Genomic DNA, 52,201 nt, shown 5'->3' on the forward strand with positions numbered 1-52,201 from the left:
TCGAACAGCTCGCGTGCGCTCGCCGCAGCGCCGCCGCCGCCACCCCCGCCGCCCGGCGACGGTCCCGGCTCGCCGCCGCTGTATTCGCCCGCGCAGGCAGAAAGCAGCAGCGCCGACAGCAGGCCGCCGAGGCGGGCGTCCCTTGCATTCGCATGGCCTGCATTCATCGGCTGTCTCCTCGCGGCACGCGACCGCAGCACGCCTGTATATGACTTATGTCAATATACTCTTATCGTGACATTTGTCAAATTGTTTGACTGGCGCTATCCTCCCCGTCATGGACGACGCCCTGGACCCCCTCGCGATCGCGAAGCAACCCACGCAGCAGCGCGCGAAAGACCGCTTCGAACGCATTCTTCAGGAGGCCGAAAAACTGCTGATCGAAGCCGGCTTGTCCGGCTTCTCGATCCCGGCGATAGCCGAGCGGCTCGGCTACACCCGCGGCAGTGTCTACGCGTACTTCCCGACGCCGTATGCGATTCTCAACGAGTTGGTCAAACGCTATCTCGTCGAGCTCGAGACGGTGTTCTATTCGCGCGCCGAGGAGCTGCGCGCGCTCGGCTGGCGCGAGGGCATCGCCCGGGTCGTCGAGCATGCGGTCAAGTTCCACAACGCCAATCCGGCAGCGCGCTTGCTGATTCTCGGCGGCGCGGTGACCGACGACAGCTATCGTGCGCAGGAGCGCACCAACAAGCATCTGGGCGATCTAGGTCGCAGGGTATGGTCCTCCGGGCGTGCGCTGCCGAAAGGGCCACCGGACGTGACCACGCTGTGCGCCGATATCGGCACCGCGGTGTTCCGGCGATCGTTCTTCGAGCACGGTGAGATCACGCCCGCATACCGCGACGCGGCGATCACCGCGATGATCGGCTTTCTGGCGCCGTACCTCGACACGCAGGCCAGGAAGACCGCCGCACCGACGAAGAAGACCCCCAAGAAATCCAAGTGAGGAGAGCTTCGAGATGACGGCGCCAAGCGAGCGCACGCCGCTGGCGTGCATTTATGACTGGGAACGACGGTGTCCGGACACCGTGCACTTCACCCAGCCGGTCGGTGGCGGCAAGGTCGTCGAGTACACCTGGAAGCAGGCGGTGGACCAGGCGCGGCGCATCGCTGCGTATTTGCAGTCGCTGAACTTCCCGCCCAAGAGCCAGATCGCGATCCTCGGCAAGAACAGCGCGCACTGGATCATCGCCGACTGGGCGATCTGGATGGCCGGTCACGTCACCGTGCCGCTGTACCCGACGCTTGCCGCGGAGACCGTGCGCTACATCCTCGAACACAGCGAATCCAAGCTGCTGTTCGTCGGCAAGCTGGACGGCTGGGCGGCGATGAAGCCGGGCGTGCCCAAGCACCTGCCGGTGGTGACGCTGCCGCTGGCGCCGCCGACCGAAGGCGAGAAGTGGGACGACATCCTCGCACGCACGGCGCCGCTGCAAGGCAACCCCGATCGCGATCTCGACGAGATGGCGACCATCGTCTACACCTCGGGCAGCACCGGCCAGCCCAAGGGCGTGATGCAGAGCTTCCGCTCGTTCTACGTCTGCGGCACCAAGATGGTCGACATCATGCCGTCGTGCCCCGATGACCGCATGATTTCCTATCTGCCGCTCGCGCACGTCGCCGAGCGCATCGTCGTCGAGACGCAGTCGACCTACCACGGCTTCCACGTGTTCTTCGCCGAGTCGCTGGAGACCTTCCTCGATGACCTCAAGCGTGCGCGGCCGACGATCTTCTTCTCGGTGCCGCGGCTGTGGACCAAGTTTCAGCTCGGCGTAGAAGCCAAGCTGCCGAAGAAGAAACAAGAGATCCTGTTCCGCATCCCCATCCTCGGGCGCAGGGTCAAGCGCAAGATTCTCGAAGGCCTGGGCCTGGATCACGTGCGCATTGGTCTCACCGGCGCGGCGCCGCTGCCGCCGCCAACCATCGCCTGGTACCGCAGCCTCGGCCTCGAATTGCTCGAAGCCTACGGCATGACCGAGAACATGGCCTATTCGCACTTCTCCCGGCCCAACGCGGCGCGCATCGGTTACGTCGGCCAGGCCAATGTCGGCGTCGAATGCCGCATCGACCCGGAAACGCGCGAGGTGCTGGTCAAGAGTCCTGGACAAATGATGGGCTACTTCAAGGAACCGCAGAAGACCGCCGAGTGCTACACCGCAGACGGCTTCTTTAAGACCGGCGACATGGGCGAGATCGACAACGAAGGCCGCCTGCGCATCACCGGCCGCGTCAAGGAGCTGTTCAAGACCTCCAAGGGGAAGTACGTCGCGCCAGTGCCGATCGAGAACAAGCTCGGTGCGCATCCCAAGATCGAGGCGGTCTGCGTCGGCGGCGCCAATCAGCCGGCGACTTTCGCGCTGATGCTGCTCGCCGAGGATGCGCGCAAGGCCGCCGCCAATGACGCCGATTACCGCGCGTCACTCGAGGGCGAGCTCAAGGCCCTGATCGACGAGGTGAACGCCGGCCTCGACCCGCACGAGCAGCTCGCCTTCGCCGTGGTCGTGAAGGAGCCGTGGACCATCGACAACGGCGCGCTGACGCCGACGATGAAGATCCGCCGCAACGTCATCGAGGAACGCACCGCGCCCAAGATCGACGGCTGGTTCGCCGCGCGCAAGGCGGTGATCTGGGAGTGAGCGCGGATGCTGGGCGAGTGCCGGGGTGATCTGCTGCGCCTCGCCGTGACCGAGCGCACCGGCAGGATCAGCTCGACGAGTCCAGCGGCAGCACCGTCGACACCGGAAACCTCATCGAAAAGCGCGGCACCGCGACCGACAGCGGCGAGGTCACGCCCGACAGATCGGGAAACAGGGCCGGATTCGAGCGCGCTTGAATCAGCCGCGCGGGCTTGATCCAGCCGGTCGCCGATGGCGTGTAGATGAACGCGCGGCCGTCGCGGTGCTGGCCGAGCGTGCGCCAGGCGCGCGGCACCAGCGCCGTCGCGAACGGCAGCGGCAGCGGCCAACTGCGGTAGCGCAACTCGGCGATCAGCGCGCCGTTCTGGCGCACCGTCACGTGGTCCACACCGCCGTTGCCATAGCGCACGTCGAACTGCGCGAGGTCTTTGGGGATGCCCCAGTTGCGCTGACCGTTGACGACGCTGTCCATCGACGAGACGAAGATGCGGCTGATCGACAGGTGGCGCTGGCCGTCTTCGAACGGGAAGCTGCCCGGAATGAACAGCAGCTCGTGATACGGCCCCACGTCCGAGTCGGCGTAGTCGACGAACATCATCCACGCCGTGCGCGAGCGCGAGCGCTTGCCGGCGAGGCTCGGCGGCACGAAGGCATCCTGTGCCGTGCTGCCTTCGGCAAAGCGCAGCAGACTGATGTAGCCGCGTCCGTGCAGGCGCCACGGTGCGGGGGCGTCGGTGTACGCGCTCATGCGACCTTCTCCGCAGGGAGCCGCCGCGCGACCCCGCGATAGTGTTCGAGCACCGGCTGCTTGAGGCGTCGCGAGAACTCCATCATCGATCCGACCCAGTTGTTGGTGTTGCGACCATCCGCGGTCTTGTACCAGCTCTGACAATTGCCACTGTAGGTGGTGCCGGCGCTGCGTCGCTGCATCTCGGCGGCGTAGGCGGCCTGCGCCTCGGCGCGCAGGTCCAGATAGTCCCAGCCGTGCGCCTCGCGCGCCTCGATCAGGCGCGCGATGTAGCGCTGCTGGCGTTCGAGCATGTAGATGATCGAGCCCGAGCCGACATTGGTGTTCGGGCCGTAGAGCATGTAGAAGTTCGGAAAACCCGAGACCGCCATGCCGTAGTAGGCCTCGGCGCCCTTGGCCCAGGTCTGGTGCAGATCCTTGCCGCCGAGCCCGCGCACGCGCATCGGCGTCAGGAACTGCGTGGCCTTGAAGCCGGTGCCGTAGATGATGGCATCGACCTCGCGCAGCCGGCCATCGGCCGTGCGCACACCGGTTTCAACGATCTCGACGATCGCATCGTCGACGACCTCGACGTTGGGTCGCGTCAGCGCCGGCAACCAGGCATTGGAGAGCAGGATGCGCTTGCAACCGATCGGAAAATCCGGCCGCAGTTTCTTGCGCAGCACCGGATCGCGCACCTGCCACCAGGCCTGCAGCTTGGAGATCGAGGTCACCAGGTAGGCGAGCAGCCTGTTGCCGTTGTAGGCCGCGGCGAGCAGCTCGCAGATGATGAAGATGCGCAAGCGATCGAGATCGTGGATCAGCGGGAAGGTGTCGAGCAGCCAGCGCTCGAAGCGCGAGAACTGCTTTTCGACCTTGGGGAAGGTCCAGCCGGGCGAGCGCTGGAACAGGTGCAGCCTGCCGACCTTGGGCGCGATCTCCGGCACGAACTGCACCGCGCTCGCGCCAGTGCCGATCACGGCCACGCGCTTGCCGTTCAGATCGAAGTCGTGATCCCATGCCGACGAGTGGAAACTCTTGCCGGCGAAACGCTCGCGACCGGCAATGTTCGGGTACGCCGGCTGATGGAGCTGGCCGACGGCGCTGACCACAGTCTGGGCCTGCACCGTCTCGCCATTGGCGAAGCGCAGCGTCCACAGCGCGCGCGCCTCATCGAAGGCCATCTCGATGGCCTGCATGCCGTAGCGGATGTGGCGTTCTAGGTCGTACTTCTTCGCGACGTGGTGCTGATAGGCGTGGATCTCGCTCTGCTTGGCGTAGCGCCAGGCCCAGGGATAGTGGGGCTCGAAGGAGAACGAGTAGAAATGCGAGGGCACGTCGCAGCCGCAACCCGGATAGGTGTTCTCGCGCCAGGTGCCGCCGAGATCGCGCGCTTTTTCGAAGATCGCGAAGTGCTCGATGCCGGACTGCTTGAGCGAATACGCCATGCCCAGGCCGCCGAAGCCGCTGCCGATGATCGCGACCTTCAGGGGTGTGCCGTTGCCGCCGTCGGCCATGGTTTCTCCTCCATCTGCGCGGGACGTTTGCCGATGCAGCATCTTGTCAGTTCGATCGTCCCGACGGGATGACGGCGCTGGCCAATCGATTGATAATTTCGGCCATGGCCAGCACCGCCGTCCGCCGCACCGTGGTCAGCGCGCAGTTGCTGGTGCAGCTCGCGTCCGAACATGGCCTTGCGCCCGCGGATGCGCTGCGCGGCACCGGCATCACCGCGACCATGCTGACCGATCCTGCCGCCGAGATCGGCGCGGCGCAGGAACTGCAGCTCGTGCGCAACCTGGTCGCGCGGCTCGGCCAGGTGTCGGGCCTGGGCCTTACCGCCGGCCTGCGCTATCACCTGTCGGCCTATGGCATCTGGGGCTTCGCGCTGCTGAGCAGCCCGAACTTCCGCGCGGTGGCCGATGTGGTGTCGCGCTTTCTCGACCTGTCCTATGCCTTCGTGCGCTTTCGCCGGGGCGAAGAGAATGGCGCGTTCTGGGTGCACATGGACGACGATGAGATTCCGGACGACGTGCGCCAATTCCTGCTGGAACGCGACTTTGCGGCCTGCTGCAACGTGCTGCGCGAGCTGCGCCCCGCGGGACTGCCGATCCGCGAGCTGCGCTTTCGGCATCCGGCGCCGGCCCATGCGTCGCGCTACGCCCAGATCGCCGGCGTCGATCCCATCTTCGATGCCGACCGCAACGCCGCGCGCTTCGATCTCGCCGATGTCGATGCGCCGCTGCCGCAGGCCAATCCGCTGCTGGCGCGCATGTGCCTGGAGCAATGCCGGCAATTGCTCGCACGCCGCCAGGCGCGCGCCGGTCTCGCCGGCCAGGTGCGCGAGCGCCTGCTGCAGATGCCGGGCGCGCTGCCGGACGCCGCCGCCGTCGCCCGCGATCTGCGCATCTCCGAGCGCAGCCTGCGGCGCCACCTGCGCGCCGAGGGCACGAGTCTGCGCGCGCTCACCGACGAGGTACGGCAGACGCTGGCCGAGGAGCTACTCACCACCGCGAAACTCAAGCTCGATGAAGTCGCCGAACGCCTCGGCTACGCCGAACCGGCGAGCCTGATCCACGCCTTCAAGCGCTGGAAAGGCGTGACCCCCAGCGCGTACCGGGCGCAGCGACGCGCATCGATGTAGCCGCCTGTTGCGGACTACAGCGTCTTCAGATATTCCAGGATCGCGCGGCGCTCGGCGTCGGTGAGCACCGCGGTGAAGGCGTGACCCTGGTTGCCCTGGCTGTGCTCGTTGGTGTTGTAGATCTTGCGCGCCTCGATCTGCGCATTGCTCATGCCGAGCATGTCCACGCGCGGCAGGTTCCAGGCCAGCGCGATTTCGGTATACAGCGCGGTCAGCAGCCGCTCGGGCAGCGGCGGCGCGTCGCCATCGAGTGGGTCGCAGTCGATGAACGGCAGCGTGCCGATCTGGCCGCACTGCAGTTCCTCGTAGTGCCAGCCGAGCCGCTCGAAATCGTAGGCGCGCGCCAGATCGGTGTCGTAGCCCATCACCACCTGGCCGTCCTGATCGGGCCGCGCGGGCGCCGACACACGACGCCAGATCCGCGGCCGGTCGACCGCGGGATCGAGCACTCCCATCAGCTTGGGCACCGAGCCGTTGTGGAAGTACGGCGCGGCGGCCCAGACCCCCCACAGCGGCGGGGCGAGCAGGATCGGCGTGGTGTCGCCCTCGGTACCGGCGAGGCCGAGGCCGCAGTAGACGAAGGCGTTGCGCTCGATGGCGTCTTGTTGAGCTGCTGCGGATCGCCGTTGCTGAACAGGATGAAGCCGAGCTGGAAGAAGTCGATCGCGCCGGTGCCGCGGTTGGTGGCGACGGTCAGTCCGGCCACCGGTCCGAAGTCGGTCAGCGCCGCGCTGTTGCGCGGATCGAGCAGCGCGGTCTTGGCGAAGTCGTAGAAGGCGACGGTGAAATCACCGATCGCGCCGGCGCCGCCAGGCTGAGGCCCCAATCCCGGGCCATCGGCAGGAGTACCGAGCTGACCGCTGTGGCATAGCACGCAGACCTTGATGCCGATCTTCGCACTCCAGCGACCGTCGGCACCGCGCACCTGGGTGAAGGCCATGGGCAGCTGGCCGGAGCCGCCGTCGGTCTCGTTCGGGTCCTCGCCGGGCAGCGGATACGGGTTGCGGCCGAGACTCCGAGCAGAGCCGTAACGTTCGGCCACGAGCTCATCGAAGTTGTCCGGGCGCGCCGACAGTCCCCAGACGCGCCAGAGCTGGTTATAGCTCTGCGCGGGCAGCAGCATACCGGGGTTCTCGGCGCCGCCGGCGAAGGCGGTGGTGCTGCCGACCTCGCCATTGCCCAGACCCACCAGCGCACCGAGTGCAGCCTGAGCGCGCAGTTCGCCGCAGGTGCGCGGCTTGGGCACACCGTTGTCGCAGTCACGCCAGTAGGCGTTGAAGGCCACGGCCTTGCCTCGATTGACGCCGGGCACGACCAGGGTGCGCGGATCGCGTGGCAGCGGCGTATCGTCGGCGCGCCCGGCGCAGAAATTCGACCAGACGCTGCCACCGCGCGGCCCACCCAGCAGCGGCATATCCGCCGGCTGCGGGCTGGGCGGCGGCGCGCCGCCGGCGTGTTCGGTGACTTCGCCGGCGCAAGCCGCGACGAGCGCGAGCATGGCCGCACCCCCCCATGATGCGCATCATCGGCGTCATCCTCCAATCGACGGCGGGTTGCCGCATAATCCGAATCCAGACTCGGAAATACTCGGAATGCGACTGCACGCCGATGCCCGTTGCCAGCGATCGCCAAACGCCTGAGCTGCTGCCCAAAAAACAACCCCGCCAGGCCCGCGCGCAAGCCACCTTCGACGCCATCGTCGAAGCCGCGGCTCGGCTTCTCGCCGCCGAAGGCTACGCGGCCGTGTCGACCAATCGGGTCGCCGAAGTCGCCGGCGTCAGCATCGGCTCGCTGTACGAGTACTTTCCGAACAAGCAGTCGATCGTCGCCACCGCGCTGGCACGGGCCATGAGCGAGATCACCGCCGAGGTCTCGGGCAGCATGCGCACGGCGCTCACGCTGCCCGACCAGCCGCGCGGCGGTATCGACTACTGGATGCGGGCGATGACCGAGGCGCTGGAACAACGTGGGCCGCTGCTGCGCGTGGCGCTGCGCGAGGTGCCGTTCCTGTGGGAGATCCCGCAGGTGCGCGACCTCTCCGATACGCTGCATCAGATCGCGCGCGAGGGCGGCCACAAGAGCCAGCGCGTGATCCATTTCGACGACCGCGAAGCCAGCACCTACCTGCTCATGACCATGGTCTGGTCGGCGATCCTGCAGAGCGTGCTGTATCGCCCCTCGCACCTGTCGCGCGAGCGGCTCACCCAGACCCTGGTCGAGATGGTGCTCAAGCTGCTGTGAGGCGTCGGCCCGAGCCGCTGCGTTGGCAGACGGCCGTCTCACTCCTCGTCGGACTCAAATGAGAACTGGACGCATTCGTTTTCTGTGAGCTATATTTCGCGCGCCGCCCAGCCCACGCCAGGCCGATCCTTATCTTTACAAGGAGCGTTCCATGCGTTGCGGGCTCGTGCTGGCCGGCGTGCTGTATCTGGGGATGACACCGGCGCTGCGCGCGGACGAGGCGCCTGTGGAACCAGACGATCTTCCGACCATCGCACTGCCCGCGCCGCCGGCCGAGGCGGCGGACGCGCCAGCGCCGGCAGCGCCCGATCCGTCGGTTGTCGAGCTGCCGCCGCAGGTCGTCGTCGGCACCCGCGATCCGCGCGAGATCGACGAGTTGACCTCCTCGGTCTCGGTAATCGGCGCGCGTCAGATCGAGTACAGCGGGGCATCCAGCGTCGGCGAGCTACTGGCCGAGCTGCCCGGCGTCGCGGTCGAAGGCGGACCGCGGCCCGAGGGCGCCTTCGTCAACGTGCGCGGGCTGTCGGGCCCGCGCGTGCTGCTGGTCGTCGACGGTGCGCGCCAGAACTTCCTCGGCGGTCATCGTTCCAGCCTGCTGGTCGATCCCGAGATGCTCAAACAGGTCGAGATGCTGCGTGGCCCGGCCTCGGCGTTGTGGGGCTCGGATGCGCTCGGCGGCGTCGTCGTGTTCACCACCAAGGACGCGCGCGACTTCCTCGCGCAGGACGAGCGCGCCGGCGGTCGCGTACGTGCCGGCTTCGGCAGCGTCAGCGACGAGCGCATGGGCAGCGGCGTCGGCGCGCTGCGCCTCGGCGAGCTCGATTTCGTCGCCAGTGCGGTACGCCGCGAATCGAGCGACTACGAGCGCGGCGACGGCGAGGTGGAACCACACACCGGGCTGGCGGTGGACAGCCACCTCGCCAAACTGTCATGGCTGCCGCCGACCCGCCCGCATCGGCTGAGCATCGTCCATCAGGGCTATGCCCAGTCCGGGCGCTCGCCGAGCAATCCGGCGACCCGCATCAGCGACACCAACCCGCTGGTCGACCGCCGCAACGACGTCGGCTATACCGTGGCCCGCTACGGCTTCGGTGAGGGCACCGGCTGGCTGCGTCATGCGCAACTCGACGTGTACCGCGACGCGCTGGACATCCGCGAAGACCGCGTCGATGAACCGCGCGCCGACCGCAGCGAGTTCCGCACCGACGGCGCCAACGGCCACGTCACCGTAGTGCTCGAGGGTGACCGCCTCGCCGACTTGCTGCTGAGCTTGGGCGTCGATGGTTTCCGTGATCGCTCGCGCGCAACGCGCGATGGCGCGCCGCGACCGCAGTTTCCCGATGCGCAGCGCCGGCTCGCCGGCACATTCGCGCAAGCCGAGCTCCGGTTCGAGGCGTTCTCGCTGGTATCCGGCATCCGCTACGACCGCTATCGCTCGACGACCAACCAGACCGACGATGCCGCGGTCGTGGAATCCGCGGTGTCCCCCAAATTCGGGCTGGTCTGGCGGCTGACCGACGGTCTACACCTGCGCGCCGCCTACAACGGCGCGTTCCGCGCCCCTGGCCTGATCGAGATCTTCGCGTCCGGGCAGCACTTCCTCGGCAACGACTTCGTGCCCAATCCCGAGCTGCGGCCGGAGAAGGCCCGCAACGTCGAGCTCGGCTGGAGCCTCGACCTGCCGGGTTTCGCCGCCGGTCAGCAGGCTCTGCTCAGCGGCTCGCTGTACCGCAACCGCATCCGCGACTTCATCGAGCTGGCCGTCACCGTCGAATCCGAATTCCCGGCGGCGCGCTGCATCAGCCCGATGCCACCGGTCGGCTGCGTCAATCGCGGCGACGACGGCCGGATCGATCCGCTGCTGCCCCCGGTCTTCGTCGGCGGCAGTACGACGAGCAAGAACCTGGACGCAGCGACGATCTACGGCGGCGAACTCGAAACCGCCTACCGCGTCGGACCGCTGCAGCTCGGCGCCAGCTACAGCCATACGCGCGGCCGCGACGAGGGCAGCGGCCAGCCGCTGTCGAACATCCCCGCCGATCGCCTGCGCGTGAACCTGGACTGGCGTACCGATCTGGCCGGGAGCCTGCGCACCACACTCGCCTTCACACGGCACTTCGGCCAGCAACGCGTGCCGGTCGTCGCGGACGAGAACGGCGAGCCGCAGGCGCTCGTTCCGGCCACACCGGCCTATGGCGTCTGGGATCTCGGCTGGTCCTGGGAACCCTTCGGCAGCGGCCGGCGCTTTGGCCTGGTCGCGCCGCGGCTGGTGCTCGGCATCGATAACCTCACCGACACGAGCTATCGCGACCATCTCAACGTCCTGCCAAGCCCTGGGCGCAACCTGCGCGCCAGCCTGTCCTTCGGCTTTTGACACCGATCCACCCGCGAGCCCGTCATGCGCAGAACGTTCGCCACGAAAGCCCTCATCGACTCCGTGTTGCTGTTGTCCGCCGGCCTGATCGCCGGCTGCACCCATCTGGGCTCCGCCGGCGCCGAAGCCGGCGGCCCGGCGGCAGCGACGTCCGGCACGCGCGCCGCGGTGAGGCCGATCGACGATCCGCACCGCACACGCGCGATCGCCGCCGAGCCGACGCCCTTGGCGCGCGACCGCGCCGCGATCCTGGCCATGCAGGGCGAATACCAGGTGAGCTACACCTTCAAGGAGACGGCGGCGCTGAAAAGCGGCTACACGCCTCGCCGGCAAAAAACCGACGGCGCCTGGGAGGTCGTCATCCTCGTCGAAGACTCGCCGCGGCACATCGTGCTGCAGCATTTGTTGGTCAGCAGCGACGGCACGCAGGTGATCAAGCACTGGCGGCAAGACTGGCACTACGAGGCGACGTCGCGCTGGGAGTTCACCGAGGACCAGACTTGGCGCCTGCACCCGTTACCGGAGGAACGCATCGCGGGCCACTGGACGCAGTGCGTCTATGAGGTTTCGGACGCACCGCGCTACTGCGGGACCGGACGCTGGAACCATCGATACGGCGTTTCCACCTGGACCTCGGACCGTAGCTGGCGGCCGCTGCCGCGCCGCGAGTACACACAGCGCTCCGACTACAACGCACTGAACGCCGAAAACCGGCACACGATCACGCCGAGCGGCTGGACCCACGAACAGGACAACACCAAGACGGTGCGCGACGGCAGCCGCACCCGGGAAACGCTAGTGCGTGAGTTCGGCTTCAACGATTACCGGCTGATCGAAGGCTTCGACTTCTCGCCGGCTTACGACTACTGGGCACGCACCAAGGCGTACTGGGCCAACGTGCGCGCCGAATGGACACGGCGCCTCGCCGCGGACGGCGGCATCCGCCTGCGGACCGCGGTCGACGGCATGCCGATCATCACGGCGTTCTTCGAGCAGGCCGAGCGCGTGCGCGCCGGCGGCACCGTGGCCGATGCGCAGATCCGCGCGGTCTTCGAGCGCTGGACCGCGGCGCCGGGCACTGCACTGGCCGCCAGCGCGCCTGCGCACGCGCGCGGCGAGTGAAGCCGCGCAAACGCCGCGGCGGCGCACGTTTGGCTTCGGCGCGGCCGCACCAGCGTTCAGCGCTTGATCTTGTAGCCGCTGCGGAACATCCAAACGATGGTGGAAAGGCACAGCACGAGGAACACGCCGATCATGGCAAGGCTCGTGCCGACGCCGACGTCCGCTGCGCCGAAGAAGCTCCAGCGGAAGCCGCTGATCAGATAGACGACCGGATTGAACAGCGCGATCTCGCGCCAGATGCCCGGCAGCATCTCGATCGAGTAGAAGCTGCCGCCGAGAAAGGCCAGCGGCGTGACGATCATCAGCGGCACGATCTGCAGCTTCTCCCAGCTCTCGGCCCAGATGCCGATGATGAAACCGAACAGGCTGAAGCTGACCGCGGTCAGCACGAGGAAGGCCAGCATCCACAGCGGGTGCTCGATGCCATAGGGCACGAACACGCGCGCGGTCGCCAGAATCAGAAAGCCGAGCAGCACCGACTTGGTCGCCGCCGCGCCGACGTAGCCGATGACGATCTCGGCGGTCGACACCGGCGCCGACAACACCTCGTAGATCGTGCCGGACCACTTGGGCATGAAGATGCCGAAGGCGGCGTTGGAAATGCTCTCGGTCAAGAGCGTGAGCATCACCAGCCCCGGAATGATGAAGGCGCCATAGGGCACGCCGCCGATCTCGCCCATGCGCGCGCCGATCGCCGCGCCGAAGACGATGAAGTACAGCGAGGTCGAGATCACCGGCGAGGCGATGCTCGACAGCAGCGTGCGGAACCAGCGCGCCATCTCGAAGCGGTAGATCGCACGGACGCCGTGGATGTTGAAGTGCATGGCAGACGCGGTCATCAGCAACGGCTCCTGACCAGGTTGACGAAAATCTCCTCCAGCGAGGATTCGCTCGAGCGCAGGCTCTTGAAGTCGATCCCCAGCTCGTTGAGCCGGCGCAGCAGCGCGCCGATGCCGGTCTGCTCGGTGGCCGTATCGAAGGTGTAGACCAGCGCGTGGCCGTTATCGGCCAGCTCCAGCGTGTAGCCTTCCAGCCCCGGCGGCAGCTCGTTCAGCGGCTGCTGCAGGTGCAGGGTGAGCTGCTTCTTGCCGAGCTTGGCCATCAGCGCCGCCTTGTCCTCGACCAGAATCAGCTCGCCCTTGTGGATGACGCCGATGCGATCGGCCATCTCCTCGGCTTCCGCGATGTAGTGCGTCGTCAGGATGATGGTCACGCCGTCGTCGCGCAGACGGCGCACCAAAGCCCACATGTCGCGCCGCAACTCGACATCGACGCCGGCGGTCGGCTCGTCGAGGAATAGGATCTTGGGCTCGTGCGACAGCGCCTTGGCGATCATCACGCGCCGCTTCATGCCGCCGGAAAGCGCCAGGATCTTCTCGTGCCGCTTGTCCCACAGCGAAAGCTCGCGCAGCACCTTTTCGATGTAGGCATCGTCGCGCGGCTTGCCGAACAGCCCTCGCGAGAAGCTCACGGTGGCCCAGACGCTCTCGAAGGCATCGGTGAGCAGCTCCTGCGGCACCAGGCCGATTCGCTCGCGCGCGGCACGGAACTCGCGGACGATGTCGTGCCCGTCGGCGAGCACGCACCCGCTGCTGGCCTTGACGATGCCGCAGACGATGCTGATCAAGGTCGTCTTGCCGGCACCGTTGGGACCGAGCAGCGCGAAGATCTCGCCGCGGCGGATGTCGAGATTGACGTTCTTGAGCGCCTCGAAGCCGGACGCATAGGTCTTGCCGAGGTTCTGGATCGAAAGGATGTTCGACACGCAAGCTCCGGTGTGGGCCGGTCGATCGAAGAAGAGGCCGGGCCGTTTCGACGGAACGCAGCGGCGGCGATTGTACGCAGGGCGCGCCGCTGAAGGTCATGGTCGCACTCGGAGGGCGTGGTCAGACGGATGAGGCGGCACCCGTTCGGCGCGGGCTGGACGGCGGCCGCCGTCCGACCTGCGGCGAGCAGGGCGGTGCCGGCCGATGACCGTATGCCACGGCCGGAAAAACGGACGACACGGCAGCCCGGTCCCCGGGCATGGTGGATGGACCGGTTTCAGTGTGACCGAGACATCGACCAAAATGATTGCTGAACTTCTCGCCGGAGCCCGCCCGGGCGTGGTGTTGCTGCTCGGCACGGGCGGACTCGTTGCCCTGGGCATCGGCCTGATCGCGCTCGCGGCGCAGCGCTCGCGGCTTCGCGTACGCCGCGAAGCGCGCCAGCGGCAGCGGGCGCTCGAAGAACGCGCACGCATGCTCGCGCTTTATGACGGGCCTACGATGATGCGCAACCGCGCGTCGTTCCAGCAGGAGATCGTCGGCCTGATCCAGCGCTGCGAGCGCAGCGGCCAGCAGTTCGACCTGTTCTACGGCAACCTGCGTTTCCCCGGCCTGCACGACGAGGCGGCACTGCACGAAGCGATGCGCCTTCTCGCTCAGCGGCTGCAGCCGCTGACGCGCTCGGCCGATCTGCTCGCGCGCTACGGCAAGACCGAGTTCGCGCTGCTACGCCCGCGCCTGCACCAGGCCGATGTACCGCGCGCGCTGCGCGAGCAATTGCTCGCCGCGTGTACGCTGCCGCTGCAGGTCGGCGACGAGGTGGTGCATGCGCAGGCGCACGTGGGCACGGCGAGTTTCCCTCGCGACGGCCGCCACTCGCGGCTGTTGCTGCAGGCCGCCGCGCGCAGCGACTCCACCGCCGCGCCGCTTATCGCTGAGGAGGGTATGGCCGACGAGCAGGCGGCCTGAGCGCTTCGGAACGGCTACAGGCTTTCAGGGTGCCGACTGCACGCTGCCGCGCACGCGCATCTGTGCGTCGACCACAAGGTGCGGCAGACCCAGCGCGGCCAGCCACGCCGGTCCTTGTTCGTCGCCGAGCAGCATCGCGCAGGTCGCCGCGGTGCCGGCGATCAGGCACTGATCGGCGAGCACGCTGACCGCCGCCAGTCCCTGCACCGGCCAGCCGCTGCGCGGATCGAGGATGTGGCTGTAGCGGCGGCCGTCGTGGACGAAACCACGCTCGTAGTCGCCGCTCGATGCGATGGCCCCGTGGCGCAGCGGCACGGTGGCGATCGCACCGGCTGCGCGTGGATGCCGCACGCCGACCTGCCAGGCGCTGCCGTCTTGGTGCGGCCCCAGCACGCAGATGTCGCCGGCCAGATCGACCAGTCCGTGGCGCACGCCGGCGGCGCGCAGCAACGCGGCGATGCGATCCGCCGCGTACTCTTTGCCGAAGCCGCCGAAGTCGATCTGCATGCCGGCGCGCGGCAGGCGGATGTGCGGGCGCTGCCACTCGACCTGGTCCCAGCCGATCAACGGCAGCAGCGCGTCGATCTCGGCCTGGGTCGGCACGCGCTCTGTCTTGAAATTCCAGACCCGGCGCAGCACGCCGGAGGTGATGTCGAACAGTCCGCCGCTCTGCGCGTGGGCGGTCGCTGCGTAGTCGAGCAGCGCCGCCGTCTCCTCGTCGACTTCGACCGCCGCCATGCCGGCCGCGGCGTTGATGCGCGAGACGATACTGTCGTCGCGGTAGCGCGAATACTTGGCCTCGATGCGTCGTGCCTCGGCCTCGCCGGCGCGCAGCGCGGCGTCGTCGCCAGCGTAGGCGTAGAGCGTGCAGGGACCGCCCAACGCCTTGAAGCGGTGTACGCGCAGCACCGCCACGGGCGAGTCAGAACCGCGTGCCGAGCCTGAAGTTGAAGATCAGGTACTCGACCAGACCCGGGCTTTCGACCGCGACCGAGGATACGGCGTAGTCGGCGCTGGCTTCGTACCACTCGCCGCCGATGCCGATCTCCCAGTCGCCCGGCAGTGCCCGGCGCAGATCCAGGCGCGCGGTGAGCGCGCCGTAGGGCGAGAGGCGGTAGTCGCTGGAGGCGAGCCCGTCGCTGCGCGGCGTCTGAAAGTATGGGGCGTAGAACTCGGCCTGGGACTGGCTGTACCAGCGCAGGCCGGGCACCACGCGCCAGTGCTCGCCGAGCGCCTGATGCCAGGAAAGTTCGACCGTGTGCGCCTCGATCTGCCAGTCATCGCGGTAGTAGCGGTAGTCTGCGTGCAACGCGGCACCGACCCCGGCCAGGTAGCGGCGCAGGCGCGCGCTGGCGGTGAACTGTTGGCGCTCCTCGGGCCGGCTGTCGGCGATCAGCGTCGGCCCTTGAACGACGTAGACGCGCTTGTAGGGATCGCTCAGGAAACCGTCGTGCAGGCCGTAGCTGACGGCGGTCTGCAACACGGTGCGTGCATCGAGCACCCAGGAGACGCCGAGAAAGGCGTTGAGGCTGTCCTTGTCGGCCGCCTCTATGACGTCGAGGCTACGCGCGCCGCGGACGGGGTCGATCTTGTCGTAGGAATAACCGACACCGCCACTGAGGCTGTGCGCACTGCCCAGCGGGCGGTACTCGAACTCGATGCCGCCGCTGGTGGCGCGGTAGTCGTCCTCGGTCGAATAGCCGAGCGACACGCCCCAGTCGATGCCACCCAAGGGCAGCGCCCAGGTCAACTGCACATCGGCGCGGTTCTCGCGGATGCTCGCACCGCTCATGACCTGCACCGGTGTGTCGTCGACGCCGGCCTGGCGCGGCTCTACATACCAGGGCGAGGCGCCGCTCAAGGTTTCATAGGTGAGGTTGGCCACCACCGCCTGATCGCCGAGCGGCGCCGCCAACCGGAACAGATAGGTGTCGATCTCGTAGCGCGGGTGGTCCACGCCGTCGCTGCTGCGCTCGCCGGGAAGGTCTGCCTCCTGATAGCGCGAATACAGTAGATCGGTCTCGACCTGCGCCGGCGCCAACCCCGGCAGCGCCAGCGCCGCGGCGGTGAGCGCCGACAGAGAAGGTTTCGCCGGCGCAGTCGGCTTCTTGGCCCCATCGTTATTCATGCCTCTCCCCATTGAGTGGACCCCTCGCGACGCCAGGATCCCCCCGTCGTGCTCGATGTCTTCAGTTACACCCGCAGCCGCCGCCGCTGAGCGTCGCGCCGCCGCTGGCGGCCTCTTTGCTGAACTCGACGTGGCGGCGATAGGACGCGAGCAGCGGATCCGGCTCGAAGGCCATCTCGTTGCGGGCGAGGTCGCCGCGCTGCCACGGCTGTACCGTGGCGCAGGCGCTAAGGAGCAGCGCCGCCAGTGGCAGCGCGAGGTGCCATCGTCTTTGCATCACCGTCATCCCCCAGTAGCGTGAGCACCGCCGCCTCGATCTGCGGCAGATCCTTGGCCATGTAGCCGGCCTTGACGAAGCGCACCACACCGGCGCGGTCGAGCAAGTACCCGCTCGGCATCGCGCTCAGGCCGAAGGCCTCGGGCCAGCGCCCCTGCGGATCGAGCACGATGGCAAAGCCGACGCCGACGCGCTCGAGCATGCGCAGCGCCGCCTTGCGCTCGGTATCCACATTGACGCCGATCACGGCGAAGCCGCGCGCGCCGTAGCGGCGCTGCAGCGCGTCGAGTGCAGGCATGGCCTGCAGACAGGGCGCGCACCACGACGCCCAGAAATCGACGTAGACCACCTGCCCGCGCAAGGACGCGAGCGCCAGCGCCCGACCATCGGGCTGCATCGCCACCAGCGCCGGCGCCGCCTCGCCGATCTCGAGGGCCTGCACCGGCGGCAGCACCCCGCACAGCGCCAGCGTCGCGATGCGCAGCAGCCGTTTCAGGTTTCGTCGGATCATGGTCGCGCAAGCTTAACCTCTGGCGGGCACTCGGCGTACTCGGTTTTGCCGGTCGCGGCGGCAGCCGTGTGTCACGAAAGTTTCCGCGTACGTTCACACTGCCGGCATCCGTCGTTCATAACGTGCCGGCCCATGAATCGGCGAACACGGATCCAGGAGCGTTTGCGATGCGCATCGCCTACGGCGTGATGGGCTACGGCCGCGGACATGCGATGCGCACGATGTCGGTGCTGCCCTCGCTGATGGCCGAGCACGAGGTCACGGTGTTCGCCGGCGCGGATGCCTTCGATGTGCTCGCGCCGCGCTTTCCGACGGTGCGCATTCCCTCGATCGGCTACCAGTACGACGACAGCGGCCGCCACTCGCTGCGGCGCACGCTGACGCGCAATTTCGCGCCGATGTGCGACCTGTTGTTCGGCGGCGCGGGCTCGGCGCTGATCGAACGCGAGTTCCGCGAACGCGGCATCCAGCTCGTGATCTCGGATTCCGAGGCGTGGACGCACCGGGTCGCGCAAAAGCTCGGCATCCCGCGCATCAGCTTCGATCACGTCGGCATCATCGCCTACTGCAAGCCACACTTCCCGCCGGAGCTGTGGGCGCTGGGCATGCGCGACGCCTTCGCCTACCGCGCGCTCATGGGTGTGCCCGAACGCATCCTGATCTCCAGCTTCTATCCGGCGCAAGCCGCGTATCCGCAGGTGCGCATCGTCGGCCCGATGCTGCGCGACGAGGTGCTGCGCACCAAGGCCGCGAACGGCGACTACCTGCTGGCTTACTTCAACAAGGGCGAGCACCAGTACCTGCCGCACGTCGACCGCGCGCTGCGCCTCGTCGACTGCAAGGTCGTGGTCTACGGCACCAGGCTGCGCGGCGTCGATGACAACCTCGACTTTCGCGCGCCCAGCGTCGACGGCTTCGTGCGCGATCTCGCCGGCTGCCGCGCGGTGCTGTCGACCGCCGGCAACCAGCTCATCGGCGAGGCCATCCACTTCGGCAAGCCGCTGCTGGCGCTGCCCGAGGATGCCTTCGAGCAGCGCCTCAACGCACACATGATCGAGCGCATGGGCGTGGGCATGCAGGCCGATCTCAAGCGCCTGACGCCCAGCGACATCGACCGCTTCCTCGGCAACCACGACTGGTACACGTCTAACATGCGCGAACACGCGGGCAACGGCCGCGCCGAGGCCACCGAGATCCTGCACCGCTACATCGGCGAGTTCGTGCACACGCGCACGCAGCGCGCGCAGCGGCGCGTCAGCGTCCGTCGAGCCAGCGCTCCCGCTCATAGTCGCGGCTGACGCGGTCGTAGTCGGCGAGCCGGCGGAAGCGCTCGATCTCGACCGGCTGCATCGGCACATCGTAAGGGCCCGGCGCAGTGTCGAGGACCGAAGCCGACGGCTCCTGCCACGGCGCAACGAACAGGCCGACGGCGGTGTCGCGCTCGCCGACGATGGTCGTGCCGCCCGGATCGCTCGCAACCGCCGGCAACACGTCCTCCTGCGCCAGCGCGGCCAGCCCAGCGAGCACGGCGCCCGCCAGCAACAGGGTCTGCAATGATCTGACGAACGGGTTCATCGGCGCTCCTGCGGCGGATCGTAGATGCGCGCGAGGGCAAAGCGCGCGTCGGCCAAGTGCGCGTCGGTGCTCCGGCGACTGCGCAGCAGCACCGCGATCGCGGCGTCACGCACGCGCGCGCCTGCCTCGGCCAACGGCGTGGCGCCGCGCTCGAGCAGATCGTCGAGGCGTACCTGCAGCGCGCGCACGTGCGCATCGTCTTGCGGCAGTGTCGCCAGCGTCTGCGCGTGGCGCTGGAGCAGCCGCTGCTGGAACACCAGCGGCCGCCGCGCTTCGACGGCGTCGACGAAATCGGCGTCCTGCGTGAGCAGGCGCATGTAGCCCTCGCGCGCATCGGTATCGAAGTCGGCGAGCCAGCGGCGCCAACCGTGATCGACCTCGGCGTCGAGCAGCGCCAAGAAGCGGCCGTCCTCCAGTTCCGGCAGCAGCTCGTCGAGGCGGCGGCGCACCTGTTCGAGCCGCTCGATCGCGCGCAGGTACTGCTGCCTAGCCTGCTCCTCGTAGCCAAGCCGTTGCAGCGCATAGGCGAGGACGAGCATGCCCTCCTGCACCACCGGATCGAAGGGGTTGCGCAGCGCCAGCTCGTTCCACGGCACCAGCGCCGAGCGCAGTCTGCGCTCGCTGATCTGCACGCCCTGCGTCCAGCCGTACTGCAGCGGCATGCGCCGGCGCAGCGCCTCGGCCTGCTCGTCGGACAGCGCCGCCGGCTTGCCCGCCTTGCGCGTGCTGCGCGTGGCGGCGCCCGTTGGCAACAGCGCCGCCCAGCCCAGGCCGAGCAGCGCCGGATTGGCATAGGGCCCGGGGCTGCGCACGCGGCCGAGCGCGAGACTGGCGGCGGCGCCGTCGCCCTCGCGCAGCATCTGATAGCCGAGCGTCAGGTTGGCGAGGTCGCGCACCATCTGCTCGTCGGCGGTCTGGTCCTCGCCAGTGCCGATACGGGTCAAAAGCTCGATCGCCTGCGCGCGGCGATCGCTGCGGAACAGCGCCAGCGCGGCATTGAACAGACCGACGTTCTGGCTCGGCGGCGCCGGCTCGGGGATCGCCGACACCGGAGGCCCTTCGGCCGCGGCGACCCAGTTCAGGCGTGCGTCCTCGGCAAAGCGCGCCACGCGCTGGCGCAGCGCATCGCTGCGCCCGTCGCTGCGCAGCACACGCAGTGATGCGCCGCCGCGGCCGTCCGATTGCACGGCGAGTTCGAGCGACAGCGGCGCGTGATGCTTGGTGAACGTCTCGTCGAGGGTGATGACCAAGCGCGGTGAATCCGGTCGTGCACCGACGCGGCGCACGAAGAAGCGTGCGCGCAGCCGGTGCGCGCCGGGCTCGACATCGTCGATGAAGATGCGATGCAGGCCGCCGCGCCGCAGCGCCTCGGGTTCGAAGCCGCCGTACTCGTACTGCCGTGGCGGGCCTTCGTCGATGCGCACCTCGGCACGGCGCAGGATCAGGTCATCGACGGCGGCGCCGACGTAGACGATCAAGGCCGACTGGCGCTGGCGCTGCAGCGCCTCGACCTGGTGATGGATCAGCAGGGCCTCGGAGAACAGGTCGTGCTGTGCGCACACAACCGGTGGCAGCAGCAAGGCGGCGAACAGCAGCAGGATGCGCAGCGGCCTGAGGGTCACGCCAAGATCCGAACGAACGGGAACGCTCGCGCGAGCCTAGCGGCAGCGCCGCGCAGGTTCCAGTACGCGGACTCAGCGGCTGCGGTACAGGCGCTCGCGGCGGTAGTCGCGGATCGCCTCGTCGTAGTCCGCCTGCAGTTCGAAACGCCGCGGGTCGAGCGCCTGAAGCGGCACATCGTGCAGGCCGGGCGGGCGGTCAAGGTCGAACGCCGCCTCGTCCTGCCACGGTGCGAGATGCAGGCCGACCGCCGCCTCGCGCTCGCCGACGATGGTCGTGCCCGCCGGCTCGGCGGTATCGGGCGCCGCCGCCGCCCATGCCGGCAACAGCACCAGTCCGAAGGCGACGCACCACCTCACGGCGCCGCTCCGCTGTGCGCGGTGCGCGTGCCGTGGCGCGCTTCGAGTTCGCGAATCCAGGCCTCGACGATCAGGTCTGCGCCGCCGGCGTCGCGGTAGCCGCGATACGCGAGCACCGCGTCGTGCGGACGCTGCAGATAGACGTCGTAGAGGATGCCGAGATTGAGCTGCGCCGACGCGTACTGCGGCTGCGCCGCTAGCGCGCGCCGGTAGGCCTGCTCGGCGCGCAGGTAGTCGCCGCTTTCGCGATATAGCACACCGAGCCAGTTGAGCGCGACGGCGTTGTCCGGATTGGCGTCGACCGCGCGCGAGAAGCTGTGCAGCGCGGCGTCGCGATCGCGTGCTTGCGCGCGCAGGATGCAGAGATTGGTCAGCGCGCCGGACAGCGACGGATGGGCCTCGGCGAGCGCGCGGAACGCCGCTTCGGCCTCGTCGAAGCGCTGCGTTTTCATCAGTTCGAGCGCGGCCTTGAAGGCTGCGGCCGCGTCCTCCGCAGACGGCATGCTGGGTGCCGGCGCGGTCATGCTGGGTAGAATCGGTCCACTGCGCAGCGGCTGCGTGCTGCAGCCGGCGAGCACGCTGCCCAGCGCGATCAGCAGAACCAGCTCAGCCCGGTGAGGCATAGCGCAAGTCCCGACGTTCGTGTTTGCCATAGCGCGCCGGCACCATCTCGGTCAGCGCGGCGGCGCTGCGCTGCACCGATTCGTTCCAGATGCCTTGGTCGAGGCGCGCGAGATTCGCCTCGAAGGCCTTGATCGCGCTTTCCTCGAACGGAAACGCCTGCTCTTCGAGCAGCAGCGCGTACTGCTCCTGTTCCAGCGCGTCGAGTCCACGCGGACGCGGCGCGCGCAGCAGTGCGCCGCCCAGTTCGCGGTACATCACGGCGATCTCGTAGGTTGCCGCGGTGGTGATCTCGGCAAAGCCGTAGTCCGCCGCCGCGGTCAGTGCATCCAGCGCCGCGCGCGTGGCCTCGACGCGGCGCGGCAGGCTGCGCTCGATCGGCAGGCTCAGGGCAATGCGCGTCGCCTCGCGCGCGGCCATGCGTCCGAGCCGCAAAAAAAACGCCCACAGACTGGCTCTTTGGCCAATGTGTGGACGTCGACATCCCATGAGTCGGGCATCTTTACCCGACCGTTTGTGTCCCGAGGCACGCTTGACCCCGAGTCGTGATCTAGAAGCAGCAAGCGCCGTGCCAGTTGTTCCCGGGTCGGGTGATCGCCGCGTGCTGCTCCCTATATATCGGGCGACGACCGGCTCCCGCCTGCCGCCGTGCCGGTGCCGCCGTCCCGATCCAAGCTGGCGCAGCGAGTCCAGGCTGGTGCATGCCGGTCTGCACCGAGGCGGCGCACGACGACGCGCGATCAGACACCTTCGGCGTTCACCGTGAGCAGGGCGCGGGCGACGTCGGCGAGCCTGAGCTTGCGGTTCATCGCCATGCGGCGCAGGCGCTCGTAGGCCTGGTCCTCGCTCAGGTGCGCACGGCGCATCAGCACCGCCTTGGCGCGATCGATGTCGTCGCGGTCGTTGAGTCGCGCGCGCGCCTCGTCGACCTCGCGGCGCAACTGCTGGTGCGCCTCGAACTGCGCGATCGCGACTTCGATCAGCGACTTGAGGCGCGATTCGACCAGACCGTCGACGACGTAGGCCGAAACGCCGGCGCGGATCGCGCGACGGATGGTGTCGGTGTCGCCATCGTCGCAGAACAGCACGATCGGCCGCGGCTGTTCGCGGCTGACGCGGCTCAGCGATTCGAGCGTGTCGCGGCTCGGCGCTTCGGTGTCGATCAGCACGACATCGACCGCGTGAAGCACGATCGCCAGCAACAGGTCTTCGCGAGCGCCCACGCAGGCCACGACCTCGTGGCCTGCGTCGGCCAATGCCTGCTGCACACGCACGAGCCGCCCGCGGTCGTCGTCGACCAGCATCACGCGGGTGCGCGGCTTGGCGGGTTTGCGCGGTTTCACCGGCTCGGGTGTCATGGGCATATCGTAGCGCGTGGCGGATACCGCGACGCCTACAGCCGATAGTCGAGCTGCAGCCACAGCTTGTCGGTATCGGCGCCGAAGTCGTCGGCGCTGTAGCGCGCGAACTTGGCCGTGGCCGAAAGCCCCCCGTACGGACCCGCGTACAACGGCAGCGTCGCCGACAGGTCGATCTCGTTGCCGTAGTCGGCGCCGCCCTGATCCGCCAGCAGCTCGTGATAGCGCAGGCTCAGCTTGAACTGGCGCAGGCTGCCGTCGACACCCAGCCAGGTGTCGCGCACACCGGTGGCCGGCGTCTGCAGGAACACGTCGGCCCAGCCCTGGAAGGCGTGGCGCGTGCCCAGCGGCGTCTGCAGCGCGAACGCGCCGTCGTCGCTGCCCAGACGCTCGTGCGCGAGGGTGACGGCGAAGGCGCCGAACACGGCGCCCAGTTCGGCCAGCGCGTAGTCGGTGTCGAAGTCCGCCGCCGTGGTTTCGGCCTGCTGCTGCGCGTACTCCGCGGCGTAGCGCAGGCTGACGCGGGCATGTACCGGCAGCTTGCCGCTCAGGCGCAGGCCGTGGGTGTCGAGGTCCGGCGTCGCGGCGTCGTCGTAGTCGAGCAGATAGGCGTAGGCGCTCGCACACAGCGCGGTCGACGGCGACCACGCCAGATTGAGCAGCGGTGCGTCCAGTTCCTGGTTGGTGCCGACGATGGTGTTGACGCGCGTGATCCACGCGAGCTGCGCGCGCAGGTTCTTGATCGAGGTGAGGTCTAGGAACACGCCGTCGAAGGTCTGTTCGTTCTGGCGCCAGCCGACATTGCCGACCCAGCGCGCGTTGTCGAGCACCAGGCGGCTGCGTCCGACCGTCGCGGTCACGCCGGGCACGCCCGCATAGCGCAGTGCCGCCTGGTTGAGCTCGCTGCCGGCCGGATCGGCGACGACAGGATAGCCGGCGCGCTCCGGCGCATAGTCGTCGACCCAGTCGGCGATGTGCTCGAAGTCGGCGAATGCCGACAGGCCGTTCCAGCTCGCGCTCGCATAGCCCAGTCGCGTGCGCAGCGTCAGCGCAGTGGCGTCGCGCGACGCACTGTCCTGTTGCACTTCTTCATAACGCAGCCGCAGATCGAGGACCGGCGTTGCCGATACGACCGGCGTCGATGCCGCAGCCGGCACCGCGACGCACGCGCCCATCATCGCCATCCCGACGACGCCCCGCTTGCACATGCCCCGCTTGTCATTCCTGTTCATCAGACACGCTCTCCAATGTTGCGATTGCAATTCGGTGCGTCATCGGCACCGCCTTCGCACACGGAAAGCGCGCGCGGCACATTTTTCGTGCACGCACGAAAACGCGTCGCCGACCGTGTTGCGATCGAGCGGACGCCGTTGTCCGGGTTTTTGTCCGGGACCGTGAGGGCCCTGTCATGACCGGCTTGGCTGCGCTCCGGCAGCGGAGCTGCGCGCCTGCGCGCGCGCCTGTGCAGCCTGCCGACAGGGGGGGAATGCAACGGCTGTGCCATCGCCGCCCGCATTCTTGCGCGTGGGCATGCATTTTGCTCTGCACATGGTGGACCTCTTCCCCACCACGCGTTGACGCCTATGCGAGTCATGCTCGTCGACGACGACCACCACCGGGTGGTGCGCCTGCGACAGGCCCTGATCGATGCCGGCAACGTGGTCGTCGCACAGTTAATGACCTCGGACGATCTCTTGACCGCAGTGGCAGATCACCAGCCGGACGTCGTCCTGATCGACGTCGATGCTCCCAGCCGCGACACGCTCGAGTCACTCGGTCAGATCGCGCGCGACCGCCCGCGACCGATCGTGCTGTTCGCCAAGCACGGCGACGCCGAGACGGCGCGCCGCGCGGTGCGCGCCGGCGTGTCCGCCTACGTCGTCGACGGCATGCCGGAATCGCGCATCAAGTCGGTGATCGAGGTCGCGATCGCGCGTTTTGACGAGCACCAGGCGCTGCGCCGCGAGCTCGAGGAAACCAAGACCCGCCTGGCCGACCGACGCGACGTCGATCGCGCCAAGGGCATGCTGATGCAGCGACGCAAGATCACCGAAGCACAAGCCTACGAGCAGTTGCGCAAGATGGCGATGGACCGGAATCTGAGAATCGGCGATGCGGCGCGCTCGCTGCTGGCCGCAACCGAGCTTCTATAAAGAAAGGCACGACAATCATGCGCGGGAACAATCTGGAGAAGGACGAGCTCAAGCTCGGCGTGATTCCGCTGGTCGACGCGGCGCCGCTGATCGTCGCACGCGACAAGGGCTTCTTTGCCAAGCAGGGGCTAGAAGTGCAGGTCAGCGTCGAAGCCTCGTGGGCGAACATCCGCGACAAGGTCGCGACCGGTCTGCTCGACGGCGCGCAGATGCTCGCACCGATGCCGCTTGCCGCGACGCTGGGCATCGACGGCATCGGCGTGCCGATGGTCACTGGCTTGACGCTCAATCTCAACGGCAATTCGATTGCCGTGTCGGAGACGATCTACCGCGAGCTGATGCTGCGCGAGCGCGAGCCGGTCGGCGCCGGCCGCGCACTCAAGGGCTTGCTGCTGCGCGACCGCATCATCGGTCGCCGCCAGCGTGCGTTCGCCCACGTGTTTCCGTTCTCCACGCACCACTACGTGCTGCGCTACTGGCTCTCGGCTAGCGGCATCGATCCCGACCGCGACGTACGCCTGGAGGTGATCCCGCCGCCGCTGATGGTGCAGCACCTGAGCGACGGCCGCATCGACGGCTGCTGCGTCGGCGCGCCGTGGGGGGCCGCCGCAGAGGCCGCGGGCGTCGGCTACCGCGTGGTTAACACGTTCCAGATCTGGAACAACGCGCCGGAGAAGGTGCTCGGGGTGACCCGCGCCTGGGCCGATACGTACCCGCGCACGCACCGCGCGCTGATTGCGGCGCTGATCGATGCCTGCCGCTGGCTCGACGTGCCGGGCAACCGGCCCGAAGGCGCGCAGATCCTGATCGACAGCGGTGCAGTCGATGCACCGCCGGCGACCATTCGCAACGCGCTCGAAGTGCCGTCGGCCGGCGACAGCTTCTTCGGCACCGGCCTGGTATTCCACCGTCACGCCGCGAACCTGCCGTGGCTCTCGCACGCGATGTGGTTCGTCGAGCAGATGCGCCGCTGGGGCCAGATCGGCAGCGAGGTCGATGCCGCCGAGATCGCCGCTCAGGTCTATCGGCCGCAGATCTGCCGCGAGGCGGCGGCGATGGTCGGCGTGAGCTGTCCGCAGACCGATTACAAGTCGGAGGGCGAGCACGCCGGCATCTGGGCGCTGCGCGTGCCGGATGGCCTTCTGACGATGGGACCGGATGCGTTCTTCGACGGCGCCGTCTACGGCACTGACGGCGTGCCGGTGGAAGCGATCTGAGCGAGCCTGCCGGTTGGCACACGACATGCTTCATGCCCCATAGCTAAGACGTGCGCCGGCCAAAGCTGGTCTGGCGTACCGGGATAACGAAGCCCATCTCCCCGAACCAGGGAGTTTGTCTTTTTCTTTTGGTGCGCCGCCCGTGCGGCGCATGGGGGTCGGGCATGAATGCCGAGCAGATCGCGCTGGTGCGCAGTACCTGGAAGGCCATCCTGCCGATGCGTACGGCGGTCGCCGAGCTGTTCTACAACAAGTTGTTCGAGCTCGAACCGCGGCTGCAGCCGCTGTTCAAGACCGATCTCGAACGTCAGGGCGAAAAACTCATTGCGATGCTCGATGCCGCCGTGCGCGGACTCGACCATCCGCAGGTGCTCGGCCCGGCGCTGCGCGATCTGGGCCAGCGCCACATTCGCTACGGCGCGTCGGAGAACGACTACAGCACCGTCGCCGTGAGTCTGCTGTGGACGCTGGAGCAGGGACTCGGCGAGGCGTTCACCGCGGACGCGCGCCGCGCGTGGACCGAGGCCTACGCCATCATCGTCTCGCTGATGCACGCGCGCTGAGACGTGCACCCGCGGTGTGCGCGTGCGCCGCGACAGTGCGCGCCACGCGCCAGTTCGCGGTGCGCGCCGCGCCGCAGGCCGCGCCGATGCGGCGGCAAGGTGCATGGCACGGTGCTTGCCTTTGATGTGTCCAACACTGCGGATGCTCGGGACAGCGTTGTTCCGGCGCAGGTGCGACATCACCTTCGGCATCCGGCAGCCGGGAAGGACAACGGCGTCCATGACGCGATCGATCGATCGCAGCATGGGCGCATTTTTTTGCCTGCGGGAAACGACGAGGACGCGATGAACGTCAACGAGCGATTCGGGAGCACGGGGTCATGGCCGCGGCTGCTGTCGCCGCTGTTGCTGGCGGGTGCGCTCGGCGCCTGCGGCGATCGCAAGCCGGCAGAAGCGCCGGCGCCGACGGCAGCGGCCGCTGCTGCAACGGCACCCAGTGCCAAGCTGGAAAAGGCGGAGCTGAAGTTCGGCTTCATCAAGCTCACCGACATGGCGCCGCTGGCGATCGCCTACGAGAAGGACTACTTCGAGGACGAGGGGCTGTACGTCACGCTCGAGGCGCAGGCCAACTGGAAGGTGCTGCTCGATCGCGTGATCTCGGGCGAACTCGACGGCGCGCACATGCTCGCCGGCCAGCCGCTCGCCGCGACGATCGGCTTCGGCACCGAGGCCGCCATCATCACGCCGTTCTCGATGGACTTGAACGGCAACGGCATCACCGTCTCCAACGCGATCTGGGAGGAGATGAAGAAGAACATCCCGATGGAAGACGGCAAGCCGGTGCATCCGATCAGCGCGGCAGCGCTCGCGCCGGTGGTGAAGAAGTACAAGGCCGAAGGCAAGCCCTTCAACATGGGTATGGTCTTCCCGGTGTCCACGCACAACTACGAGCTGCGCTACTGGCTCGCCGCCGGCGGCCTGCGCCCGGTTACTACGCACCACACAAGGGAGAATTCATCGGCCAGATCCAGGCCGACGTGCTGCTTAGCGTGACGCCGCCGCCGCAGATGCCGGCAACGCTCGAGGCCGGAACCATCTACGGCTACTGCGTCGGCGACCCGTGGAACCAGCAGGCCGTATTCAAGGGCATCGGCGTGCCGGTGATCACCGACTACGAGATCTGGCGGAACAACCCGGAAAAGGTCTTCGGCATCCGCGAGGACTTTGCCGAGAAATATCCGGACACGACCAAGGCGCTGACCAAGGCGCTGATCCGCGCCGCGTACTGGCTCGACGAGAACGACAACGCCAATCGCTTGGAGGCGGTCGAGATCCTGTCGCGGCCGGCCTACGTCGGCGCCGATGCCGCGGTCATCGCCAACTCGATGACCGGCACCTTCGAGTACGAGAAGGGTGACGAGCGCGAGGTGCCGGACTTCAACGTGTTCTTCCGCTACCACGCGACGTATCCGTACTACTCGGACGCGATCTGGTACCTGACACAGATGCGCCGCTGGGGCCAGATCGCCGAAGGCAAGCCGGACGAGTGGTACGTCGAGACCGCGAAGAAGGTCTATCGCCCGGATCTCTACGCCGAGGCGGCGAAAGCGCTGATCGCCGACGGCACGTTCAAGGCGACGGACTTCCCCGATTTCGCCACCGAAACCGGCTTCAAGCCGGCGACGGCCGAGTTCATCGACGGCGTCGAGTACGACGGGCGCAAGCCCAACGCCTATCTCGACGCTTTCGAGATTGGCCTCAAAGGCCATGAAACGCTGCCCTGACAGCGACGCCCTAAGACGTCACGGGAGTGTGTGATGCTCGATCAGACTGCCAATATCCTCAAGAAGTCCGGCCTGACCTGGTTTGTGCCGCTGGTGCGGCTTGCGGCCGGCGAAGACCCGCGCGAACAGTTGCGCGAGATCCTGCGCATGATCGGCATTCCGTTGCTGGCCTTCGGCATCTTCCTGATGCTGTGGAGCGCGCTCGCACAGAGCGTGCAGACCAGCCTCGGCGCCTTGCCAGGACCAGGCGCGGTGTTCGACGCCGCCGGACAATTGCTCGATGAACATCGCCGAGAGCGTGAAAAGTCCGCGGCCTTCTACCAGCGGCAGATGCAGCGCAACGCAGAGATTCTCGCCGACGATCCGGATGCCGAGGTCACGATCCGGCCGTGGACCGGCAAGCCGACCTATCTCGACCAGATCGGCACCAGCCTGCTGACGGTGTTCCTCGGCTTTCTGCTGGCGACGGTTGTGGCCGTGCCACTGGGCATCGTCTGCGGCCTGTCGCCGACGGTGCAGAACGCACTCAATCCCATCATCCAGTTGTTCAAGCCGGTGTCGCCGCTGGCGTGGCTGCCGGTCGTCACCCTGGTGATGTCGGCTGTCTATGTCTCCGACGATCCAATGTTCGAGAAATCCTTACTGATTTCGGCGATCACGGTGACGCTGTGCTCGCTGTGGCCAACGCTGATCAATACCGCGGTGGGCGTCGCCTCGGTCGACAAGGACCTGATCAATGTGGCCAAGGTGCTGCAGCTCTCCTGGTTCGCCAAGGTGCGCAAGATCGTGCTGCCGTCCTCACTCAAGCTGATCTTCACCGGCCTGCGCCTGTCGCTCGGTGTGGGCTGGATGGTGCTGATCGCCTCGGAGATGCTGGCGCAGAACCCGGGGCTGGGAAAGTTCGTCTGGGATGAATTCCAGAACGGATCGAGCCAGTCGCTCGCGCGCATCATGGTCGCGGTGTTCACGATCGGCTTCATCGGCTTCGTGCTCGACCGCATCATGGCGACGCTGCAAAGCCTGGTGAGCTTCGGCGAGCCGGTGCAATGAGGGGCGCGGCGATGAAGATGGCCGCAGGAGTGGCATCAGACGCGGCTGCCGATGCGGCGCCGCAGACGATCGCAGCCCCGCCCGCGCCTGCAGCAAGTGCGTGTCTGGCGTTGCGCGGCGTCAGCAAGGGCTACGGCAGCGGCGCACAGCGCACGACGGTTCTGCGCGACATCAATCTGTCGATCGCCGAAGGCGAGTTCGTCGCCATCGTCGGCTTCTCCGGCACCGGTAAGACCACGCTGATCTCGTTGATCGCCGGGTTGATCCAGGCCGATGGCGGCGAGGTCATCGTGCGCGGCAAACCGGTCACCGGGCCGGGGCCGGATCGCGGCGTGGTGTTCCAGAACTACTCGCTGATGCCGTGGATGACGGTGCGCGAGAACGTCGCGCTGGCGGTCGACCAGGTGTTCGGCCACCTGCCGAAGGCCGAACGCGCCGCGCGGGTCGAGCAATACGTGGACATGGTCGGCCTGACATCGGCGCTGCACAAGCGTCCGGCCGAGCTGTCCGGCGGCATGCGCCAGCGTACCTCGGTGGCCCGCGCGCTAGCGGCGAATCCGGATGTGCTGCTGCTCGACGAACCGCTGTCGGCGCTCGACGCACTGACGCGTGCCAAGCTGCAGGACGAGATCGTGCGGATCTGGGACCGAGAAAAGAAGACCTGCGTGCTGATCACCAACGATGTCGACGAGGCCATCTTCATGGCCGACCGCATCATTCCGCTCAAACCGGGCGTCGACGGCAGCGGCGCGACGCTCGGACCGGAGTTCGCCGTCGATCTGCCGCGCCCCCGCGACCGTCGCGCGATGAATCACGACGCGAGCTTCGTGCAACTGCGCAAGCAGGTCACGCAGTATCTGATCGCCGCCGGGGCCGAGTCCGCAGGCGCGCAGTCCGACAAGGTCGTGCCGCTGCGCGCACAGGTGCCGACCACCAGCGACGAGCACCCGGCGGCAGCAAAGTCCCTGCGCAAGAAGGCGCCGGTGCAGCCGGAGCGCTACGTCGAGTTCTCGCAGGTCTCGAAGATCTACCCGACGCGCAGGGGCCCGTCCAAGGTCGTCGACGGCTTCGACCTCAAGATCCGCCAGGGCGAGTTCATCTCGATCATCGGCCACTCCGGCTGCGGCAAGTCGACGGTGCTGTCGATGATGGCCGGCCTCAACGACATCAGCGAAGGCGTGATCGTGCTCGACGGCAGCGAGATCGACGGCGCCGGGCCGGATCGCGGCATCGTCTTCCAGGCACCGAGTCTGGTGCCGTGGCTGTCGGCGCTCGACAACGTGATGCTCGGCGTCAACCAGGTGTTCCCGCACATCACCCCGGCGGAGCGGCGCGAGATCGCCGAGCACTATCTGGGCCGCGTCGGTCTGGGCGAGGCCCTGCACAAGCGCGCCTCGGAACTGTCCAACGGCATGAAACAGCGCGTCGGCATCGCCCGCGCGTTCGCGCTGCAACCCAAGCTGCTGCTGCTCGACGAACCCTTCGGCATGCTCGATTCGCTGACCCGCTGGGATCTGCAGGAAGTGCTCATGGAGGTCTGGGCACGGACCAAGCTCACGGCGATGGTCGTCACCCATGACGTCGACGAGGCGATCCTGCTCGCCGACCGCGTGGTGATGATGACCAACGGCCCGCGCGCAAAGGTGGGGCGCTTGCTCGATATCGACCTGCCCCGTCCGCGCACGCGCAAGGCCCTGCTCGAACATCCGGACTACTACCGACTGCGCGAGGAGCTGCTCGGCTTTCTCGCCGACTGCGATACGCACTCATCGGCCGCCGTCCGCGATGGTGCGGCGCACCGGGCAGGTGCACCAAAGCCGTTCAGATCGGTGCGTGAGCCTCGATGAACGCTCGATCGCGGCGGCCGGCACCGCCGCTGCGGCTGGCACGGAGTTTGCGGTGACAGTCCCGTCAGCGCGGCGGTCGCGGCCAACGGCGGTCAGCGGAACGATACGGCGCGCCTGACGGCACAGAAGGACAACGGCGTCCATGACTCGGTCGGCAGGACCGGTGCATGGGCGTCTTTTTTGCCCGGCAAAAACAGCATGGCCCACCAACCGAACATCCAGCCTCACAGCAAAGCCACGTCGATCCGGCTATTCAGTCTGGCGACGCCGCAGATGCGCGCCTTCCACCTCGCTTGGCTCGCGTTCTTCGTCTGTTTCTTCGCCTGGTTCGCCTGCGCACCGCTGATGCCGGTGATCAAGGGCGAGTTCGGGTTGACCAAGGACCAGATCGCCAACATCAACATCGCCGCCGTCGCGGTGACGATCTTCGCGCGCCTGATCATCGGCCCGCTGTGCGACCGCTATGGTCCGCGCAAGGCCTACACCGGGCTTTTGCTGGTCGGCGCGCTGCCGGTGTTCGGCGTCGCCGCGGCGCAGAGCTACGAGAGCTTTTTGTTCTTTCGCCTGGCGATCGGCGCGATCGGCGCGAGCTTCGTCATCACCCAGTACCACACCTCGGTGATGTTCGCGCCCAATGTCGTCGGTACTGCCAATGCCACTACGGCCGGCTGGGGCAATGCCGGCGGCGGCGCGACGCAGACCCTGATGCCGCTCGTGCTCGCCGCCGTGATCTGGCTCGGCGTCGAGCAGGCGATGGGCTGGCGCATCGCGCTGCTGACGCCGGGCATCCTGATGCTGGTCTGCGCGTGGCTGTACTGGCGCTACACGCAGGACTGCCCCGCAGGCAACTACAGCGCACTGCGTGCGACCGGACTTCTTCCGGAAACCGGCAAGAAGGCCGGCTGGGACAGCTTCAAGCGCGCGTGCGGCAATTACCGCGTGTGGCTGCTGTTCGTCACCTATGGCGCCTGCTTCGGCGTCGAGATCTTCATCCACAACATCGCCGCGAGCTACTACGTCGAACGCTTCGATCTCTCGCTCAAGGCGGCGGGCCTGGCCGCGGGCAGCTTCGGCCTGCTGGCACTGTTCGCGCGCGCGCTCGGCGGCTATGTCTCCGACCGCGTCGCCCGGCGCTTCGGTCTAGACGGCCGCGGCCTGCTGTTGTTCGCCCTGATCCTCGGCGAAGGGCTCGGACTGCTGTGGTTCGCCAAGGCCGGCACGGCGGCGTTTGCGATCGTCGCGATGATCGCCTTCGGCCTGTTCACGCACATGGCCTGCGGCGCGACCTACGCCCTGGTGCCCTTCGTCGATCGCAATGCGCTCGGCGGCGTCGCCGGCATCATCGGCGCCGGCGGCAATGTCGGCGCGGTCGCCGCCGGTTTCCTGATGAAGGGCGCGGCGAGCATGCAGGAATGCCTGTTCATGCTCGGCGTGTTCGTCACCGTGGCTTCGCTGTGTGCGATCGCGGTGCGCTTCACCGCCGAGCAAAAGGCGAGCGAAGAAGCGCTGTACCAGCAGGCGCTCGGCGAGCGCGCGGCCGCCGCGTAGGCGGCGTCTGATCGAAAGAGAAGTAGGTATGAAACTCGTCGTCATCGGCAACGGCATGGTCGGCCATCGCCTCCTCGAAGAGCTGACCGCCAAGGATCTGCCCGGACTCGACATCACCGTGCTCTGCGAGGAGCCGCGCCCGGCCTACGACCGCGTGCAGTTGTCCGCGTTCTTCTCCGGCAAGACCGCCGACGATCTGTCGCTGGTTGCACCCGGCTTCTTCGAGCGCCCGCGATTGAGGCTGCACCTGAACACGGCGGCGAGCGCCATCGACCGCAGCCGCAAGACAGTCACCACCGCCAGCGGCGATACCCTGCACTACGACAAGCTGGTGATCGCGACCGGCTCGTATCCCTTCGTGCCGCCGGTGCCGGGAAAGGACCGTCCGGACTGTTTCGTCTACCGCACGATCGAAGACCTGCAAGCCATGCTCGATGCGGGCAAGCGTTCCAGGGTCGGCGTCGTCATCGGCGGCGGTCTGCTCGGGCTCGAAGCGGCAAAGGCGCTCAAGGACATGGGCCTCGCCACGCATGTCGTCGAGTTCGCGCCGCGGCTGATGGCGCTGCAGGTGGACGACGGCGGCGCGCGCCTGCTGCGCAGCAAGATCGAAGCGCTCGGCGTGACCGTGCACACGCAGAAGAACACGATCGAGATCGTCGATGGCGACGGCGCGCGCCACAAGATGAAGTTTGCGGATGGTTCCGAGCTGGAAACCGACATGATCGTGTTCTCGGCCGGCATCCGTCCGCGCGACGAACTCGCCCGTGCCTGTGGACTGGGCGTCGGTCCGCGCGGCGGCATCGTCATCGACAATCACTGCCGCACGCTGGACGACGACATCTACGCGATCGGCGAATGCGCGCTGTGGAACGGCAGGATCTACGGCTTGGTCGCGCCGGGCTACGAAATGGCTCGCGTCTGCGCCGCGCATCTGGTGTCTTGCGCCTCACGCCTGGGGTCGCACACGGGTGCCGCCGAAGCGGCGCCCGAATTCCTCGGCGCCGACATGAGCACCAAACTCAAGCTCATGGGCGTGGAAGTGGCGAGCATCGGCGACGCCCATGGCGACACCCCGGGCGCGCGCGTGTGCCTGTACAGCGACGAGCGCAAACAGGTCTACAAGAAGCTGGTGATCTCCGCCGACGGCAAGCGCCTCTTGGGTGCGGTTCTGGTGGGCGAGGCCACCGAGTACGGCACGCTGCTGCAGATGATGCGCAGCGGCATCGAACTGCCGGAACGGCCGGAGTTCCTGATCCTGCCGGCGAGCGACGGCACAGCCAAGCCGAGCCTGGGCGCGGATGCGCTGCCCGATGCCGCGCAGATCTGCTCGTGCAACAACGTCTCCAAGGCCGCGATCTGCGCCGCGGTGCGCGCGGGCGCGACCAGCATCGGCGCCGTCAAGTCGGCGACCCGTGCCGGCACGAGCTGCGGCGGCTGCGTGCCACTGACCACGCAGATCATGAAGGCCGAGATGAAGAAGCAGGGCCTGTCGGTCAACAACCACCTCTGCGAGCACTTCGCGTACTCGCGTCAGGAGCTGTACCACCTGGTGCGCGTCGGCCGCATCAAGACCTTCGACGAGCTGATCGCGCGGCACGGCCAAGGCCTGGGCTGCGACGTCTGCAAGCCGGCGGCGGCGAGCATCTTCGCGTCCTGCTGGAACGAGTTCGTGCTGACGAAGGACAAGGCGCCGCTGCAGGATTCCAACGACTACTTCCTCGCCAACATCCAGAAGGACGGCACCTACTCGATCGTGCCGCGCATCGCCGGCGGCGAGATCACGCCGGACAAGCTGATCAAGATCGGCGAGGTCGCGAAGAAGTACAAGCTGTACACCAAGATCACCGGCGGCCAGCGCATCGACCTGTTCGGCGCACGCGTCGATCAGTTGCCCGCGATCTGGAAGGAGCTGGTCGACGCCGGTTTCGAATCCGGTCACGCCTATGGCAAGGCCGTGCGCACGGTGAAGTCCTGTGTCGGCAGTACCTGGTGCCGCTATGGCGTGCAGGACTCGGTGGGCATGGCGCTGGCCATCGAACACCGTTACAAGGGGCTGCGTGCCCCGCACAAACTCAAGTTCGCCGTTTCCGGCTGTACGCGCGAGTGCGCCGAGGCACAAAGTAAGGACGTGGGTGTCATCGCCACCGAGAAGGGCTGGAATCTCTACGTCTGCGGCAACGGCGGCATGAAGCCGCGGCACGCGGAGCTGCTCGCCGGCGACCTCGACGACCAGACCCTGATCCGCTACATCGACCGCTTCCTGATGTTCTACATCCGCACCGCGGACCGCTTGCAGCGGACCAGCACCTGGCGCGACAACCTCGAAGGTGGGCTCGACTACCTCAAGGACGTGATCGTCCACGACAAGCTCGGCATCGGCGCCGAGCTCGAAGCGGAGATGGCCCAGGTGGTCGACACCTACGCTTGCGAGTGGAAGAAGGCGATCGAGGATCCGGAAACGCTCAAGCGCTTTCGCAGCTTCGTCAACAGCGACGCGAGCGATGACGGCGTTGTCTTCGTCGAGGAGCGCGCGCAGATCCGGCCGGCGACGCGCGAGGAGAAGGCGCGCTTCAAGGGCATCGCCGTCGTCGCCGAGACCGCATGAGGTGCAGCACGATGGATGGATCGACGATGGACGGCGCAACACAGAAGGATTGCTGGATCGACGTCTGCGCGCTTACGGACATCTGGCCCGACACCGGCGTGTGCGCGCTGATCCAGGGCCGCCAGGTGGCGGTGTTCCGTATGCGCGACGGTGACCGCGAGCATCTGTATGCGCTCGACAACCATGACCCCTTCTCCGGCGCGAACGTGCTCTCGCGCGGGCTGGTCGGCAATCTCGGGGAGCGGCGCGTCGTCGCCTCGCCGATCTACAAGCAGCACTTCGATCTGGCCACCGGCGAGTGCCTCGAGGATGCGCAGGTTCGGCTGCGCACCTGGCGCGTGCGCCTGGTCGACGGTCGCGTGCAGGTTTCAGCCTGAAGGCCATGGTCGCGGTTCAAAACTGCCGTCAATGCGACGAGCCGCAGGCGACCAAGGCCGCATGCTGCGAGCCAAGCGCGGCGGAATCCGGTGATCGAGGCGCCGACCGGATTGCTTCGCCTGCGGATCGCAAGGACGCCACAAAGCGCAGGCCACGCTTGGTCGTCGGCAACGGCATGGGTGAGCCGGATCAAGGCGAACGCCCGGCCATGGATGGCCGGGCCGGGCCGCCATGCCCGCAGTCTGAACGCGATGCCGGTAGTGCACACAGACGGCGCGCCAAGCCGAGGCTCGTCGTCGTCGGCAACGGCATGGCGGGCATGCGCACGGTCGAGGAGCTGCTCAAGCTCGACGCCAGTCTGTACGACATCACCGTGTTCGGCGCCGAGCCGCAGGTCAATTACAACCGCATCCTGCTCTCGCCGCTGCTCGCCGGTGAAAAGACCGTGGAGGACATCATCCTGCACACGCGCGAGTGGTATGCAGCGCACGGCATCCGTTTGCATGCGGGTGATCCGGTCGTCGCGATCGACCGCCACAGGCGCCGGGTGCGCTCGGCCGCGGGCCGCGAACTCGGTTATGACCGGCTGCTGCTCGCCACCGGTTCCAAGCCCTTCATCATCCCGGTGCCAGGCGCCGAGCTGCCGGGCGTGATCGCCTTCCGCGACATCCAGGACGTCGAGACCATGCTCGCGGCGGCGCGCAGCCACCGCAAGGCGGTCGTCATCGGCGGCGGCCTGCTCGGGCTCGAAGCGGCGAACGGGCTCAAGCGTCAGGGCATGGACGTGACCGTGGTGCACGTGATGGACCGCCTGATGGAGCGCCAGCTCGACCCGCCGGCGGCAGCGCTGCTGCGCGAGGCCCTGGAGAAGCGCGGCATCCGCATCCTGCTCGAGGCCCACACCGAGCGCATTCTCGGCGCGCAGCGCGTCAGCAGCGTTCGGCTCAAGGATGGCCGCGAGCTCGCGGCCGATCTCGTCGTGATGGCGGTCGGCATCCGCCCGAACGTCGAACTGGCGCGGCAGGCCGGCCTGTACTGCGACCGCGCGATCGTCGTCGACGATACCTTGCAGACGCTGTCCGATCCGCGCATCTATGCCGTCGGCGAGTGCGTGCAGCATCGCCAGGTCACCTTCGGGCTGGTCGCGCCGATCTGGGAACAGGCGCGCGTGTGCGCCACGCATCTCGCCGGCCACGGCCATCGCCGCTACGTCCAGGCCGCGACCTCGACCAAGCTCAAAGTCAGCGGCATCGATCTGTTCTCGGCCGGCGATTTCGTCGGTGGCGAAGGCACCGAGGATCTGGTGTTCCGCGATCCGCGCCGCGGCAGCTACAAGCGTCTGGTGCTCAAGGACCGCCACCTCGTCGGCGCGGTGCTCTACGGCGACGTCGGCGACGGCTCTTGGTATTTCGATCTGATCGAGCGGCGCACGGACGTGTCGCGCTTTCGCGACCGCCTGGTGTTCGGCCGCGCCTTCTGCGAGGCTTTGGCGCGATGAGCAAGGCCGTCGAGACCACCTGCCCGTACTGCGGCACCGGCTGCGGGGTCGCGGTGCGCGTGACCGCGGACGGCGTCGCGGTCGAGGGCGATGCGCGGCATCCGAGCAATGGCGGCCGCCTCTGCATCAAGGGCGCGGCACTCGGCGAGACGCTGGTGCCGGAGGGTCGGCTGCTGTATCCGGCGATACGTGATGCCGCGGGGGCGTTGCGGCGCGTGCGCTGGGACGCCGCGCTCGATCACGTGGCCGGCGCGCTGCGCCGCATCATCGACACGCACGGCCCCGACGCAGTCGCGTGGTATGTGTCCGGGCAGTTGCTGACCGAGGATTACTACGTCGCCAACAAGCTGGTGAAGGGCTACGTCGGCACCGCGAACATCGACACCAATTCCCGTCTGTGCATGTCCTCGGCGGTGGCCGGGCACAAGCGCGCCTTCGGCGAGGACATCGTGCCGGTGTCCTACGAGGACCTCGAACAGGCCGACCTGGTCGTGCTCGTCGGTTCCAACACCGCGTGGTGCCACCCGATCCTGTACCAGCGCATCGTCAGGGCGAAGGAACGGCGGCCGCAGATGAAGGTCGTGGTCATCGATCCGCGGCGCACGGCGACCACCGACGCCGCCGACCTGCACCTGCCGCTGCGCGCCGGCACCGATGTCTGGCTGTTCAACGGTCTGCTGTCGTTCCTGCATCAGCACGGCGTCGTCGACACCGCCTTCGTCGACGCGCATACCTGCGGTTTCGATCGCGCATTGGCGGTCGCCGACAACACCGCCGGCAGCGTGCGCGCGGCGGCCAAGGCCTGCGGGCTCGACGAGTCGGCGCTCGCCGAGTTCTATCGCCTGTTCGCGCGCACCGAGAAGGTCATCACCGCATTTTCGATGGGCGTCAACCAGTCGTCCGCCGGCACCGACAAGGTCAACAGCATCATCAACTGCCACCTACTGACCGGGCGCATCGGCAAGCCTGGCACCGGGCCGTTCTCGCTCACCGGCCAGCCCAATGCGATGGGCGGGCGTGAAGTCGGTGGCCTTGCGAACATGCTCGCGGCGCACCTGGATCTTGAGAACGCGCAGCATCGCGAACTGGTGCAGACGTTCTGGCGCAGTCCGTCGATCGCGCACAAGCCGGGCCTCAAGGCCGTGGACCTGTTCGATGCGATCGACGCCAGCCGCGTGAAAGCCGTGTGGATCATGGCGACCAATCCGGTCGTCTCGCTACCCGATGCCGACAAGGTCAAGCGCGCGCTCGGCAAATGCGAGCTGGTGATCGTGTCGGACGTGATGGAAAACACCGACACCACGGCCTACGCACACGTGCTGCTGCCGGCGCTGGCCTGGGGCGAGAAGGACGGCACCGTCACCAACTCCGAGCGCCGCATCTCGCGCCAGCGCGCCTTCCTGCCCGCACCCGGCGAAGCCAGGCCCGACTGGTGGGCGCTCGCCGAAATCGGCAAGCGCTGGGGCTACGCCGATGCGTTCGGTTACGCCGCGCCGCACGAGATCTTCGACGAGCACGCGCGCCTGACCGCTTTCGGCAACACCGAGGCACTGGCCCCGCGCTACCTGAATCTTGCGGGTCTGATCGGGATGAGCGCCGCCGACTACGATGCCCTCGCGCCGGTGCGCTGGCCGGTGCCGCCTGACCGCTCACGGCCCACGGCTCATGTCTTCTCCGACGGCCGTTTCTACACGCCGGATCGCAAGGCGCGTTTCGTGCCGACGCCGCCGCGCCTGCCGGTGCACGCGCGTGACGACGACTATCCGCTGGTGCTCAACACCGGCCGCGTGCGCGACCACTGGCACACGATGACGCGCACCGGCCTGTCGCCGCGGCTGGCGTCGCACATCGCCGAACCCTACGTCGACCTGCATCCGCAGGACGCCCTCTCGTGCGGCGTGCGCGAAGGCGGGCTTGCGCGCGTCGCGACGCGCTGGGGCAGCCTGGTCGCGCGCGTGCGCACCAGCGGCGAGCTGCCGCGCCGCAGCGTCTTTGTGCCGATCCACTGGAACGCGCAGTACGCCTCCGACGCACGCGTCGGCGCGCTGGTCAACCCGGTGGTCGATCCGGTGTCCGGCGAGCCGGAGTTCAAGCACACACCGGTGCGCGTGGAGGAGTTCCCCGTGCTCTGGCACGGTTTTGCACTCAGCCGCAGGCCGCTGCCGATGACGCAAATCACCTGGTGGACGCGCATCACCGGCAGGTGCTTTCTGCGTTACGAGTTCGCCGGCCGCCAACGCATCGCAGACTGGCCGGAAGCGGCATGCCGCGTTCTGGGTGTTCGCGACACCGGTGCCGACTGGATCGAGTACGAGGACCGCAGCGCCGGCCAGTATCGCGCCGCCTGGGTCGTCGACGAGCGCATCGAGGCCTGCGTGTTCGTTTCGCCACGTCCGGACCTGCCGTCCCGCGCCTGGCTGTCGGGCCTATTCGCGAAGGATCGGCTCGAAGAGCTCGACCGCATCGGCCTTTTGGTCGGCGAACCGCTGGATCGCGGTGCCGACACCGGCCCCACCGTCTGCTCCTGCTTCGGGGTCGGCCGCAACACCATCCTCGACGCGATCCGCACGCAGGGCTGCACCAACACCGAAGCCCTCGGCCGCAGGCTGCGCTGCGGCACCAACTGCGGCTCGTGCATTCCCGAACTCAAGGCGCTGATCGCCGCGTCCGCGCTCGAACCGGCCTGAGCGGTGGCACCGATGTAGGGCGGTCCATGACCGCCGTCCACAGAGCGTCGCTAGTGCCCGGCGGGCGCGGCCCGCCTATAACAACTTCGCCAGCTTCGCGCTCATCCGCGTCAGGTGCTTCGCGTGGTCGGCTTCGAGCCGCGCGTAGGCGCGGATCAGGCGCTGGCCGTACTCGGTGAGCCGCGCGCCGCCGCCGCTGCGACCGCCGGTCAGGCGCGTGACCACGGCGGCGCCGGCACGCTTGTTCATCGCATCGACCGCATCCCAGGCCGCGCGGTAGCTCATGCCCATCTGCAGCGCGGCCTGGCGGATCGACCCGGTTTCGTGGATCAGGCGCAGCAGCTCGATGCGGCCGGGGCCGGCGAGGGCTTCATCGCCGGCCATGAACCAGAACTGCGAGCGGACGCTGAGCGGTCGACGCGGCATCGGTGGACGGTCCGTGGGAGCTGGCCCGCAGCGTTCCACAGCGAGCCTGCGCCGGCAAGCGTTATATATCTCAATGCACAACGCTGGTATCTTTGACGGCCCATGAACACCACAGCCGATCCCCGCAGCCGCGTCACCGGCGTCGTCCTCGCCGGCGGCCGCGGGCTGCGCATGGGCGGCGTCGACAAGGGCCTGATCGAGATCGGCGGCCGGGCGCTGGTCGAAGCACCGCTCGATGCGCTGCGGCCACAGGTGGGGCGCTTGATCGTGAGCGCCAACCGCAACACGGCGCGCTATGCCGCGTTCGGTGTCCACGTCGTCGCCGACCTGCAGCCGGACTACGCCGGGCCGCTCGCCGGGCTCGCCGCGGCGGCGCAGGCCGCCACCACCGAATGGCTCGTCAGCGCGCCCTGCGATACGCGCACGCTGCCCACCGATCTGGTCGCGCGCCTGGTTCTCGCCGCCGAGCGCTTTGGGGTCGATGCCGCCTACGCCTGCGACGCCGATGGTCCGCAATACGTCGTTTGCGCGCTGCGCACCTCGCTGGCCGGCGCGCTTGCACGCGCCGCGGCGTCGTCGCGGCGCGCGCTGCGCGACTTTTTGCATGCGCAGCGGGCGGTCGCCGTGCACTTTTGCGACTGGCGCTGTGCAAATCTGAACACGCCGGAGGCTTTGACATGCTGATGTCGGCGCCTGAGCTTGCGTTCGCGCCGCTTGCCGACGCGCGCGGCCGGCGCAAGCGCAAGCTGCGCCTGTCGCTGACCGATCGCTGCAACCTGCGCTGCGTCTACTGCATGCCCGAGCATCCGCAGTGGCTGCCGCGCGACACGCTGCTCAGTGCCGACGAGCTGGCGCGACTCGCGCGACTGTTCGTCGAGCGCCTCGGCATCGACGAGATCCGTCTGACTGGCGGCGAGCCGCTGCTGCGCGACGGCATCGCCGACATCGTCGCGCGCATCGATGCGCTGCGCGGCGCCGGCCTCGCCCGCATCGCGATGACCAGTAACGGCGTGCGGCTCGATCGCCACGCCCGGAGCCTGCGCGATGCCGGGCTCGACGATGTGAACGTCAGTCTCGATGCGATCTCGCCCGCGGGCTTTACACGCCTGACCGGCGGCGAGCTCGCCCCCGTGCTGCGCGGCATCGACGCCGCGCGCGCGGCCGGACTGCCGGTCAAGATCAACAGCGTGATCCTGCGCGGGCACAACGAGGACGAGGTGCTGCCGCTGGTGCGCTGGGCCGTCGCCGAGCGTCTGCCGCTGCGCTTCATCGAGTTCATGCCGCTCGACGGCCGCGGTTACTGGAACGCCGAGCGTGTCGTGCGCGAGGACGAGATCCTCGCCCGGCTCGCGCCGCACTACCGCATCGAGTCCTGCCCGCCGACCGATGCCCCGGCGCACGAGTATCGCCTCGACGGCGAGCACGTGCTGGGCATGATCTCGACCGTGTCCAAGCCGTTCTGCCGGCGCTGTGACCGCGTGCGCGTGTCGGCGACCGGCCGGCTCTATTCCTGCCTGTTTTCCGCCGATGGCCCCGACCTGCGCGCCCTGCTGCGCGGCGGCGCCGACGACGAGTCGATCGCGGCGCGCGTGCGCGCGCACGTCTGGCACAAGGAGGCGGGCTACGCGGAGCGGCCGGGCTATGTCGAACGGCCGATCACGATGCATGTGATGGGAGGTTGAGGTGGAAGTCCGTGTACAGTGTTTCGGTCCGGCGCGCCGGCTCGCCGGCGATGAATGGCTCAGCGTGCAGCTCGACGAGCCGGCGACGGTTGCCGATGCGCTGGCCGCGCTGGCATCACGCGGCGACGAGTTCGCCGCGCTGCTGAAACAATGCGCAGTCGCGCTCGGCGACGAGATCGTGCGGCGGACCCATCCGCTCAAGTCCGGTGATGTCGTGGCGCTGCTCCCTCCCGTTGCTGGAGGCTGAAACGGATGACTGACTTCCCCCGCATTCAGGACACTCCGCTATCGCTCGACGCGCTGCTCGTCGGCTCCGAGCGCGACGATTGCGGCGCGCTTGCGATCTTTGCCGGCACCGTGCGCAACCATCACGACGGAAGACCGGTCACGCATCTGGTCTACACCGCGCACGCCGCGCTCGCCGACAAAATGATCCGCGGCATCGAGCAGCAGATCGCGCGGCAGCACGGCGTGCCGGTGTGCCGCGTCGTGCATCGCATCGGCGCGCTGCGCATCGGCGAGTCGGCGATCCTCGCCGTCGTGCGCGCGCCGCACCGAGCCGAGGCCTTCGCCGCGCTGCGCGCGCTGGTCGATGCGGTCAAGCACCGCGTGCCGATCTGGAAGGAGGAGTTCTATACCGACGGCACCAGCGCCTTCGTCACCGGCTGCTGTATCGCCGAAGACGCCGAAGATACCGGTGCGCACCCCCATCACGAACACGGGCACGGACACCAGCATGCGTGACATCACGCTCAAGCCGACGACGCTGCGCAGCGCCACCGCTGGCGGCCGTATCCGTGTTGGCGCCGACGGCGTCGCGATGGTGCGCGAGCGCCGCGTCGACAAGGGCGACGTGATCGAATGCGCCCGCATCGCCGGGATCATGGCGGTCAAGCAGACGCCTGCCTTACTGCCGCACTGCCATCCGATTCCGGTGCTCGATGCGCAGCTCGACTTCGCGTTCGAGGACGATGCGCTGGCGATTCGCGCGACGGTGCGCACGATCGCCGCGACCGGCGTCGAGATGGAAGCGCTGACCGCGGTCAGTGCCGCGGCGCTGTGCGTCTACGACATGATGAAGCCGCACGTCGATACCCAGACGCTGCGCATCGACGGCATCCACCTCGCCGAGAAAATGGGCGGCAAAACCCAGTTCGGCCGCAAGGCCAAGGCCGGGCGCGCCGCGGTGATCGTGCTGTCCGACACCGTGGCCGCCGGCAAGAAGCCGGACACGGCCGGCAAGTCGGTCGCGGAGGGTCTGGCGAACGCCGGCTTCGACGTCGCCGGCTACGAGATCCTGCCCGACGAACCGGCGCAGCTCGACCGGCGCCTGCGCGAATGGCTGGCGCAGCGGCCTGATCTGATCGTCACCGTCGGCGGTACCGGCGTCGGGCCGCGCGACAAGACCGTCGAGACGGTGCAGCCGTTCTTGACCACCGAGCTGCCGGGCCTGATGGAAGCGGCGCGCAGCTTCGGCCAGGCACGCACGCCGTACGCGATGCTCTCGCGCGGCATCGCCGGACTCGCCGGCGGCACCGTGGTCTGCACCTTTCCGGGTTCGCGCAAGGGCGCCGAGGAAACGCTTGCGGCGATCCTGCCCGGTCTGGTGCACCTGATCGAGGTCTGCCGCTTCTCGCGGCCGCATGACGGCGGCTACACGTGAGCGCAGTGCGATGATCGGCGTTGACGAGGCGCTCTCGCGCATCGCCGGCGCGCTGCCGGAACTGCCCGCCGAGACCATCGCCACGCGCGATGCGCTCGGCCGCGTGCTCGCAGCAAAGGCGCGCACCGCACATCCGCTGCCGCTGTTCGACCAGAGCGCGGTCGATGGCTATGCCGTGCGTCACGCCGACGTGCAGCGCGTACCGGTGACGCTGCCGCTTTCGACCACGGTGGCGGCGAGCGCCCAGGCCGCGCGCGCGCGGCTCGCGCCCGGCACCGCCGCGCGCATCTTCACCGGCGGGCTGCTGCCCTTGGACGCCGACACCGTCGTGCGTCAGGAGCTGACGCGGCGCAAGGCCGATGCGGTGACGATCCTCAAAGCGGTGGCGCCCGGTACCGATCTGCGCCGCCAAGGCGAGGAGCTGGCCAAGGGGAGCGTCGTCGCCGCAGCCGGCGCGCGCGTGACGCCGGGTCTGCTCGCGGCGCTGGCGCTCGCCGGCGCGCATCAGGTTCAGGTGCGGCGTCAGCCGCGCATCGCCGTGCTGATCAGTGGCGATGAGGTCGTGCCGCACGGCGCACCGCTCAAGCTCGGCCAGGTGCCGGACGCCAACGGCCCGCTGATCGGCGCGCAGCTCGCGCAGTGGGGCGTGCCCCCATCGTCGATCGATTATGTCGCCGATCGGGAAGACGCCGTGCGCACCGCGCTCGCAAGCGCGTTCGAACGCGCCGATCTCGTGCTCAGCAGCGGCGGCGTTTCGGTGGGCGACTTCGATTTCATTCCCTCGGTCGCCGAAAAACTCGGCGCCGAGCGCCTGCTGTGGAAGGTCGCGCAAAAACCCGGCATGCCGCTGTATGTCGCCCGACGCGGCGCCAGCCTGCTGTTCGGCCTGCCCGGCAACCCGGCCTCGGTGCTGGTCAACCTGCAGGTCTACGTGCGCGATGCGCTCGAACGCATGCTCGGCCGCGATCCGCGCGCACGCTGGCGCCACGCGATCGCGCCGGCTCGGCTCCATCGTGAGCAGGAAAAGACCTTCTGGCTGCGCGCGATCGTCAGCGCCGATGCGCAGGGGCAGTTGCGCCTTGAGACCTTGTCCGGTCAGGCCTCGCACATGCTCGGCAACCTCGCGCGCGCGAACGCGCTGGTGCGCGTACCGGGCATGAACGAAGCCGAACGCGTCGACACGCTGCGCTGGCTCAGTCTGTACGACTAGGGCCTGTTGACGCGATCAGTCCTCGTCCTCGTCGTCGTCCTCGATCGGCGACTCGCCGGTATCGAATACGGTGGAGTGGAACTCGAAGCTGCACCACAGCTTGAGGGTTTCGATGCTGCGGTCCGCCGGCCACAGGGTTTCGTCGGTGTACCAGTCTTCGAGCAACGCCTCGAAGATTGGCTCGTGGTTCAGGCGCAGCCAGCGCTCGAAGTCCTGACGGCTTTCGGCTTCGACGAGATAGACCGTCGGGTCTTCGTTGGCCTCGAGCAGGGTCATGCCGCCATCGCCGGTCGGATCGCAGCGATTGATCCAGTCCACGAACGGCTGTCGGTAACGGACGACGACTGCGGATCGGTTCAGCATGCGCCTTTGCTCCTCACCCGCTCAGGCCGGGCTGGCTTGGACCCGAGAGTGTGCGCGCAGTTCACGCGCGCCGCCAGGTTCAGCCGCTGCGTGGACGCAAGACCAGGGATGCCGAGTTGATGCAGTAGCGCAGCCCGGTCGGCCGCGGTCCGTCCGGGAACACGTGGCCGAGGTGGGCATCGCAGCGCGCGCACAGTACCTCGATGCGGCGCATGCCGTGGCTCAGGTCCTCGCGGCGGGCGACGTGACCGTGGTGCGCGGGATCGAAAAAGCTCGGCCAGCCGGTGCCCGAGTCGAACTTGGTGCGCGAATCGAACAGCGGCAGATCGCAGCAGACGCAGTGGTAGACGCCGTCGCGATGATCGTCCCAGAGCGCGCCGGTGAAGGCGCATTCGGTGCCACCCTGGCGGGTGACGCGGTATTGCTCCGCGGTGAGCTGGGCACGCCACTCGGCGTCGGTCTTGACGATCTTTTCCATGCGCATCTCCGTGACGGTGGGCCCGGACTGCGCGCGGCGCGCATTCCTGGCTGCGCTACTCTACGCCGCCTTCGCTTCGGGGAAACGCCATGCTCACGCTGCTTGCCGCGCTCGGTGGCGCCAGCGCCGTCGCCGCCATCGCCGCCGACTGGCGCGAGACCAAGCCGCCGCTGTTCCTACTGCTCAAGCCGCTGACGACGCTGCTGATCGCCGGCATTGCCTGGATCGCCCCGGCGTCCGACTACCGCAGCCTGGTGCTCGCAGGTCTGGCGCTGTCGCTGGTCGGCGACATCTGCCTGATGTTCGAGGGCGATGCGCCGTTCATCGGCGGCCTGTCGAGCTTTCTCTTCGCGCACCTGGTGTTCATGGCGGCGTTTCTGATCGGCCTGCCGGCGTGGCCGCTGCCGTGGTGGGCGCTCGGCTTCGTGGTCTATGGCGCGGCGTTCGCGGCGCTGCTGCTGCCGCGCGCCGGCAGGCTCAAGCTGCCGGTGCTGCTCTACGGCCTGGTGCTCACCGGCATGGCGGTGACCGCGTCGGTGCGCTACGGCGCCCTGCAATCGACCGGCGCGCTGCTCGCGCTGATCGGCGCCGGGTTGTTCCTGATCTCGGACAGCGCGCTCGGCACGCGCAAGTTCGTCGGCCGTTACCCCGGCGCGCAAGGTCTGATCCTGTCGACGTACTGGCTGTCGATCGGCCTGATCGCGGCCTCAGCCCTCGACGTTCAATAGCGGTCGAGAATCTTCTCGACATCCTTGCGGATCGCCGCCAGTGCATCGCTCACGGCAATGCTGCGGCGCCGCTCGCCATTGACCAGCGCGGCGAAGGCGATCCAGCCGCCGTCGCGTTTGCGCAAATACCCGGCGGTGCCGAACACGCTGTACGGCTCGGTCAGCGTGCCGGTCTTGAGCGCGACGCGGTCCTTCCACGCCGCGCTGCCGGTGCGCAGGAAGCGGCTTGGCGCCTGCCGCGGTACCACCAGGCCGGCGTAAAACCACGGGAAGGTGTCGGTAGCGCGGTACTGCTGGCGCAGCACCGCGACCAGATCGCGAGCCGACAGCCGGTTCTCGGGGGTCAGGCCACTGCCGCTGAACATCAGCGGGCGGTCATCGTCGCCGGTCGGCACCGCATAGCCGGCGTTGCGGCGTGCGCGCACGACCAGATCGGCAAGGGGCTGCGCGGCGCTGGCCAGCGTGGTCACCGGTGCCGGCGTGCGCTCGGCGGCCATCGCCAGCGTCAGCACGTCGGAGATGTAGTTGTTGGAGTAGCGCAGCAGGCGGCCGACCTGTTCGCGCAGCGGCATGCCCTGATGCGCCGCCAGCGCACGCGCGGCGCGCGGGATCGCGTCGGTGCTGACGCGCACCGAGCCGGAAACGCGGACGCCGAGCTCGGCGAGTACCTCGCGCAACAGCAGCCCGGCGCCGAGCGCCGGGTCGGCCATCGAGCGGTACAGACGCACCCCGCCCGCTGCCGCATGGACGCTGCCGCCCATCACCAGCGCCTCGCTCTCGGGGCGGGTGATGCGATCGAGCCACAGCCAGGTGTCGCTGCGCGTGCCGCGGGTCTGGATCGTGCCTTCGAGGGGAATCGGCACGTCGACCGCGGCGCAGCTTCGCACCTGTGCAGCGGCGCCCGGTGCATCGGGCAGCACGTCGACGCACCAGGTGCCGTAGTCCACGCCGAAGGCCGACAGCGGCGCGTCGTAGGCGGTATGGCTGCGCGTGAGCGCGTCGCAGCGATCCTTGGTCTCGCAGCCGAGCAGACCGAACGGCGCCGCCTGCACGACCAGATCGCCATCGACCTGCTCGACGCCGGAGCGTTTGACCTGCGCCGCCAGCAACCACAGCGCCTGATGGTCCAGCGTGGCATCGCCCTCGCTGTATACGATCAGGTCTGCCGGCAGCCGGCCGTCGGTGGGCGTGGCCATCGACAGGATCTGGGTTGCGAAGGTCTTGTCGCCGGGCCAGGTTTCGAGCGCGGCGGCTGCGAGCACGAGCTTGCTCAGCGATGCCGGCGACAGCCGCGTTTCGGCGTTCAGCGCCTGCAGGGTCTTGCCGGTATCGAGATCGACCGCGATCGCGGTCACGCGCGCGCCGCGCTGGGCCTGCAACTTCTGCAGCGCGTCCCAGGCAGCGGTAGCAGGGGTGGCGAGCAGCGCCAGCGCCAGCGCCAGCGCGCCGAACGCAGGCCACCGCGGAAAGTCCGTTTTCGTCATCGTCAACGTGATACACCGGCGCGCCGCGAAGTTCCAGCGCGAAAGCCTCAATCGACGTTCAGCGAGGCGACCCAGATCGCCGCGAGTCGCTCCAACCCGGCGCGATCGGCCTCATCGAAGCGGCCGCGGCTCGGGCTGTCGAGGTCGAGTACGCCGAGCAGCTCGGCGCCACGCAGCAGCGGCACGACGATCTCCGCGTTCGATGCCGCATCGCAGGCGATGTGGCCGGGAAAAGCATGCACGTCGGCGACGAGCTGCGTCGTGCGTGTCGATGCAGCCTTACCGCAGACCCCGCGGCCAAAGGGAATGCGCACACAGGCCGGCTTGCCCTGGAACGGACCGAGCACCAGCTCGCCGTCGCGCGCAAAGTAGAAGCCCGCCCAGTTCAGGTCCGGCACGCCGTGCCAGATCAGGGCCACCAGATTCGCCGCGTTGGCCACCGCATCGCATTCGCCGGCGAGCAGCGCCTGCGCCTGTTGCGCCAATTCGGCGTAGGCCGCGGCCTTGCCGGCGCCAGATGGAATCTTCAGTTGGAAACTCAAGCGCTGCTCCGTCGGGAAGTCCGCAGTATAGGGTGCGGGCTGTGTTATTATATTTAATATTAGTTCCGATTACGCTGTTATCGAACATCGAAGTGCCGGGCTGGTGGAATTTCCGGGCGCGTGTAGGACGCACCAAAGCTTAAGCTGTCCGCTTTGCCACCGCATCCGAGGACTCACATGCGTGCAACCGCTCTTTGCGCCATCGGCGCCGTACTGCTCGCCGCCTGCGGCCCATCGACACCGCCGACCACCGAATCCGCGGCGCCGACACAGGCGGCGAAGGCCGCGCCGCTGGGTTCCGGCATCGACCGCGCGCAGTTCGATCCGAAGGTGCGCCCACAGGACGATTTCTACCGCCACGTCAACGGCACCTGGCTGAAGAACAACCCGGTTCCGGCGGACAAGAGCAATTACGGCAGCTTCACGCATCTTGCCGACGAAGCCGAGGCGCAACTGCGTGCCATCATCGAGGAGGCCGCACGTGCCAAGAACCACCCGCCGGGCTCGGACGAGCAAAAGGTCGGCGACTACTACGCCGCGTTCATGGACGAGGCGCGCATCGAAAAGCTCGGCCTCGAACCACTGGCCGGCGAACTCGCGCGCATCGACGCCCTCGACGAGCGCGGCGAGCTGGCGCGGCAGCTTGCGCACCTCACGCGGCTGGGCGTCTACCTGATGCCGATGTTCGTCGACACCGATGCCAAGGATTCGACGCAGTACGCGCTGTACCTGTTCCAGGGCGGCACCGGCCTGCCGGATCGCGACTACTACCTGGACGAGGGCGAGAAGTTCGCCGAGATCCGCGCCAAGTACCGCGCCCACATCGGCAACATGCTGCGCCTGGCCGGCATCGAGGGCGCCGATGTACACGCCGCCGCGATCCTCGAACTCGAAACGCGCTTCGCCAGAGCGCAGTGGACCCGCGTCGACTCGCGCGACGCCGACAAGACCTACAACAAATACGGCTTCGACGAACTCGCCAAGCTGATGCCGAACTTCGACTGGCCGGCCTTCATCGAGGCCACCGGCATCGGCCAGTCGCCCGGCGTGGTGGTCATGCAGCCGAGCTTCTTCGAGGCCTTCGACGCCATCCTGCACGAGACCGATCTGGCGACGATCCGGCTGTGGATGAAGTGGCGGCTGCTGTCGACGTTCGCACCGCTGTTGTCGAAGCGCTTCGTCGACGAGAACTTCGCTTTCTACGGCACGACGCTCAACGGTATCGCCGAGCTGGAGCCGCGCTGGAAGCGCGGTGTCAAGGCCACCGAGGACGCGCTCGGCGAGGTGCTCGGCCGCATCTACGTGGCGCGTCACTTCCCGCCCGCGGCCAAGGCGCGCATGCAGGAGCTGGTCGCCAATCTGGTCAAGGCCTACGAGGCCAGCATTCGCGAGCTCGACTGGATGAGCGACGAGACCAAGGAGAAGGCCCTGGTCAAGCTGTCCAAGTTCACGGCCAAGATCGGCTATCCCGACAAGTGGAAGGACTACTCGGCATTGGTGGTCAAGGCCGACGATCTGGTCGGCAACGTGATGCGCTCGAACGCGGTGGAGATGGATCGCCAGATCGCCAAGCTCGGCGGGCCGATCGACCGCGACGAGTGGTTCATGACGCCACAGACGGTGAACGCCTACTACAACCCGGGCATGAACGAGATCGTGTTCCCGGCGGCGATCCTGCAACCGCCGTTCTTCGACATGAACGCCGAGGATGCGGTGAACTACGGCGGCATCGGCGCGGTGATCGGCCACGAGATCGGTCATGGCTTCGACGATCAGGGTTCGAAGTACGACGGCGACGGCAACCTCAAGAGCTGGTGGACCGAGGACGACCGTAAACGCTTCGAGGAGCGCACCCGTGCGCTGATCGCACAGTACGATGCCTACGAGGCCCTGCCCGGCCATCACGTCAACGGCGCCTTCACCATCGGCGAGAACATCGGCGATCTGGGTGGCCTGTCGATCGCGCTCAAGGCCTATCTGATGTCGCATCCCGAACCGCCGGTGATCGACGGCTTCACCGGCACGCAGCGCGTGCTGCTCGGCTGGGCGCAGATCTGGCGGCGCAACTACAAGGACGAGAACCTGCTGCAGCGGCTCAAGTCCGACCCGCATGCGCCGTCGGAATTCCGCGTCAACGGCGTCGTCCGCAACATGCCGGACTGGTACACGGCGTTCGACGTCAAGGAGGGCGACAAGCTCTACCTTGCCCCGGAACAGCGCGTGAAGATCTGGTGATGCGCCATGCCGGTACATGAACGCTGGGTGAAATCCCCCACCGCGGCGGCCAGATCCGCTAGACTGCACCGCTGTGACGCACGCCGTTTCGGGGCGCCACGGTAACCACAACAAGGCTGCTCACCAAGGAGATTTCCCAGATGAAGAAGACAGCGTTCGCGCTGGCGTTGGCCGCGGCTGCGGGTCTCGGGACCGCCCAGGCGCAGGACTACCAGATGGAACTCGAAGCCGGTTACTCCGACTTCAATCCCGATGTCGGCGAAGGCGACTCGGCCTTTGACGTCGCGTTCACCTACTACCTCGATCGCGTCGCAACCGCCGGCCGTCCGCTCGCTGAAGCCGCGTTTCTCGCCAACGCGAGCAATCTCGGCATCGGCTATTTGACCTTCGACGACGCCGACGCCGACGCCATCGGCGTCAATGGCGAGTTCTGGTTCAACCAGCTCTACCTGAACGGCAGCTACACCGCGGCCGAAATCGGCAATGTCGACGTCGACACCATCGGCGTGCGCGCGGGCTGGATGCTGATGCCGAACCTTCGCATCGCCGCCGGTGTCGACCGCACCGACGTCGATGTGCCCGGCGCCGAGGAGACCGACGACATCGTCGTCGAGGGTAAGTACGTCGCCGATCTGGGCGGCGGCATGGCGCTGAACGTCGAGGGCAGCGTGACCTTCCTCGACGATCCGGCCGACGACGAGGTGTTCGAAGTCGCCGCCGACTACTACCTCAACCCGGCTTTCAGCATCGGCGCCGGCGGCTCGTTCGCCGACCAGGACGACAACTTCCTGCTGCGCGCGCGCTATTTCGTCACGCCCGCGATCGCCGGTCAGGTCGAGTACTTCACCCAGAACGACGGCGACGACGACGTCTTTCGCGTCTCGGGTCTGGTGCGCTTCTGATCGGTCACGATCAGCCGTTGTATCGGCCGGGGGCGGGCGTGATCCCGCCCCCTTTTCATGCGCACCGCGGCCGTGCGGCGGCCACCCCGCCGTCGACCGCGAGTTCCCAGTTGTCAGGATTTTCCCGACATCGCCGCGCCGCTCGGATACATCGCGCGTCACGCCTAGCCCGGATCCGTCACGAGTAGGCTGCTGAGAAGGCACGGCGGATTCGCTGTTGCCCAGTAGAATTCGGTTGTCGAAGCCAATTCTCTGGAGCGAATCCGCCGTGACGGAATGCTACCAAG

General features: G+C 67.9%; 48 protein-coding genes and 2 pseudogenes. 28 read left to right on the forward strand and 22 right to left on the reverse strand.

Annotation, left to right across the window (positions count from 1 at the left end):
• Positions 1-277 precede the first annotated feature (277 nt).
• Positions 278-949 (forward strand): TetR/AcrR family transcriptional regulator, encoded by a 672-nt coding sequence (locus ABSH63_RS12940; RefSeq protein ID WP_352890290.1) that lies wholly within the window; start codon positions 278-280, stop codon positions 947-949.
• 13 nt (positions 950-962) lie between these two features.
• Positions 963-2,639: an AMP-binding protein gene (locus ABSH63_RS12945; protein ID WP_352890291.1), complete on the forward strand. Its 1,677-nt coding sequence runs from the start codon at positions 963-965 to the stop codon at positions 2,637-2,639.
• Between the two features lie 67 nt (positions 2,640-2,706).
• Here ABSH63_RS12945 and ABSH63_RS12950 read toward each other — a convergent pair whose 3' ends face one another.
• Both ABSH63_RS12950 and ABSH63_RS12955 read right to left on the reverse strand, forming a co-directional pair.
• Complete coding sequence (locus ABSH63_RS12950) at positions 2,707-3,387, reverse strand: acetoacetate decarboxylase family protein (protein WP_352890292.1); 681 nt, start codon at positions 3,385-3,387, stop codon at positions 2,707-2,709.
• Entirely contained in the window at positions 3,384-4,883 is a 1,500-nt protein-coding gene (locus tag ABSH63_RS12955) for a flavin-containing monooxygenase (RefSeq protein WP_352890293.1), read from the reverse strand. The genes ABSH63_RS12950 and ABSH63_RS12955 overlap by 4 nt, the downstream gene beginning before the upstream one ends.
• A 104-nt stretch (positions 4,884-4,987) precedes the next feature.
• Between ABSH63_RS12955 and ABSH63_RS12960 the strand changes: the two genes are divergently transcribed.
• Positions 4,988-6,010 (forward strand): AraC family transcriptional regulator, encoded by a 1,023-nt coding sequence (locus ABSH63_RS12960; RefSeq protein ID WP_352890294.1) that lies wholly within the window; start codon positions 4,988-4,990, stop codon positions 6,008-6,010.
• A 14-nt stretch (positions 6,011-6,024) separates the two neighbouring features.
• Here ABSH63_RS12960 and ABSH63_RS12965 read toward each other — a convergent pair whose 3' ends face one another.
• A complete protein-coding gene (locus tag ABSH63_RS12965) occupies positions 6,025-6,540 on the reverse strand; it encodes a c-type cytochrome (RefSeq protein WP_352890338.1) in 516 nt (171 codons plus the stop codon).
• Positions 6,465-7,508: a hypothetical protein gene (locus ABSH63_RS12970; protein WP_352890295.1), complete on the reverse strand. Its 1,044-nt coding sequence runs from the start codon at positions 7,506-7,508 to the stop codon at positions 6,465-6,467. Before ABSH63_RS12970 ends, ABSH63_RS12965 begins: the two co-directional genes overlap by 76 nt.
• A 17-nt stretch (positions 7,509-7,525) precedes the next feature.
• Between ABSH63_RS12970 and ABSH63_RS12975 the strand changes: the two genes are divergently transcribed.
• The 3 genes from ABSH63_RS12975 to ABSH63_RS12985 all read left to right on the forward strand — a co-directional run bounded on the left by ABSH63_RS12975 (position 7,526) and on the right by ABSH63_RS12985 (position 11,747).
• Positions 7,526-8,251, forward strand: a complete 726-nt coding sequence (locus tag ABSH63_RS12975; RefSeq protein ID WP_352890296.1) for a TetR/AcrR family transcriptional regulator — start codon at positions 7,526-7,528, stop codon at positions 8,249-8,251.
• Positions 8,252-8,402: 151 nt separating this feature from the next.
• Positions 8,403-10,625, forward strand: coding sequence for a TonB-dependent receptor domain-containing protein (locus tag ABSH63_RS12980; RefSeq protein WP_352890297.1), 2,223 nt, complete (start codon positions 8,403-8,405; stop codon positions 10,623-10,625).
• A gap of 24 nt (positions 10,626-10,649) precedes the next feature.
• Positions 10,650-11,747: a DUF6607 family protein gene (locus ABSH63_RS12985; RefSeq protein ID WP_352890298.1), complete on the forward strand. Its 1,098-nt coding sequence runs from the start codon at positions 10,650-10,652 to the stop codon at positions 11,745-11,747.
• 56 nt (positions 11,748-11,803) lie between these two features.
• Here the strand turns inward: ABSH63_RS12985 and ABSH63_RS12990 are convergent, their stop codons facing one another.
• On the reverse strand, positions 11,804-12,586 hold the full coding sequence (locus ABSH63_RS12990; RefSeq protein WP_352890299.1) for an ABC transporter permease: 783 nt from the start codon (positions 12,584-12,586) through the stop codon (positions 11,804-11,806).
• The gene (locus ABSH63_RS12995; RefSeq protein WP_352890300.1) at positions 12,586-13,512 is read right to left on the reverse strand and encodes an ABC transporter ATP-binding protein; all 927 of its coding nucleotides are present in this window, start codon (positions 13,510-13,512) and stop codon (positions 12,586-12,588) included. The genes ABSH63_RS12990 and ABSH63_RS12995 overlap by 1 nt, the downstream gene beginning before the upstream one ends.
• Before the next feature lie 304 nt (positions 13,513-13,816).
• Between ABSH63_RS12995 and ABSH63_RS13000 the strand changes: the two genes are divergently transcribed.
• Positions 13,817-14,482: a diguanylate cyclase domain-containing protein gene (locus tag ABSH63_RS13000; RefSeq protein WP_352890301.1), complete on the forward strand. Its 666-nt coding sequence runs from the start codon at positions 13,817-13,819 to the stop codon at positions 14,480-14,482.
• 24 nt (positions 14,483-14,506) lie between these two features.
• On the opposite strand, the gene ABSH63_RS13005 is transcribed toward ABSH63_RS13000, so the two are convergent.
• From ABSH63_RS13005 to ABSH63_RS13020, 4 genes are all read right to left on the reverse strand, one after another.
• Positions 14,507-15,397: an FAD:protein FMN transferase gene (locus ABSH63_RS13005; protein ID WP_352890302.1), complete on the reverse strand. Its 891-nt coding sequence runs from the start codon at positions 15,395-15,397 to the stop codon at positions 14,507-14,509.
• A 7-nt stretch (positions 15,398-15,404) separates the two neighbouring features.
• Positions 15,405-16,610 (reverse strand): DUF3570 domain-containing protein, encoded by a 1,206-nt coding sequence (locus tag ABSH63_RS13010; protein WP_352890303.1) that lies wholly within the window; start codon positions 16,608-16,610, stop codon positions 15,405-15,407.
• A 61-nt stretch (positions 16,611-16,671) separates the two neighbouring features.
• Positions 16,672-16,887 (reverse strand): DUF4266 domain-containing protein, encoded by a 216-nt coding sequence (locus ABSH63_RS13015; protein WP_352890304.1) that lies wholly within the window; start codon positions 16,885-16,887, stop codon positions 16,672-16,674.
• Positions 16,838-17,398, reverse strand: a complete 561-nt coding sequence (locus ABSH63_RS13020) for a TlpA family protein disulfide reductase (RefSeq protein ID WP_352890305.1) — start codon at positions 17,396-17,398, stop codon at positions 16,838-16,840. Before ABSH63_RS13020 ends, ABSH63_RS13015 begins: the two co-directional genes overlap by 50 nt.
• Before the next feature lie 167 nt (positions 17,399-17,565).
• Here ABSH63_RS13020 and ABSH63_RS13025 point away from each other — a divergent pair, with 167 nt between their 5' ends.
• The gene (locus ABSH63_RS13025; RefSeq protein WP_352890306.1) at positions 17,566-18,696 is read left to right on the forward strand and encodes a glycosyltransferase family protein; all 1,131 of its coding nucleotides are present in this window, start codon (positions 17,566-17,568) and stop codon (positions 18,694-18,696) included.
• Here the strand turns inward: ABSH63_RS13025 and ABSH63_RS13030 are convergent.
• From ABSH63_RS13030 to ABSH63_RS13060, 7 genes are all read right to left on the reverse strand, one after another.
• Positions 18,653-18,973 (reverse strand): hypothetical protein, encoded by a 321-nt coding sequence (locus ABSH63_RS13030; RefSeq protein WP_352890307.1) that lies wholly within the window; start codon positions 18,971-18,973, stop codon positions 18,653-18,655. The two genes, ABSH63_RS13025 and ABSH63_RS13030, sit on opposite strands and share 44 nt — an antisense overlap.
• Entirely contained in the window at positions 18,970-20,595 is a 1,626-nt protein-coding gene (locus tag ABSH63_RS13035; protein ID WP_352890308.1) for a hypothetical protein, read from the reverse strand. Before ABSH63_RS13035 ends, ABSH63_RS13030 begins: the two co-directional genes overlap by 4 nt.
• A 72-nt stretch (positions 20,596-20,667) precedes the next feature.
• Positions 20,668-20,952 carry a hypothetical protein gene (locus ABSH63_RS13040; RefSeq protein WP_352890309.1) on the reverse strand — a complete coding sequence of 95 codons (285 nt, stop codon included), beginning with the start codon at positions 20,950-20,952 and terminating at the stop codon, positions 20,668-20,670.
• The gene (locus ABSH63_RS13045) at positions 20,949-21,575 is read right to left on the reverse strand and encodes a tetratricopeptide repeat protein (RefSeq protein ID WP_352890310.1); all 627 of its coding nucleotides are present in this window, start codon (positions 21,573-21,575) and stop codon (positions 20,949-20,951) included. Before ABSH63_RS13045 ends, ABSH63_RS13040 begins: the two co-directional genes overlap by 4 nt.
• On the reverse strand, positions 21,559-21,993 hold the full coding sequence (locus ABSH63_RS13050; RefSeq protein ID WP_352890311.1) for a hypothetical protein: 435 nt from the start codon (positions 21,991-21,993) through the stop codon (positions 21,559-21,561). Before ABSH63_RS13050 ends, ABSH63_RS13045 begins: the two co-directional genes overlap by 17 nt.
• A 320-nt stretch (positions 21,994-22,313) precedes the next feature.
• Positions 22,314-22,931: an ANTAR domain-containing response regulator gene (locus tag ABSH63_RS13055; RefSeq protein WP_352890312.1), complete on the reverse strand. Its 618-nt coding sequence runs from the start codon at positions 22,929-22,931 to the stop codon at positions 22,314-22,316.
• Positions 22,932-22,966: 35 nt separating this feature from the next.
• On the reverse strand, positions 22,967-24,163 hold the full coding sequence (locus ABSH63_RS13060) for a hypothetical protein (protein ID WP_352890313.1): 1,197 nt from the start codon (positions 24,161-24,163) through the stop codon (positions 22,967-22,969).
• Positions 24,164-24,523: 360 nt separating this feature from the next.
• On the opposite strand from ABSH63_RS13060, the gene ABSH63_RS13065 reads away from it, so the two are divergent.
• The 11 genes and pseudogenes from ABSH63_RS13065 to ABSH63_RS13115 all read left to right on the forward strand — a co-directional run bounded on the left by ABSH63_RS13065 (position 24,524) and on the right by ABSH63_RS13115 (position 40,201).
• Positions 24,524-25,084 carry an ANTAR domain-containing response regulator gene (locus tag ABSH63_RS13065; RefSeq protein ID WP_352890314.1) on the forward strand — a complete coding sequence of 187 codons (561 nt, stop codon included), beginning with the start codon at positions 24,524-24,526 and terminating at the stop codon, positions 25,082-25,084.
• 17 nt (positions 25,085-25,101) lie between these two features.
• Entirely contained in the window at positions 25,102-26,301 is a 1,200-nt protein-coding gene (locus ABSH63_RS13070) for a CmpA/NrtA family ABC transporter substrate-binding protein (protein ID WP_352890315.1), read from the forward strand.
• Positions 26,302-26,465: 164 nt separating this feature from the next.
• Positions 26,466-26,864, forward strand: a complete 399-nt coding sequence (locus ABSH63_RS13075) for a globin family protein (RefSeq protein ID WP_352890316.1) — start codon at positions 26,466-26,468, stop codon at positions 26,862-26,864.
• A 285-nt stretch (positions 26,865-27,149) separates the two neighbouring features.
• Positions 27,150-28,588: pseudogene (locus tag ABSH63_RS13080) on the forward strand (CmpA/NrtA family ABC transporter substrate-binding protein).
• Between the two features lie 33 nt (positions 28,589-28,621).
• Positions 28,622-29,638 (forward strand): ABC transporter permease, encoded by a 1,017-nt coding sequence (locus tag ABSH63_RS13085; RefSeq protein ID WP_352890317.1) that lies wholly within the window; start codon positions 28,622-28,624, stop codon positions 29,636-29,638.
• A gap of 17 nt (positions 29,639-29,655) precedes the next feature.
• The gene (locus tag ABSH63_RS13090) at positions 29,656-31,485 is read left to right on the forward strand and encodes an ABC transporter ATP-binding protein (protein WP_434223275.1); all 1,830 of its coding nucleotides are present in this window, start codon (positions 29,656-29,658) and stop codon (positions 31,483-31,485) included.
• A gap of 198 nt (positions 31,486-31,683) precedes the next feature.
• Positions 31,684-33,033, forward strand: a complete 1,350-nt coding sequence (locus ABSH63_RS13095; protein ID WP_352890319.1) for an MFS transporter — start codon at positions 31,684-31,686, stop codon at positions 33,031-33,033.
• A gap of 28 nt (positions 33,034-33,061) precedes the next feature.
• Positions 33,062-35,638, forward strand: coding sequence for a nitrite reductase large subunit NirB (gene nirB / locus ABSH63_RS13100; RefSeq protein WP_352890320.1), 2,577 nt, complete (start codon positions 33,062-33,064; stop codon positions 35,636-35,638).
• 26 nt (positions 35,639-35,664) lie between these two features.
• Positions 35,665-36,015 carry a nitrite reductase small subunit NirD gene (gene nirD, locus ABSH63_RS13105; protein WP_352890321.1) on the forward strand — a complete coding sequence of 117 codons (351 nt, stop codon included), beginning with the start codon at positions 35,665-35,667 and terminating at the stop codon, positions 36,013-36,015.
• Positions 36,016-36,293: 278 nt separating this feature from the next.
• A pseudogene (locus tag ABSH63_RS13110) lies at positions 36,294-37,514 on the forward strand (NAD(P)/FAD-dependent oxidoreductase); the annotation flags it as partial.
• Positions 37,511-40,201 carry a molybdopterin-dependent oxidoreductase gene (locus ABSH63_RS13115; RefSeq protein ID WP_352890323.1) on the forward strand — a complete coding sequence of 897 codons (2,691 nt, stop codon included), beginning with the start codon at positions 37,511-37,513 and terminating at the stop codon, positions 40,199-40,201. The pseudogene ABSH63_RS13110 and the gene ABSH63_RS13115, both read left to right, overlap by 4 nt.
• A gap of 75 nt (positions 40,202-40,276) precedes the next feature.
• On the opposite strand, the gene ABSH63_RS13120 is transcribed toward ABSH63_RS13115, so the two are convergent.
• A complete protein-coding gene (locus ABSH63_RS13120; RefSeq protein WP_352890324.1) occupies positions 40,277-40,627 on the reverse strand; it encodes a winged helix-turn-helix domain-containing protein in 351 nt (116 codons plus the stop codon).
• Between the two features lie 102 nt (positions 40,628-40,729).
• Here ABSH63_RS13120 and mobA point away from each other — a divergent pair, with 102 nt between their 5' ends.
• From mobA to ABSH63_RS13150, 6 genes are read left to right on the forward strand one after another with little or no spacing between them, the layout of a single operon-like run.
• A complete protein-coding gene (gene mobA, locus ABSH63_RS13125) occupies positions 40,730-41,311 on the forward strand; it encodes a molybdenum cofactor guanylyltransferase MobA (RefSeq protein WP_352890325.1) in 582 nt (193 codons plus the stop codon).
• Complete coding sequence (gene moaA, locus ABSH63_RS13130; RefSeq protein WP_352890326.1) at positions 41,305-42,309, forward strand: GTP 3',8-cyclase MoaA; 1,005 nt, start codon at positions 41,305-41,307, stop codon at positions 42,307-42,309. Before mobA ends, moaA begins: the two co-directional genes overlap by 7 nt.
• Before the next feature lies 1 nt (position 42,310).
• Complete coding sequence (locus tag ABSH63_RS13135) at positions 42,311-42,556, forward strand: MoaD/ThiS family protein (RefSeq protein ID WP_434223274.1); 246 nt, start codon at positions 42,311-42,313, stop codon at positions 42,554-42,556.
• Between the two features lie 5 nt (positions 42,557-42,561).
• Positions 42,562-43,053: a molybdenum cofactor biosynthesis protein MoaE gene (locus ABSH63_RS13140; protein ID WP_352890328.1), complete on the forward strand. Its 492-nt coding sequence runs from the start codon at positions 42,562-42,564 to the stop codon at positions 43,051-43,053.
• Positions 43,046-43,972, forward strand: coding sequence for a bifunctional molybdenum cofactor biosynthesis protein MoaC/MoaB (gene moaCB / locus ABSH63_RS13145; protein WP_352890329.1), 927 nt, complete (start codon positions 43,046-43,048; stop codon positions 43,970-43,972). Before ABSH63_RS13140 ends, moaCB begins: the two co-directional genes overlap by 8 nt.
• 10 nt (positions 43,973-43,982) lie before the next feature.
• Positions 43,983-45,182, forward strand: a complete 1,200-nt coding sequence (locus ABSH63_RS13150) for a molybdopterin molybdotransferase MoeA (RefSeq protein ID WP_352890330.1) — start codon at positions 43,983-43,985, stop codon at positions 45,180-45,182.
• A 15-nt stretch (positions 45,183-45,197) separates the two neighbouring features.
• Here ABSH63_RS13150 and ABSH63_RS13155 read toward each other — a convergent pair whose 3' ends face one another.
• Complete coding sequence (locus ABSH63_RS13155; RefSeq protein ID WP_352890331.1) at positions 45,198-45,545, reverse strand: hypothetical protein; 348 nt, start codon at positions 45,543-45,545, stop codon at positions 45,198-45,200.
• A gap of 79 nt (positions 45,546-45,624) precedes the next feature.
• Positions 45,625-46,023, reverse strand: coding sequence for a peptide-methionine (R)-S-oxide reductase MsrB (gene msrB, locus ABSH63_RS13160; RefSeq protein WP_352890332.1), 399 nt, complete (start codon positions 46,021-46,023; stop codon positions 45,625-45,627).
• A gap of 89 nt (positions 46,024-46,112) precedes the next feature.
• Here msrB and ABSH63_RS13165 point away from each other — a divergent pair, with 89 nt between their 5' ends.
• On the forward strand, positions 46,113-46,751 hold the full coding sequence (locus ABSH63_RS13165) for a lysoplasmalogenase (protein ID WP_352890333.1): 639 nt from the start codon (positions 46,113-46,115) through the stop codon (positions 46,749-46,751).
• On the opposite strand, the gene dacB is transcribed toward ABSH63_RS13165, so the two are convergent.
• The gene (dacB, locus tag ABSH63_RS13170) at positions 46,745-48,235 is read right to left on the reverse strand and encodes a D-alanyl-D-alanine carboxypeptidase/D-alanyl-D-alanine endopeptidase (RefSeq protein ID WP_352890334.1); all 1,491 of its coding nucleotides are present in this window, start codon (positions 48,233-48,235) and stop codon (positions 46,745-46,747) included. The genes ABSH63_RS13165 and dacB overlap by 7 nt on opposite strands.
• A gap of 47 nt (positions 48,236-48,282) precedes the next feature.
• The gene (locus ABSH63_RS13175; RefSeq protein ID WP_352890335.1) at positions 48,283-48,777 is read right to left on the reverse strand and encodes a GAF domain-containing protein; all 495 of its coding nucleotides are present in this window, start codon (positions 48,775-48,777) and stop codon (positions 48,283-48,285) included.
• Between the two features lie 177 nt (positions 48,778-48,954).
• Here ABSH63_RS13175 and ABSH63_RS13180 point away from each other — a divergent pair, with 177 nt between their 5' ends.
• The gene (locus tag ABSH63_RS13180; protein WP_352890336.1) at positions 48,955-51,012 is read left to right on the forward strand and encodes a M13 family metallopeptidase; all 2,058 of its coding nucleotides are present in this window, start codon (positions 48,955-48,957) and stop codon (positions 51,010-51,012) included.
• A gap of 140 nt (positions 51,013-51,152) precedes the next feature.
• Positions 51,153-51,914: a putative porin gene (locus ABSH63_RS13185; protein ID WP_352890337.1), complete on the forward strand. Its 762-nt coding sequence runs from the start codon at positions 51,153-51,155 to the stop codon at positions 51,912-51,914.
• Positions 51,915-52,201 lie beyond the last annotated feature (287 nt).

It is taken from the genome of Sinimarinibacterium thermocellulolyticum (assembly GCF_040327995.1).
GTDB classification, from domain to species: Bacteria; Pseudomonadota; Gammaproteobacteria; order Nevskiales; family Nevskiaceae; genus Solimonas; species Solimonas thermocellulolyticum.

Bases quoted from the DNA above. Each gene is read 5' to 3' on its own strand.
- ABSH63_RS12940 (WP_352890290.1), top strand. From the start codon at position 278: ATGGACGACGCCCTGGACCCCCTCGCGATCGCGAAGCAACCCACGCAG.
- ABSH63_RS12945 (WP_352890291.1), top strand. From the start codon at position 963: ATGACGGCGCCAAGCGAGCGCACGCCGCTGGCGTGCATTTATGACTGG.
- ABSH63_RS12950 (WP_352890292.1), bottom strand. From the start codon at position 3,387: ATGAGCGCGTACACCGACGCCCCCGCACCGTGGCGCCTGCACGGACGC.
- ABSH63_RS12955 (WP_352890293.1), bottom strand. From the start codon at position 4,883: ATGGCCGACGGCGGCAACGGCACACCCCTGAAGGTCGCGATCATCGGC.
- ABSH63_RS12960 (WP_352890294.1), top strand. From the start codon at position 4,988: ATGGCCAGCACCGCCGTCCGCCGCACCGTGGTCAGCGCGCAGTTGCTG.
- ABSH63_RS12970 (WP_352890295.1), bottom strand. From the start codon at position 7,508: ATGCTCGCGCTCGTCGCGGCTTGCGCCGGCGAAGTCACCGAACACGCC.
- ABSH63_RS12975 (WP_352890296.1), top strand. From the start codon at position 7,526: ATGCGCATCATCGGCGTCATCCTCCAATCGACGGCGGGTTGCCGCATA.
- ABSH63_RS12980 (WP_352890297.1), top strand. From the start codon at position 8,403: ATGCGTTGCGGGCTCGTGCTGGCCGGCGTGCTGTATCTGGGGATGACA.
- ABSH63_RS12985 (WP_352890298.1), top strand. From the start codon at position 10,650: ATGCGCAGAACGTTCGCCACGAAAGCCCTCATCGACTCCGTGTTGCTG.
- ABSH63_RS12990 (WP_352890299.1), bottom strand. From the start codon at position 12,586: ATGACCGCGTCTGCCATGCACTTCAACATCCACGGCGTCCGTGCGATC.
- ABSH63_RS13000 (WP_352890301.1), top strand. From the start codon at position 13,817: ATGATTGCTGAACTTCTCGCCGGAGCCCGCCCGGGCGTGGTGTTGCTG.
- ABSH63_RS13010 (WP_352890303.1), bottom strand. From the start codon at position 16,610: ATGAATAACGATGGGGCCAAGAAGCCGACTGCGCCGGCGAAACCTTCT.
- ABSH63_RS13015 (WP_352890304.1), bottom strand. From the start codon at position 16,887: ATGCAAAGACGATGGCACCTCGCGCTGCCACTGGCGGCGCTGCTCCTT.
- ABSH63_RS13020 (WP_352890305.1), bottom strand. From the start codon at position 17,398: ATGATCCGACGAAACCTGAAACGGCTGCTGCGCATCGCGACGCTGGCG.
- ABSH63_RS13025 (WP_352890306.1), top strand. From the start codon at position 17,566: ATGCGCATCGCCTACGGCGTGATGGGCTACGGCCGCGGACATGCGATG.
- ABSH63_RS13030 (WP_352890307.1), bottom strand. From the start codon at position 18,973: ATGAACCCGTTCGTCAGATCATTGCAGACCCTGTTGCTGGCGGGCGCC.
- ABSH63_RS13045 (WP_352890310.1), bottom strand. From the start codon at position 21,575: ATGCCTCACCGGGCTGAGCTGGTTCTGCTGATCGCGCTGGGCAGCGTG.
- ABSH63_RS13050 (WP_352890311.1), bottom strand. From the start codon at position 21,993: ATGGCCGCGCGCGAGGCGACGCGCATTGCCCTGAGCCTGCCGATCGAG.
- ABSH63_RS13055 (WP_352890312.1), bottom strand. From the start codon at position 22,931: ATGACACCCGAGCCGGTGAAACCGCGCAAACCCGCCAAGCCGCGCACC.
- ABSH63_RS13060 (WP_352890313.1), bottom strand. From the start codon at position 24,163: ATGAACAGGAATGACAAGCGGGGCATGTGCAAGCGGGGCGTCGTCGGG.
- ABSH63_RS13065 (WP_352890314.1), top strand. From the start codon at position 24,524: ATGCTCGTCGACGACGACCACCACCGGGTGGTGCGCCTGCGACAGGCC.
- ABSH63_RS13070 (WP_352890315.1), top strand. From the start codon at position 25,102: ATGCGCGGGAACAATCTGGAGAAGGACGAGCTCAAGCTCGGCGTGATT.
- ABSH63_RS13075 (WP_352890316.1), top strand. From the start codon at position 26,466: ATGAATGCCGAGCAGATCGCGCTGGTGCGCAGTACCTGGAAGGCCATC.
- ABSH63_RS13085 (WP_352890317.1), top strand. From the start codon at position 28,622: ATGCTCGATCAGACTGCCAATATCCTCAAGAAGTCCGGCCTGACCTGG.
- ABSH63_RS13090 (WP_434223275.1), top strand. From the start codon at position 29,656: ATGGCCGCAGGAGTGGCATCAGACGCGGCTGCCGATGCGGCGCCGCAG.
- ABSH63_RS13095 (WP_352890319.1), top strand. From the start codon at position 31,684: ATGGCCCACCAACCGAACATCCAGCCTCACAGCAAAGCCACGTCGATC.
- nirB (WP_352890320.1), top strand. From the start codon at position 33,062: ATGAAACTCGTCGTCATCGGCAACGGCATGGTCGGCCATCGCCTCCTC.
- nirD (WP_352890321.1), top strand. From the start codon at position 35,665: ATGGACGGCGCAACACAGAAGGATTGCTGGATCGACGTCTGCGCGCTT.
- ABSH63_RS13115 (WP_352890323.1), top strand. From the start codon at position 37,511: ATGAGCAAGGCCGTCGAGACCACCTGCCCGTACTGCGGCACCGGCTGC.
- ABSH63_RS13120 (WP_352890324.1), bottom strand. From the start codon at position 40,627: ATGCCGCGTCGACCGCTCAGCGTCCGCTCGCAGTTCTGGTTCATGGCC.
- mobA (WP_352890325.1), top strand. From the start codon at position 40,730: ATGAACACCACAGCCGATCCCCGCAGCCGCGTCACCGGCGTCGTCCTC.
- moaA (WP_352890326.1), top strand. From the start codon at position 41,305: ATGCTGATGTCGGCGCCTGAGCTTGCGTTCGCGCCGCTTGCCGACGCG.
- ABSH63_RS13140 (WP_352890328.1), top strand. From the start codon at position 42,562: ATGACTGACTTCCCCCGCATTCAGGACACTCCGCTATCGCTCGACGCG.
- moaCB (WP_352890329.1), top strand. From the start codon at position 43,046: ATGCGTGACATCACGCTCAAGCCGACGACGCTGCGCAGCGCCACCGCT.
- ABSH63_RS13150 (WP_352890330.1), top strand. From the start codon at position 43,983: ATGATCGGCGTTGACGAGGCGCTCTCGCGCATCGCCGGCGCGCTGCCG.
- ABSH63_RS13155 (WP_352890331.1), bottom strand. From the start codon at position 45,545: ATGCTGAACCGATCCGCAGTCGTCGTCCGTTACCGACAGCCGTTCGTG.
- msrB (WP_352890332.1), bottom strand. From the start codon at position 46,023: ATGGAAAAGATCGTCAAGACCGACGCCGAGTGGCGTGCCCAGCTCACC.
- ABSH63_RS13165 (WP_352890333.1), top strand. From the start codon at position 46,113: ATGCTCACGCTGCTTGCCGCGCTCGGTGGCGCCAGCGCCGTCGCCGCC.
- dacB (WP_352890334.1), bottom strand. From the start codon at position 48,235: ATGACGAAAACGGACTTTCCGCGGTGGCCTGCGTTCGGCGCGCTGGCG.
- ABSH63_RS13180 (WP_352890336.1), top strand. From the start codon at position 48,955: ATGCGTGCAACCGCTCTTTGCGCCATCGGCGCCGTACTGCTCGCCGCC.
- ABSH63_RS13185 (WP_352890337.1), top strand. From the start codon at position 51,153: ATGAAGAAGACAGCGTTCGCGCTGGCGTTGGCCGCGGCTGCGGGTCTC.